Origin of the sequence: Novosphingobium sp. NPDC080210, assembly GCF_050281025.1 — a bacterium.
Classification (GTDB): Bacteria; Pseudomonadota; Alphaproteobacteria; order Sphingomonadales; family Sphingomonadaceae; genus Novosphingobium.
Genome location: NZ_JBNNWL010000004.1, coordinates 111,474 through 167,750 on the forward strand (window position 1 = coordinate 111,474; position 56,277 = coordinate 167,750).

The following is a 56,277-nucleotide window of genomic DNA, read 5'->3' on the forward strand; positions in this document are numbered from 1 at the left end:
CATCGCCGCATCCAGATTGCCTTCCAGGGCAGCCGGAGCGGAGAAATCGACCAGCACGTCGCTGCTGCGGGCCAGGGCCAGAACGTCATCGCCCTTGTCTACGCCGCCCGAATGCACTTCGCCCGCCGCCGCAATCGCATCGGCCAGGGCCTGCCCCATGCGCCCGGCGCTGCCGATGATCCCGATCCTTGCCATGTCCCACCTCTTGATCGTCACCCTGAACTTGTTTCAGGGTCCATGGTGCCGCAAATCCAGACCTGTCCTTGGGGCACAATGGATGCTGAAACAAGTTCAGCATGACACGGCTGGAGACAGGAATGCAGCAAATCCGCAACATCGTGATCCTGACCGGGGCCGGAATCTCTGCCGAAAGCGGGATCGACACCTTTCGCGGCGGCGGCGGGCTGTGGGAACAGCACCGGGTGGAGGACGTCGCCACGCCCGAAGCCTTCGCCCGCGATCCCGATCTGGTCCTGCGCTTCTACGACATGCGCCGCGCGGCCATTCAGGAGAAGCAGCCCAATGCCGCCCACACGGCCCTCGCGCGGCTGGAGGCGGAATGGCCGGGGAACCTGCTGCTGGTGACCCAGAACGTCGATGACCTGCATGAACGCGGCGGATCGCGCCGGGTGCTGCATATGCACGGCGAACACCTCAACGCTTGGTGCACCAGCTGCGATATCCGCAGCCGCTGGACCGGCCCGCTGATAGACCGCCCCGCCTGTCCGGCCTGCGCCGCCCCCACGCTACGCCCCGATGTCGTCTGGTTCGGCGAAATGCCCTACCGCATGGGCGAGATCTATGCAGCGCTGCGCGAGGCAGACCTGTTCGTTTCCATCGGCACTTCGGGTGCGGTCTATCCGGCGGCGGGCTTCGTCCAGAACGCGCGCGAACTGGGCGCGCGAACGCTGGAGCTGAACCTGGAGCGGAGCCAGGGATCGCACTGGTTCCACGAATCGCGGCTTGGTCCTGCCACCGAAGTGGTCCCCGCCTGGGTGGATGAAATGCTAGGCTTCGCCTGAGCAGCCCCGGCAGTCCGGATCTTTCGCAATCTTCATCGTGCGCAGGCTGGGCACCAGTCCTTCGAACAGGTGCAACCGGCCCCACTGGGGATCGCCGAGTTCGGTCTTGCCCGCCAGGATCACGCGGATCGCCTGCATCGCGGCAAAGGCGCCCATCATGCCGACCAGCGCGCCCAGCACGCCGTCGGCGGCGCAGGTGTCGCAATCCTCGGCATCGAAGGCATCGCCGACAAAGCAGCGATAGCAGGACTGCCCTTCCAGATGGCCGGCAAAGTTCGCCACCTGGCCCTGGAACCGGCCCACGGCGGCGCTGGTTAGTGGAATGCCCAGCCGCACGCAGGCATCGGACACCGCCAGCCGCGTGGCAAAGTTGTCGCAGCCGTCCAGCACCAGGTCCGCTCCGGCCAGCAACTCGGCGGCATTGTCGGCAGTAATCCGCCCCACCACGGCCTTGCACTCCAGCGCCGCGTCGAAACGCGCCACCCAGTCCGCCGCCGCTTGCGCCTTGGGCCTGCCCAGGTCCGCCTCGGCAAAGACGGTCTGGCGTTGCAGGTTCGACAGGTCGACCACGTCATCGTCGATCAGGGTCAACCGCCCCACTCCTGCCGCAGCGAGATACTGCAAGGCCGGACTGCCGATCCCGCCGCAGCCGATCAGCACGACGTGGGCCTCGGCCAGGGCGACCTGCCCCACGCCGCCCACTTCGGGCAGCACGATATGGCGGGCGAAACGGTCCAGTCGGTCAGGTGAAAGCGCCATGCTTCGCGCTTTAGGCGATTTGCGCCGCGCCGCAAACGAAGTGTCTTGCCCAGGCCCCGGCAATGCGGCACTTAATCGTTCAATTAACAAGAACGGGATGAGAGATGCATTACGCACAGTTGCGCCAGGTGCGCGAGGAATTGACCGGTCCAGGCGGACAGTTCGAAATCGTCGAGATCGAATCGCTTGGGCGCAAGGTGCGCGCGTTCAAGAATGCGCCGCCATCGGTGCGCGAATTCTGGCTCTCCACCGCTGCCTGGGGGGATCGCCCCTACCTCGCCTATGAAGGCGACGTGCTGACCTATGCCCAGGCCCATGCCCATGCGGCGTCGATTGCGAACTGGCTGTGGGATCGCGGCGTGCGCCCCGGCGACCGGGTGGCGATTGCCATGCGCAACTTCCCGGAATGGATGGTGATCTATTGGGCCTGCACCTCGATCGGGGTCGCCGTCGCCGGGCTGAACGCGTGGTGGACCGCTGAAGAGCTGGACTATGCGCTGAAGGACGCCGAGCCCAAGGTGCTGTTTGCCGACAAGGAGCGTCTCGCCCGCCTGCGCGAGTGCCAATATGCTGGCGACATGGCCGTGGTCGGCGTGCGGCTGGATGACTATCCGGCAGACGTGATCCCCTATGCCGAGGTGATCGCGCGCGGCGGCACCATGCCGCAAGTGACGGTCGATCCCGATTCGGACGCCTGCATCTTCTACACCAGCGGCACGACCGGCTTTCCCAAGGGCGCGCAGCTGACCCACCGGGGCTGCATCGCCAACCTGATGAACATGCTCTATTCGACCATGGCCCAGGCCCTGGCGGTGGAGCGCGCCACGGGTGAAGCACCGCCCGCCGATCCGCCCCCGCCGGTGACCCTGCTGACCACCCCGCTGTTCCACGTCACCGCCAACAATTGCGGTGCCTACCTGACCAGCGCGGCAGGCGGCATGATGGTCCTCATGTACAAGTGGGACGCGGGCGAGGCGCTGAAGCTGGTCGAAAAGCACAAGATCACCAGCATCAGCGGCGTTCCGGTGATGAGCCGCGAGCTGATCAACCACCCGGACTTTGCCAAGACCGATACCTCGACGCTAACCGGCCTGTCCGGCGGGGGCGCCCAGGTTCCGCCCGATCTGGTGCTGAAGATCGACGAAGCGGTGAAAACCGCGCGGCCGACCACTGGCTATGGCATGACCGAGACTTGCGGGATCATCACCTCGGTATCGGGCGACTTCTTCGTCGACCGCCCAGACAGCGCCGGCCCCGCCATGCCCAGCTTCGAAGTGAAGGTGGTGGACGATGACGGCAATGAACTGCCGCTGGGCGAAGCGGGCGAACTTTGGGTCAAGGGCACCCCGGTGATCAAGGGCTATATCAACCGCCCCGATGCGACAGCCCAGACCATCACCGATGGCTGGCTCCACACTGGGGACGTCGCCCGGATCGACGAGGATGGCTTCATCTACATCGTCGACCGCAAGAAGGACCTGGTGATTCGCGGCGGCGAGAACATCTCGTGCACCGAGGTGGAAGCCTGCATCTATCGCTATCCCGGCGTGGCCGAATGCTGCGTGTTCGGCGTGCCGGACCAGCGCCTGGGCGAAGAGGTCGGCGTGGCCGTGGTGATGAAGCCGGGCGAAACCGCCAGCCCGCAGGACGTGATCGCCCACTGCGCCGAGCACATGAGCAAGCACAAGGTGCCGCGCTATGTCTGGTTCATGGACCAGCCCCTGCCGCGCAATGCCAGCGGCAAGTTCCTCCGCCGCGAGCTGCGCGACGAGCTGAGCAAGCAAGTGGTGGAGGCCTGAGCCGTGGGCGATCTTGACGGACGCATCGCCCTCGTCACCGGCGCCGCCAAGGGGCTAGGCGCTGCCACGGCCCGCGCCCTGGCCGCTGCGGGAGCCAAGGTTGCCGTAACCGACCTGGCCGCGCCGGAAGACCTGGCTTCCGAGATCGGCGGCGTGGCCCGCGCGCTCGACGTAACGAGCGAAGCGGACTGGGCGGCGACGATGGACTGGGTCCGCAGCGAACTCGGCGGGCTCGACGTCCTGGTCAACAATGCCGGGCTATGGCTGTTCAAGCCGATCCTGGAGACCACGCTGGATGACTGGCGGCGGCTTCATGCCGTCAACTGCGAAGGGGTGTTCCTGGGCACCCGCGCGGCGATCCCGCTGCTGGCCGAGCGCGCCCACCTGTGGCGCGGCGGCACGGCCATCGTGAACCTGTCATCCGTGGCGGGGATCGAAGGGGCTGCGGGCGGCACCTGCTACAACAGCACCAAGGGCGCGGTCCGCCTGTTCACCAAGGGCTGCGCCAAGGAGCTGGCCGCCGCGCGCATCCGGGTCAATTCGGTGCATCCGGCGGTGATCGATACCGACATGGGCCGCAAACTGATCGACGATTTCGCCGTGGCCCAGGGCGCGGGCAACAACGAGACGCTGGCCAATGTCTCGGCCATGCACCCGCTGGGCCACCTGGGTGAGCCGCAGAACGTCGCTGACGCAGTGGTCTTCCTGGCCGGGGATCGCTCGGCTTTCTGCACCGGCAGCGAACTGGTGGTCGACGGCGGGCTTAGCGCCTAGCCCGCCTGTGGAAAGCACTGTGGAACAGCAGTGGACCCACGGAAGATAAGCTGAGGAAGAATTCCTCCCTGTTGGCGCAGCCAATGGGGAGGTGGCAGCCCGTAGGGCTGACGGAGGGGCAATTGCGAAACGCTGGCCCCTCCACCACGCCTGCGGCGCGGTCCCCCTCCCCATCGGCTGCGCCGACAGGGAGGATTATCCGGTTCAGCTTTCCAGCTGGCGCAGCAGGCTGCGCACGTCGCCGTCCATATCGGCATCGCGGGTGCGCAGGTCTTCGATCAGGCGCACCGCATGGATCACGGTGGAATGATCGCGCCCGCCGAACTTGCGGCCGATTTCCGGGTAGGAGCGCGGGGTGAGCACCTTGGCCAGATACATCGCCACCTGGCGCGGCCGGACCACGGCGCGGGCGCGGCGCTTGCTGGCCATTTCGGTCCGTTCGACCCGGTAGAACTGGCAGACGGTGCGCTGGATCTCGTCAATGGTGATCCGGCGGCGGTTGGCCGAAAGGATATCGGTCAGTTGTTCTTCGGCCAGTTGCAGCGACACGGCCTGGCCGGTCAGCTGGGCATAGGCGATCAGCTTGTTCAGGCCGCCGACCAGTTCGCGCACGTTGCGGTTGATCGTGCGGGCGAGGAATTCGACCACGTCCGAAGGCACGTGCGCCGGGCTGAAGCGCTGCAGGCGGTGCTCCAGGATCGCGCGGCGCAGTTCGATGTCGGCGGGCTGGATGTCAGCCACCAGGCCCATCGACAGGCGCGAGAGCAGGCGTTGTTCCACCCCGTCGAGCGCCTGGGGCGCACGGTCGGCGGCAAAGACCAGCCGCTTGCCTTCGGCGAGCAGGGCATCGATCGTGTAGAGCAGCTCTTCCTGGGCGCTCGCCTTGCCGATGATGAACTGGATGTCGTCCACCAGCAGCAGGTCAAAGCCGCGCAGGCGGGCCTTGAATTCGATGGTCTGGTTCTGGCGCAGGGCCTGGACGAATTCGACCATGAACCGCTCGGCCGAGCAGTAGAAGATGCGTGCGCGCGGATGGGCCGCCAGATAGGCATGGCCGATCGCGTGGAGCAGGTGCGTCTTGCCCTGCCCGGTCGCGCCTTTCAGGTAGAGCGGCGCGAACTGCGGGGTTTCCACCGCCGCCATGCGCTGCGCCGCATTGCTGGCCAGCACATTGGCAGCGCCGGAGACGAATGTGGCGAAGGTCAGCGAGGGGTCCAGCCCGATCGAGCCCTGGCCCAGGGTGCCCAGTTCTGCCGCGCCCATGCCCAGCGCATCGCCCGGCTGCGGCAGCGGAGCCTCGCGGCGCGAGCCCTCGCCATTGCCGAAGCGCAGGCCTTGCGGCGCGCGGCGATTCGGCGCGACGGAAATGCGGACATTGCGGATATCGGGACGAGCGATCTTCCACGCCAGCGAGAGACGGTCGGCAAAGCGGTCCGCCACCCAGTTCGCGCTGAACTCGGTCGGCAGGAACAGGTCCAGCGTCCCGGTGTCCTTGGCAATGGTGCCCAGCTGGATCGGCTTGATCCACTGGCTGTGCAATTGCTGGCCCAGATCCTTGCGCAGGCCCTGGCTGATGTCAGCCCAGTCCGCGGCGAGGTCCAGGGCTTCCTGTTCTTCGCGCAGCCGATCTGCGTCTGTGTTTGAAGCAGCGGAAGGCTTTCCTTGCGCTCCGCTCATACCTGTTCCGGTCACTATCGTATCGCCCCCGTGCGAAACACCACCCACCAGCGCACGGAAGCCGCACGCCACCCGACACCGGCCGCCCATGCCGATGCATGAAATCTATCTTTTTGCTGTGATGTCCCGGTGAGCCGAAGGCCGCCGGGCCATGTCCGTTTTTATGGACGGTTCAGCGGCGAGAGCAAGGCGCTCGTGGTAAAAAAACTGAAATAAACCGCCTTGACTCTAACGGAGCCAAGGGAATCCTCGGATAGAATAGTTAACCCTTAAAAACCATGGGTTTGCCGCTACGGCACCCTGCGAATCGCGAGATTCCATATGATTAATGCAGCGCAGCATTTCGGGTGCACTGCACAAGCAAAAGGGCCCTCGGGATTCCCCGGGGCCCTTGTATCCGTATCGTTCCTTATTCGTCCCGCGAATCGACCGCGGGAAGCGAATCAGAGCGATGCGACTCGCTTGGTCAGGCGCGACAGCTTGCGCGCAGCCGTGTTCTTGTGCAGCACGCCGCGAGCAACGCCGCGAGCCAGTTCCGGCTGAGCTTCCTGCAGAGCAGCGGCAGCAGCGGTCTTGTCACCACCGGCCAGGGCGCTTTCGACCTTCTTCACGAAGGTGCGGATGCGGCTCATGCGGTTGCCGTTGATTTCGGCCCGGCGTTCGTTGCGGCGGATGCGCTTCTTGGCTTGCGGCGTATTGGCCATGTTCGTCCTTAAGAATCTCGTGCAAATCGGGGCGCCGACATGGAATCGGCCCCACGGGAAGCGCGGCCCTTAACCCTGCCCCCCCGAATCGTCAAGCATTCCTCTCACTTTTGGCACTTGGCGCAGTACCAGGTGCTGCGCCCGCCCTGCACGATCCGCCGGATCGGCGCGGCGCAGCGCACGCAGGGCTGCCCTTCGCGGTCGTAAACGTCGAACTGCTTGGAAAAGTAGCCCAGTTCCCCGTCCGGCTGCGCATAGTCCCGCAGGGTCGATCCCCCGGCCTCGATCGCTTCGGCCAGGACCGCCTTGATTGCGGGCACGAGTCGCGCAAGGGCCGCAGCCGTAACCTTCCCCGATGCCTTGACCGGGGAAATGCCCGCCCGGAACAATGCTTCGCAGACATAGATGTTGCCCAGCCCGGCCACGATTCGCTGGTCGAGCAGCATCAGCTTGATCGCCGCGCCGCGTCCGGCCAGCGCCTCGTTCAGATAGGCCGCGGTCAGGCCCGGCCCCAGCGGCTCCGGCCCCATCGCGGCAAAGGGCGCCCAGTTGTCGAGGCCCTCGGTCGGCACCAGGTCAACCGAGCCGAACCGGCGCGGATCGCACAGGGCCAGCAGGTGGCGGCTGCCCGTTTCCAGCACCAGATGGTCATGCTTGCCCAGTTCGTCCGGGTCGATTCGCCACCGCCCGGACATGCCGAGGTGGAACACCATGGTCTGGCGGCGGTCGGTATGGATCAGGCCATATTTGGCCCGGCGCGACAGGCCGGTGACGGTTGCGCCGGTCAGGACCTGGACCAGCTCGGGCGGAAAGGGGCGGCGCAGATCGCCGCGCCGCGTTTCAACGCGCGCCAGCCGCTCACCATCGAGATAGCGGGCCAGACCGCGCACGGTCGTTTCAACTTCAGGCAACTCAGGCATGGCTTGCTGGTTAGGCACTCCATGAACGCCCGACAATCGGTTTATGCCCGTTTTGACCTGCCGCGCAGGCACGCTTTCGCTGGCACCGCGCCCGCCTTGCCGCTAAGGCGCGGGCCATGAGCGAAAAGGTATCCTTCGGTTACGACGAGGTCTCTCCCGAGGAGAAGACCGAGAAGGTTGGCGCCGTGTTCTCGTCCGTCGCGAAGAAGTACGACGTGATGAACGATGCGATGTCGGCAGGCATGCACCGGCTGTGGAAGGACAAGTTCGTCCGCCGCGTAAAGCCGCAGCCGGGCGAGCAGATCCTCGACATGGCGGGCGGAACGGGCGACATCGCCTTTCGCATGGCCGCGCGTGGCGCGACGATCACCGTGTCGGACATCAACCAGGACATGCTGGACGTCGGCATCGAACGCGCGCTGGAACGCGGGCTGGATAGCCTGGTCTGGTCGCGCCAGAATGCCGAAGTCCTGACTTTTCCGGACCGCTTCTTCGATGCCTATACCATCGCTTTCGGCATCCGGAACGTCACCCACATCGACAAGGCCCTGGCCGAAGCCTACCGCGTGCTGAAGCATGGCGGGCGGTTCTACTGCCTGGAATTCTCGACCACCGAATGGCCCGGCTTCAAGGAAGTCTATGACGCCTATTCGCACCACCTGGTCCCGCGCCTGGGTTCAGCCATTGCCGGGGACGCGGACAGCTATCGCTACCTGATCGAATCGATCCGCCGCTTTCCGCCCATGCCGGAATTCGAAGCCATGATCCGCCAGGCCGGTTTCGTGAACACGCGGGTCGAACCGATCCTGGGCGGCCTGGTCGCGATCCATTCGGGGTGGAAGATCTAAGGTGACGCGTCCGGCAACGCATGTCCTGCGCCTGCTGCGCTGGGGCCGCATCCTGGCCCGCCACGGCGCGCTGCGCGGGATCGAGCAGGACCCGAATACGCCGGCCCAGGTCCAGCGCCTGTGCCGCGTTGCCCGGCTCGGTACGTTCCAGCCGCGCACGCCCGACTATGCCGGGGCCTTCCAGGCCATCGGCCCGGCCGCGATCAAGCTGGGCCAGACGCTCGCCACCCGGCCCGACATCGTGGGCGAGGAAGCGGCGCACAATCTGCTGAGCCTGCAGGACAGCCTGCCGCCAGTGCCCTTCGCCGCCATCCGGCGCGAGATCGAGAACAGCTTTGCGAGGCCCCTGGAAAGCCTGTTCGCCTCGATCGAGGAAGAACCGGTCGGCGCGGCCTCCATCGCGCAGGTCCACCGCGCCGTGACCACCGACGGGCGGACCGTCGCGGTCAAGGTGCTGCGCCCCGGCATTCGTGAGAAGTTCGCCGAAGACATCCAGACCTATGAATGGGCCGCTGCCCATCTGGAGGCCCTGGGCGGAGAGGCAGCAAGGCTGCGCCCGCGCCTGGTCATTGCCAATTTCAAGCGCTGGACCCTGCGCGAGCTGGACCTGCGCCGCGAGGCCGCCTCAGCCTCGGAACTGGCCGAGCGCATGGCCTCGACCGAGGGCTACCGCGTGCCCGGTGTCGATTGGGATCGCACCAATGGCCGGGTGATGACCATCGAGTGGATCGACGGGATCAAGATCAGCGAGACCGATGCTCTGCGCGCGGCCGGTCACGACCTGCCAGCCCTGGGCGAGCATCTGGTCCTGACTTTCCTGCGCCAGGCGATCAGCCTGGGCTATTTCCATGCCGACATGCACCAGGGCAACCTGTTCGTGCAGCCCGATGGCACGATTGCCGCGATCGACTTTGGCATCATGGGCCGGATCGACCGCCGCGCGCGGCTGTGGCTGGCCGAAATCCTCTATGGCCTGACCACCGGCAATTACCGCCGCGTGGCCGAAATCCATTTCGAAGCGCAATACGTACCCAGCTATCACTCGGTCGACGAATTCGCGACTGCGCTGCGCGCCGTGGGCGAACCGACCCGGGGCCGCCCGGTCAGCGAACTGTCGGTCGGGCAGATGCTCGACAGCCTGTTCGCGATCACCCGCGAATTCGACATGCAGACACAGCCGCACCTCTTGCTGCTGCAAAAGACCATGGTCATGGTCGAAGGGCTGGCAACGCAGCTGAATCCGCAGATCAACATGTGGGACGTGGCCGCGCCCTATGTCCGCGAATGGATCCGCGACGAGCTTGGGCCGGAGGCGGCCCTGGCCGAGCGGCTGCGCAAGGATACCGAAACGCTGCTGCGCCTGCCCGACCTGGTCCGCCGGATCGAAGAGAAGTTCCCGCCCAAGGGCGGCGCGCCCGAAGCACCGCCGCTGCCGGTGATCGAACTGGTCTGGGAACGCCGCCGCGAAGGCAAGGGCTGGCTGGGCTATGCCGCAGCGGCGCTGGGCGGCGCGGCGCTGCTCTGGCTTGGCGCTGCAACGGGTGTGATTGCGTTCTGACATGGAACTGGAAGCCCTGCTGGTCCACTTCTTCGGCAGCGAAGACCCGTCCAGACTAACCGAAGCCGAATTCGACCGCGCGCTGGAAAAGCTGAAAATCGCTTTCGGGGTAGAGCGGGAACCGGGTCGCAAATTCGCGCTGTGGACCCTGCTCCACGCGTTCGATCTGGCCCCGCTGCCCGCCGATGCCTTTGCCGAGGAGCCGCAACTGAAGGCCGCTGCGGAGGATTACCTGAGCGCCGCCTTCCGGCTGGAACGGTTCGGAGAGGGCGATGACTGAACCGGCAGTGCTGTTCGTCTGCCTGGGCAATATCTGCCGTTCCCCGCTGGCCGAAGCGGCCTTCCGCGCCGAAGCGGCCAAGGCGGGACTGCGGGTAACGGTCGATTCGGCCGGAACGGCGGACTACCATGTCGGCGAGCCACCCGACCCGCGCGCGATCCGCACGGCGGCGCGGTTCGGCATCGACATTTCCGGCTATCGCGGGCGGCAGGCAAGCGCCGCGGACTTTGACCGGTTCACCCATATCCTGGCCGCCGATCATTCCAACCTGCGCAACCTTGAGCGGATCGCCCCGCCCGCGCACTCGGCCCGGCTATCGCTGCTGCTCGACTTGGTGCCTGGCCGCACGGGCGAGGCCGTCGCCGATCCGTGGTACGGCGACGAGGACGGCTTTCTGGTCACCTGGAAAGAAGTCAGCGCTGCGGCCCGCGCGCTGGTGGCGGAGCTTCAGGCATGAGCGGCGAAAGCGTGCTGGCCTGGCTGCAAAGCCATGCGCCCGACCTGAAGCTGATCGATCATTCCCGCTCCACCGCCACCGTGGCAGAGGCGGCTGAAGTTCTGGGGGTGGAGCCAGGCCGGATCGCCAAGACCTTGGCCTTTCGCGTGGGCGAAACGGTCTATCTCTTGCTGGCGCGGGGCGATGCGCGGCTCGACAACGCGGGGTGCAAGGCGGAACTGGGCGGGCGCCCCCGGATGCTTGATCCGGAGGAGACGCTGGCGGTTACCGGCCATGCGGTCGGCGGGGTATGCCCCTTTGGCCTGGCCACGGACCTGCCCATCGTGGCGGACCGTTCGCTGCTGGCCTATCCCACGGTCTTTCCCGCAGCGGGCACGCGGACCAGCTCGGTCGAAGTAGAACCGGAGCGGCTGGTGCAGCTAGTCGGCGCGCGGTGGGTTTCGGTCTGCAAGCTGCCGGAATGAAAAACGCCCCGAACCTTGTGGGGTCCGAGGCGCTTTCCCTCTCCAACTCGTCAAATCAGAAGTCGTAACCCACGCGCAGACCAATGGTGCGCGGCTGGATCGGCACCACATAGGGCCGCTGGCCGCACTGACCGCATTGCAGGAAGCGCGAAATCTGGCCGCGTTCATCGAACACGTTCGATGCGAACAGTTCGATGTTGAGCTTTTCCCAGTCCACGCCGAATGCCAGGTTCACCGTGCTGAAGGCCGGCAGTTCTCCAATCGTGGCCGCCGGTCCAGCACGGACCTCGCTCGGAGCCGAACCCTGGTGCGCGGCGTTGACCTGGCCATAGGCCTTGGTCGTTCCGCCCAGTTCCGCAGTATAGCGGGCCGTTCCCGAAATCTTGAACTTCGGCGTGATCGGCAGGCGGGTGCCAGCCGGCGATGAGATCGCATTGTCCGGACCGGTGCAGGTGTAGGTGGGATCGTCGCGCTCACACAGGTTCTTGGTCATTTTCGCATCGGTATAGGCCGCTGCGACCTGCAGGCTGAGCGGCCCGCGATTGTAAGCCAGGTCAACGTCGACACCGCGAATACGGGCATCCGGGCCGTTGTGGATTTCGGTGAAGCTGTTCGCGCCCAGGAAGCTGAACTGGAACTTCTTCCAGTTCTGCTGATAGACCGCACCGTTCAGGCGCAGACCCGGAGCCAGCGTGGCCTTCCACCCCAGTTCGTAATTGTAGAGGAAGTCCGGATCATAGGCCGGAACGTCGGCACGGCGGTTGATCCCGCCCGGACGGAAGCCCTTGGACGCGGTGGCATAGACCATCAGGTCGCTGTTGGGCTTGTAGGTCAGGTTGCCGCGCCAGGTGAAACCGTCACCCTCGGCCTGGACCGGATCGACACCGCTGCCGTTCCACACGCCCAGGTTGGTGCAGGGGCTGCCATCAACGGCTGCCGGGAACAGGGTAACGCCCGGAGTGCCCGCCAGCGGACGCAGACGCGAACCGGTGGTGGTGAAGCACCCGGCCACGCCGGTGCGCGAAGAACCCGCCGGATTGTAAGGCGTTGCCGAATAATTGTCTGCCGGATTGCGGCCAAAGCCGAAGAACCCGATCAGCGTATTGTCATACTTGAACGCGCGAACGCCTGCCGTGGCAGTCAGCTTGTCGGTCAGGTCATAGCTGAGTTCACCGAAGGCCGCATAGTCGCGGTCCACACGGTCCTGCTTGGTCAGCCACAGGGTCCCCGGCGATCCATTGACCGAAAGGGCCGGATCGAGATTGGCAACCTTGTAGTCCTGGTAGATCTCGTTCGACTGGCGCTGCCAGAACAGGCCCGCGACCAGACGCAGGCGGTTTTCCGACGGCGAGGCGATGCGCAGTTCCTGGCTGACCTTCTTGAAGTGGTCACTGCCGATCACATTCTGGCTGGGGTTGATCGTGTTGCCCAGCGAGTCCGAGAAATAGAAATAGCCGGCATTGCCGCCGTAATCGGCATAGAGCGCATCATAGGCTTCGGCATAGTCGGTATAGTCGCTGGAGCTGAAGGTCTTGCGGTCAAGATAAGCCCCGGCATAGGTCAGGTCCCAGCTGCCGATCTTGCCTTCGATCGTCAGCGCCGCCTGGACAAACTTGTCATCGCGGTATTCCGGGAAGAAGTGCTGCACTTCCAGATCGCCGACGGAAGGATCGAAGGCGTACATGCCCTTGGACTTGGTGTTCTGGTACATCACCGCCGGAGTGACGGTCCAGTTATCGTCCAGTTCGATACCCAGGGCAGCGCGGCCGCCATAGGTTTCCGTCGGGTTGTAGTCTTCCTTCACGAAGGCAGCATTGTTGATCACGATACCGCCGGGCTGCGGCAGGAAGGCGCGCGTACCCGGGACGTTGTCAATGAAGCCAGCATCGCGCTTGTAGAAGCCGACCACGCGCAGTGCAGCGTTCTCGCTGAGCGGGGCATTGGCGAAGAATTCGAACTTTCCGCCGACATCGCCGTGCGCAACCGTGTTCACTTCGGCATCGGCGCCGCCGTAGAAGCCCGAAGTGTCCGGCTTGTTGGTGATGATGCGGATCGTGCCGGCCTGCGACGATGCGCCGTAGAGCGTGCCTTGCGGGCCCGACAGGCTTTCGATGCGGGCAATGTCATAGACATGGACGTCAAGGTTGCCGCCGATCGTGGTGACCGGCTGTTCGTCCAGATAGACGCCGACCGAAGGCAGCGAGCCGGAGTGGTTGCCGTCCCCGCCCGAGGCAACACCGCGCATGTAGATCACGTTGACGCCCGGCGTGCCGGTGCCCTGGAACGTGACCGAAGGCAGCTGCTGCGCATAGCCGCTGAAGTTGGAGATGTTCAGCTGTTCCAGCTTCGCCGTTCCGATCGCCTGGATCGAAATCGGCACGTTCTGCAAGCTTTCCGCGCGCTTTTGCGCGGTCACAACGATTTCGTTGGGATCGACTTCGTCCGCAGCGCTCTGGGCGATTGCAGGGCTGGCGATCAGCGCCGTAGTGGTCAGAAGTGCCGCAAAAGACGCGCGGCGAGTGGCGATACGCATGGATTTCCCCCCTTATTGGACCCGGGTTTCGGCGCGAAAGTGATTCCATGGAGCCGCGCCGTCAAGCTTGTGTTTCACATCATTGCGCAATCTGTCATCGCCGTGACAGATTTACCACGCCGCCGGGGCCTGCGGATAACACTCCAGAACCTCGCCCAGAGCCGCGCGCAGCGGCCCGAGATATTCGGCATAGGGCTTCCACGCCTCGGTCCCGTCGCGGAAGATCGGCTGGCGCACCTGCTCCGAACTCGGCGTACGGATCGCGCGCTCGGTCTGGTGGAAAGCAAGGCAGGCCGCTTCGAATTCCACCCCGCAATAGTCCAGCAGCGCGCGCACTTCGGCTTCAGTATCGTCAACCATGCGTTCATAGACAACGCGGTGCACCGCCCCCGGCTGGACCCGGTCGAGATGGGCCATCAGCCGCACGTAATCGCGGTAATAGCGGCCCATGTCCTCCAGGCTGTAACTGAACGCCTGTCCCTTGGCGAAGTGCTGCTTGAAGTTGGAGAAGCAGCAACCCAGCGGATGGCGCCGCGCGTCGATGATCTTCGCGTTGGGCAGGATCAGCCGGATATAGGGGACGTACAGCCAGTTGTTCGGCAGCTTGTCGATGAAGAAGGGCCGGTCGGTCTTGCGCTGGATCCGGCTGCGGCGCAGGAACTCCTCACCCTGCCGCGCCATCTGCTCTGCCGTCAGGTCCGGCAAGTTGAGCGGAAAGCGCCCGTCCATCCGGGCGAGCGCCGGCATGTCCGGCAGTTCGGTGGTCCCCTCGATCAGCGAATGGCTGGCCAGGATCTGCTCGACCAGGGTCGATCCCGCGCGCGGCATTCCCAGGACGAAGATCGGATCGCGCGCATCGCAGCCCTGCCCGGCCCGCTCGGCAAAGAACTCCGGCGTGGCGAGGGCAATCAGCTGGTCGACCAGCCCTTCGATCTCACCCGGATCATAGTCCAGTTGCGCGCGCCGCAGGGCATTGCCCGCTGCGTAATGGGCAAAGGACTGCGCCACCTCGCCCCGGTCCTCCAGCGCCTTGCCCAGCGCGAAGTCGAGGTGGAAGCGGTCTTCCGTCGCCACTTCGCCGCCCGCCAGCGCATCGCGCATCGCCGCGATGTCGGCGTCGGTGAACTTCACCGTCTTCAGATTGGCCAGGCTCCACCAGACCTCGCCCAGCGTCGGCATCAGCTCGATCGCCTTGCGATAGGCGGCAATGCCGTCCTCCAGCCGCCCGACCGTCTTGAGCATATGGCCAAAGCTCATCCACACGCGCGGCTGGTTGGGGGCGGCGGCCAGGACCTGCTCGTACAGCGTGATCGCGCCTTCGAATTCGCCGATCCGGCCAAAGGCGGCGGCTTTCAGATTGGCGAAGCCGGGATTGTCCGGCTCTTCGGCCAGGACCCGATCCAGTTCGGCAATCGCCTCGTCCGCGCGGTTCTGGCGGTAGAGGACCAGGGCCAGGTTCGCCCGCGCGGCGGTAAAGGCGGGCGACAGCTCCAGCGCGCGGCGCAGCAGCTTTTCGGAATCGCGATAGCGCCCGATCCGCCCCGCGACTTCGGCCAGCATCCGGATCGCGGCGACTTCAAAGGGGTTTTCCTTCAGGTGGCTGCGCAGGAAATGCTCGGCGCGGGGAATGTCGCCCTGGTTCATCGCCATGGCCGCTTCGATCAGCCGGGGATGATATTGCCCCATGCGCGCAAGCCAGGACTGGTCGGTAACGGTTGCCATGCCCTGTCCTAAACCGATTTGCACAGACAGCGCCAGAGCAAGACTGTTGGCGCCGCCGCCGCTTTATGCTCAACTCCGTCCCAAGGGAGATTGGCGATGAGCGACGAGCGGCGACCGTTCGGAATCTGGACTGCCGCTGCGCTGGTCGTCGGGTCGATGATCGGGGCGGGGATCTTCGTCCTGCCCGGGCAGCTTGCGCCCTTCGGCTGGACTGGTCTCGCCGCCTGGATCGCGGCCGGACTTGGCGCCATGGCGATTGCGATGGTGATCGCCGACCTGACCCGCGCCATGCCGCAGGAACCCGGCCTCATCGCCATTTGCGGCGAAGTGCTGGGGCCGATGCCGGGGGTGCTGCTCGGCTGGTCCTATTGGGTCAGCCTGTGGTGCGCGACGGCCGTGGTGGCGACCACGGCGGCGAGTTACCTGTCCACCCTGTGGACGCCGCTGGGAACCACGCCGCTGCGGCTGGCCATGGGCGGCGTGGTGATCGTGTCGCTGCTGACCCTGCTCAACCTGCGCGGCGCGCGGGCGGCGGGGCGGTTCCAGATCGTGACCACCCTGCTCAAGCTGATCCCGCTGGCCGCAGTCGTGGCAATTCTGGCCAGCCTGCTATTCGAGGGCGGCGGCGAATTTACCGAGCACGCGCACCAGCCCTTTGCTGCCGCCAGCCTGACCCCGGCCCTGACCCTGGCCTTCTTCGCGATCCTCAGCTTCGAAACGGCCAGCATGGTGACAGAGCGCGTGCAGGACCCGGCGCGCAATGTGGTGCGAGCAACCCTGATCGGCCTGGCCACGACCACCCTGCTCTACATCGTGGTCTGCATGGGGATCGTGCTGGCCCTGCCTGCCGAGGAACTGGCCGCTTCGCCCGCCCCGCTCTCGCTGTTTGTCGAGCGGTTCTGGGGCAGCGGCGCGGGCGTGTTCATTGCGCTGCTCACCGCCGTGTCCGGCATCGGTTATGTCAACAGCGCCGTCCTGCTTCAGGGGGAGCTGCCGCTGACCGCCGTGCGCGGCGGGATGATGCCGGCCTGGGCCGCGCCGACCAACCGCCATGACGTGGCCGTACGGCCCATGGTGCTGGGCAGCGTGCTTTCGGCGGTGCTGATGGTCGGCGGCGCAACCGGGGTCGGCGCGCACCTGCTGGACTTCATGCTGCGCCTGACCACGGCGGCGGCGATCTGGATCTATATCGGCGTCGCGCTCTCCGCGCTGATGCTGCGCCGCAGCCGCGCGTGGGCGGCGATCAGCATCCTGTTCTCGCTGTGGGTACTCTACGGCGCGGGGATCGAAGCGGGCGGCCTGGGGATCGTGCTGATCCTGCTGGGCCTCCCGCTCTATTACGCCACCCGGCGGTTCAGCTCCGCAGCAGTTTCCGGATAAAGGGCCGGTCTGCCAGGATCGCCTGGGCGGCATTGTGGCCGGGCGCGCCGGTCACACCGCCGCCGGGGTGGGTGCCCGCGCCGCACATGTAGAGGCCCTTGATCGGCCCGCGATAGTCGCCATGCCCCAGCACCGGGCGCGCCGCCCACAGCTGGTCCAGCCCCATGGTGCCGTGCATGATATCCCCGCCGATCAGGCCGAACTTGCGTTCAAGGTCCAGCGGCGAGTGGATCTGCCGCGCGATCACGCTGCCCTTGAAATTGGGCGCATGGTCGTTGACCGTCTCGATGATCAGGTCGGCCACGCTTTCGCGGTGCTGGTCCCAATCGACCTTGGGATCGAACTGCTGGCAGAACAGCGAAGCGACATGGCATCCCGGCGGGGCCAGGCTGTCGTCCACCGTGCTGGGGATGGTGATTTCGACAATCGGCTTCTTCGACCAGCCATGCTGCTGCGCGTCGGTGAAGGCGCGGTCCATGTAGTCCATGCCCGGCGCGATGATGATCCCGGCGGTATGGTGTTCGGCCTGCTGCTTGCCCGGCAGAACGGTGAAGTCCGGCAGTTCGGACAGGGCCACGTTCATGCGGAAAGTGCCGGAACAGGTCTTGTAGCCCTTGATCCGGCGCTTGAAGTCATCGTCCAGGTCGCTCTGGTCGACCAGCTGGCGATAGAGCAGCGCTGGCCCGGCGTTGGACGCCACGATTGCAGCGGCCAGTTCCTCGCCGCTTTCAAGCTTTACCCCGCGCACCTTGCCGCCATCGACCAGCACCTGGGCAACCGGAGCCTCCAGGCTGATCTCCACGCCCGCATCCTCGCAGGCGCGGGCCATGGCCTGGGTGATTGCGCCCATGCCGCCGATGGCGTGGCCCCAGGCACCCAGCTTGCCGTTCACTTCGCCAAACACGTGATGCAGCAGGACATAGGCCGAACCCGGCGTGGACACGCCCGCGAAGTTGCCGACCACCGCGTCAAAGGCAAAGGCGGTCTTCACATAGTCATGCTCGAACCAGCCATCGAGGAAGTCGCGCGCCGACTTGGTGAAAATGTCCAGCAGGTCGCGCTGCACGTTCAGGTCCATCTGCGCCATCGGCCAGCCCTGCTTGGCGGCCGCGATCAGCGAGGACAGCCCGCCGCCGACATTGGGCGGAATCTGCAAGGCGAGATCGCGCAGCACCCCCGCCACCTTTTCCAGCGCGGCGTCATACTTCGGATAGGAGGCAGCATCGGCCTTGGAAAAGCGGGCAAACTCCGCCTCGGTCCGGCCCGGTCCGCCGCCCAGCTTCACGTAGTCGTCTGCGAAGGGAAAGAAGTTGGAGACCTGCCGTTCCACCACTCGGTAGCCATAGTCATGCAGGCGCATGTCGTTGATGACCTGCGGACGCAGCAGGCTGACGGTGTAGCTGGCGGTGGAATTGCGGAAACCGGGGTGGAATTCCTCGGTCACGGCGGCTCCGCCAACCACGTGGCGGCGTTCCAGCACGCGCACCCGCATTCCGGCCTTGGCCAGGTAGAACGCGCAGGTCAGGCCATTGTGCCCGCCGCCGATGATGATGGCGTCATAGGTCTTGGTCACTTCGCAAATTCTCCCTTCATCGTCACCCCGGACCTGATCCGGGGTCCAGCTTTTACTTCCGCTGCCGTGGGGAAGCGGGACCCCGGATCAAGTCCGGGGTGACGGATCAAATTTATCTTTGGCCCTGGCTCCAGCCCGGTGCGGGCGGGAACGGCTGGCGGGCTTCCGGAATGAGCGCGCGGATCTTCTTGGCGAAGCTGCGCAGGCAGACCTCGCTCTTGCCAATCGGGCCAGTGCCATAGGTGCGGCTTTGCATCCCCTGCTGGACGCGGCTGATCAGCCAAGTGTCCTCGGCATTGACCACGCGGTTGATGCGCCAGTTGGCATAGCGCACCAGCTTCATTTCGCGGCGGCTGTCGGGCAGGCAATAGGCCACTTCGCGCAGCAGGCATTCGGTCGGCGAAATCGGCAGCCACTGCATGAAGTCGATCTGGTCGGCATAGATGTCGAACGCCATGTTCGGCCACAGCTTGTAATAGAGCCAGCGGCCATGCGCCTCTTCCGGCAAGTGATCGACGCGCGGCATGTGGGTGCGATAGAACTTCTCCCAGAAGTTCTGCTTGTCGCCCTTCACCACGTCGCCATAGAGCCGGTCGGCCCAGCCATGCGCCTCGATCCGGTAGGTCTTGCCCACCAGCCGCGTCAGCCCGCCATGGGCGACCGGAATGTGCAGGTTATCGGAATAATTGTCGCCCACGTTCTTCCAGTTCACCCCGCGCGGCCGATAGCGCACTTCGCCCATCGGGCGCATGTCCTCGAACCGGTACTGCGCGACTTCATCCTCGAACGGAGCCATCATTTCGCCCACGCTGGGGAAACCGGCATCGGTCAGCCGCACGAAGATAAAGCCGTGCCACACTTCCAGCGCGACCGGAACCAGCCCGTTCACTTCCAGCTTCAGCGCGGGATATTCCGACTTCATCGGCACGCCGGACAGGCGCCCGTCGCTCTCGAACGTCCAGGCGTGATAGGGGCAGACGAGCTTTTTCGCGCAGCCCGCCGGGCCTTCGACCAGGCGCATCGCGCGGTGGCGGCAGACGTTGGTGAAGGCGCGCACTTCGCCATCGTCGCCCCGGATCACGATCACGCTTTCGCCCAGATAGTCGATCGTGCGGTAGTCGCCCGGCTCGGCCACTTCGCTGACATGGCAGACGATCTGCCAGCTGGGACGGATGACCCGCTCCATTTCCAGATCGAAGAATTCGCGGTCGTGATAGATCCAGCCCGGCAGGCTGAAATCGGCATCGGGATCGACGTCCGCGCTGGCGATTTCGGCAAAGGCATGGTCGAGCTTGGTCATGGCTGCGCGAATCCTTGATCGGCTTGTTGAACGATCGTATAACAATCGTTAGAGCCTTCGACAAGCTAAGGCGGAGCGGACCTTCACCCCGCTCAGGCTGAGCCTGTCGAACCCGTCCGGGGATGCCGCAAGTGAAGAACAAAGCCCCATTCCGCCGCGAAGACCCGGATGCCCGCCGCGCCAGCCTGGTCGAAGCCTGCGCCCGCGTCCTGGCGCGCGAAGGTGCTGCCGGGGCCAGCGTGCGGGCGATTGCGTCGGAAGCAGGCGTTTCGCCCGGTCTGATCGGGCACTATTTCGGCGGCGTGGATGCGCTGGTCGCGGCGACCTATGCCCAAGTTGAAACCCGAGTGGCGGCGGCTCTGGATCATGCTGTCGCCGCAGCGGGGCCGGAACCGCGCGCGCGGCTGGACGCCTATGTCAGCGCCAGCCTGCTGCCGCCGATTGCGGATAGCGACCTGCTTTCCACCTGGATCGCGTTCTGGAGCCTGGTCCGCGCCCGGCCCGAAATCGCGGGTCTGCACGATGAGCAGTATGGCCGGTTCCGCACCGGGCTGGAAATGCTGCTGGCGGAGAACGGCGTTCCCGCGCCCGCCCTGCGCACCACTGCCATTGCCGCGACTGCGCTGGTCGACGGGCTGTGGCTGGAACTGTGCCTGTCCCCCCGGACCTTTGCCGAGGGCGAGGCCGCCGCGATTGCGCGCAGCGGCCTGGCCGCGCTTATTTCGACAGTTCGCTGAACAGGATCATGTAATAGTTCAGCCCGGGGCGAATGTTGGACAGGCGCACCCGCTCGTTCAGGCCGTGGGCGAAGTCTTCCGAATCCTTGCTGAAGGTCGGGCTGGCGGCATAGCTGGGCACGCCCAGCGCGCGGTACCACATCGAATCGGTCGCGCCGGACGATTGGCTGGGGAACAATGGAACGCCGGGATAGACCCGCTTCATCGCCTTATCGACCGCGCCCACGAAGTCGCCGCGCATCGGCGATGCCGGGGACATGGTGGTATCGCCGCCCGAAACGTCGGTGATCGTCACTTCGTTGCCGGCCACCTTGGCCAGCTCGTCGCGGATGGCTTCGCGGCTGTGGCCGGGGAAGACGCGGCAGTTGATATTGGCCGTCACGCGCTGCGGCAGGGCGTTCTGGGCATGGCCACCATGGATCATGGTCGGCACGCAGGTCGTCCCGACCTTGCCGACATAGGCCGGATTGGCGCGCAGCGTGGCCAGTGCCGCCTCGTCCGCCGGATTGGCGGCAAAGGCGCGCATCGCGGCGGCCAGCTTGGGATCGGTTTCAAACTGCGCGGCGTTCACGAAATAGGACTTGGTGACTGCGTTCAGCTCTGCCTGGAAGCGATAGGCTCCGATCTTCTCCAGCGCCTGGGCCATCTGGACGATGGCATTGACCGGACGCGGGGCCGAGCTGTGCCCGCCCGGATTGGTCACTTCGACCTGATAGTCGACATAGCTCTTTTCCGCGCCCTGCCAGGTCCAGTAGAGCGGCTTGCCCGTCGCTTCGTCGAGCGTGCCGCCGCCGCCATCGACATTGATGACCAGTTCGGCGTTCTTCAGCCGCTCGGCAATGATCCGGCTGGTCTTCATCGTGGTTTCCTCGTCACCGGAGAACTGGAGCACGATGGTCCGCTTGGGCTTGTAGCCCTGGCGGCGCATTTCGATCAGGGTGGAGGTGGACAGGGCTGCATCGAACTTCATGTCGCTGGCGCCGCGCCCGTACAGGATCCCGTCCTCGACCACCGGGGTGAAGGGATCGCGGGTCCAGTCCTTGGGATCAGCCTCGACCACGTCCATGTGGCCGGAAATGACCAGCGGCTTCAGGCTGGGGTCGCTGCCCTGCCAGGTGGCGATCAGGTAGGCGGTATCGTCAACCGGCACGATCTCCACATCCGCAGCCTGCCAGCCGCCTGCGACCAGAGCATCCTTGATCACCGCCAGCGCCTTGCCGGTTTCGTTGTTCTCCCCCCGCACCGAGCGCAGGGCAATCAGGCGCTTGGCCAGATCGAGCACTTGCGCCTCCGCCGCCGGATGGCTGGGCAGCGCGGCCGGCTTGGCGTGGAGCGGCACGGCTCCGGTGGTGGCAATGGCAAGGGCAATCAAAGCAGTGGCGTGACGCATCGACGAATCTCCTGTTTGCCAAGCTCTAGCCCATGCCGGGTCGATAGCGCGAGAGCCGACCTAGCCATTTCTTAACTTCTCAATTCTACTAGATACTTACGGGTCAACGCCCCAAAGGGGACGGGAATGGTCAGCAAGCATGCGGTGCTGCGCACTGCCATACCCGCCGAACTGCGGGAATGGGTCGATAACCGGCTCATCAACGCCCACGTCCGCATTGTCCGAATCATGGTGGTGGGCTGCCTGCTCAACGCGGCGGCGATCTGCCTGGCCCTGGCCGGAGAAGTCGAGAACTGGTTGCTCGGCCTGTTTGCCTGCATGATCGTGATGGCCAGCCTGCACCGGCTGTGGCTGGCAGAGGGAATCGCGCGCGGGCGGCGCCAGCGGCGTTCGGCCAAGATCATGAACGCCTATGCGCTCAGCTCGCTGTGGCTGGGCCTGACCATGGGCATCGCCTGCGCCCTGTTCTTCGCGCAGGTCTCGCATGGCGACCAATTGCTGCTGGCGACCAGCGGCGTCGCCCAGATCGCCGCTGCGGCCTATACCATGCGGACCCTGGTCCGCTCCGCCGTGATCTTCATCGCCGCCCAGGCATCGGGCCTGATCATCGGCCTGGCGCAACTGGGCGAATTTGACGAGCTGGCCGCGATCGTGGTGGTGCTGGTCGCCAGCGGCCTGCTGATCCGCATGACCTTCATGGCGCGCGACCTGTTCGTTACCCGCATCCTGTCCGACCGCGAACTGGCCGCGACCACCCGAACGGTCAAGCTGCTGCTCAACGAGTATCAGGAAAGCGGGTCGGACTGGCTGTTCGAACTGGACAGCCAAAGGCGGATCGTCGGCGCCTGCAAGCGCTTTGCCTCGGCCGCAGGGCAACCGGCCGAGCAGCTGGAAGGGACGGAATTCCTCTCTCTGTTCGCAGCCGATGGAGCCCGCAGCGCCCTGTCCAGCGCGATTGTCGAACGGCGACCGATCCGCTCCGTGATCGTCGCGCTGGGCAATCCGGTGGAGGGAGAGGCACGCTGGTGGTCGATCAGCGGGCGGCCCTGCCACCTTGGCGAAGGGGTGGTCTATCGCGGGGTCATTTCCGACATTACCGAGCGCCGCCACGCCGAACACCGCGCCCAGCACATGGCGCATTTCGATACCCTGACCGGCCTGCCCAACCGCACCCTGTTCGACAGCGGGCTGGAAAGTCTGGTCTCCACCCGCAAGCGGGGGGAACATATCGCGCTGTTGCTGCTCGACGTGGACCATTTCAAGTCGATCAACGACATGCACGGCCACCCGGTGGGCGACGCATTCCTTTGCGCGCTGGGCCAGCGCCTGACCGACTGCGTTCAGACCTCTGGCCTGGGCGGCAGCCACCCCCTGATCGCGCGGCTGGGCGGGGATGAATTCGCCATCGTGGTCAGCGGAGACGATGCACCGGACCATGCCGTGCGCCTGGCCGGATGCCTGCTCGCCGCAATGGCAGACCCGTTCCAGATCGACCGGTACGAACTGCACAGCGGCGCCAGCATCGGCATTGCCCTTGCGCCGTTCCACGCCGGGAGCAAGGAACAGCTGGTTTCCTATGCCGACATGGCGCTGCATGCGGCCAAGCAGAGGGGGCGCGGCGACTGGGAGATGTTCGAACCGGACATGGATGCCCAGCTGCACGAACGCCACGCCCTGGCGCGCGACCTGCGCCATGCCGTGGCGCGGGGCGAACTGCGCCTGTTCCTCCAGCCGCTGGTCGATGCCAGCAGCGAAGCCAGGACCGGCTATGAAGCCCTGCTGCGCTGCCAGCACCCGGAACGCGGCCTGGTATCGCCCGACCGCTTCATCCCGATTGCCGAGGAAACCGGCCTGATCGTCCCGATTGGCGAATGGGTGATCCGCACCGCCCTGCACGAGGCCGCGCGGTGGCAGGACGGGGAAACCATCGCCATCAACCTCTCACCGGTCCAGATCCAGAGCGCGGGCCTGTTGCAACTGGTGGTCAGCGCCCTGGCCGAAAGCGGGGTGGCCCCGGGCCGGGTCGAGTTTGAAATCACCGAAAGCGTGCTGCTGGAAAATTCGCAGGCCAACCTGGACGTGTTGAAGCGCCTTCAGTCGCTCGGCGTGAAAATCGCGCTGGACGATTTCGGCACCGGCCATGCCTCGCTCAACTATCTGCTCACTTTCCCCTTCGACAAGATCAAGATCGACCGCAGCTTCGTTTCCGATCTTGCCACGCGTGAGGAATCGCGCGCGATTGTCGGCGCGGTGATCGCGCTGGCCAACCAGCTGGGCATGTGCACCCTGGCAGAAGGGGTAGAAGAGCGGGTCCAGCTGGAGCAGCTGCGCCATGATGGTTGCCGCATGGTTCAGGGCTGGCTGTTCGGCAAGGCCCTGCCCAGCGAGGACTACCACCCGCGCATGGCCACGCCTGCGAAACGGCGCAAACCGGCGCAAACGCAGACGTATTCAGCCCGAAAGCGGGCCTGAACCGGCCCCTGCCGCTCTGGCGCGGGGGCAAGCGCGCTGCTAACCCGGCCTCTCCCGCAAGTGCGAGAGGATGGGAACGACATGAGCTTTACCGCAGACCGTTTGCTGCTGTTCGGCGCAACCGGCGACCTGGCGCAGCGCATGTTGCTGCCCTCGCTTTGCGCGCTTCATGCGGACAAGCTGGTGGCCGAGGATCTTCGGATCGTGGGCACCGCGCGCCAGCCGCTCGACGATGCCAGCTTTCGCAACTTCGCGCGCGAAGCGCTGGAAAAGTTCATGCCCGCCGACCGCCGCGGCGGCATGGCGACTTTCCTGAACCGCTTGTCCTACCAGCCGCTCGACGCCAACGACATGGCCGGATACGAAGCCCTGGCGCACAAGGTGGGCACGCCTGGTCACGGCCTCGCCATCTTCCTGTCCACCGCACCCAGCCTGTTCGAGCCGACCATTGCCGGCCTGACCGCTGGCGGCCTGGCGGGTGAGAACGTGCGGATCGGGCTGGAAAAGCCGCTCGGCACTTGCCTGGAATCGAGCCGCGAGATCAACGACGCCGTGGCCCGCGCCTTTCCGGAAGACCGCACCTTCCGCATTGACCACTACCTGGGCAAGGAAACGGTCCAGAACCTGCTCGCCCTGCGCTTTGCCAACATCCTGTTCGAACCGCTGTGGAACGCGGCGCATATCGACCACGTTCAGATCACCGTGGCGGAAACGGTCGGCCTGGAAGGGCGCGTCAGCTTTTATGACGGTGCCGGCGCATTGCGCGACATGGTGCAGAACCATATGCTGCAATTGCTGGCCCTCGTTGCGATGGAGCCGCCCGCCAATTACGATGCGACCGCGATCCGCGACGAAAAGGTGAAAGTGCTGCGCGCCCTGCGCCTGGTCGCGCCGGACGAAACGGTCACCGGCCAGTACCGCGCCGGAGCCATCGGCGGCCAGCCCGTCCCCGGCTATGACGAGGAACTGGGCCAGGACAGCGACACCGAAACCTTCGTTGCGATCAAGGCGCATCTGGACAACTGGCGGTGGAAGGGCGTGCCGTTCTATCTGCGCACCGGCAAGCGCCTGCCCGAACGCAAGACCGAAATCGTCGTCCAGTTCCGCCACGTGCCGCACTCGATCTTTGCCGGAAAGGGGGCGCTGACCGTGCCCAACCGGCTGGTGATCGGGATCCAGCCGGAAGAAAACATCACCCTGTCGCTGATGGCCAAGGTGCCGGGCCTGGACCGCGAGGGCATCCGCCTGCGCGAAGTGCCGCTGGACATTGCCATGGCCGATGCCTTCGCCGGACCGAACAAGCGCATCGCCTATGAACGCCTGCTGTTGGACCTGATCGAGGGCGACCAGACCCTGTTCGTCCGCCGTGACGAGGTGGAGGCCCAGTGGGACTGGATCGACGCGATCCGCGCCAGCTGGACCAGCCACGGCGTGCGCCCGAAAACCTATACCGCCGGATCGTGGGGACCGAGTTCGGCCATTGCCCTGACCGAACGCGATGGAGTCCACTGGCATGAGTAACCTGCACCCCGCTGTCGAGCGTGTGACCGCGCGGATCATCGACCGGTCCAAAGACAGCCGCCGCCGCTATCTGGAGCTGATGGACCGCGAGGCGGAGCGCTTTCCGAATCGCAACGCCCTGTCCTGCTCAAACCTCGCCCACGGCTTTGCCGCCGCGCTGGATGACAAGGCCGCGATCAAAAGCGGGCGCGGGGCCAACCTGGCTATCGTCACCGCCTATAACGACATGCTTTCGGCCCATCAGCCCTATGGCCGCTACCCCGAAGCGATGAAGCTTTACGCCCGCGAAGTCGGCGCGACCGCGCAGGTGGCGGGCGGTGTTCCGGCCATGTGCGACGGCGTGACCCAGGGGCAGGACGGCATGGAACTGTCGCTGTTCAGCCGCGACGTCATTGCCCTGTCCACCGCCGTCGCGATGAGCCACGCTATGTTCGACGGCATGGCCCTGCTGGGCATCTGCGACAAGATCGTGCCGGGATTGGTGATCGGCGCGCTGCGGTTCGGGCACTTGCCCGCGATCTTCGTGCCAGGCGGGCCGATGCCATCGGGCCTCGCCAACAAGGACAAGCAGAAGGTCCGCCAGCTCTATGCCGAGGGCAAGGCCACCCGCGCCGACCTCCTGGAAAGCGAAAGCGCCAGCTATCACTCGCCGGGTACCTGCACCTTCTATGGCACGGCCAATTCCAACCAGATGATGATGGAGCTGATGGGGCTTCACATCCCCGGTGCCGCATTCGTGCCTCCCAACACGCCGCTGCGCTCCGCCCTGACCCGCAAGGCCGTGCACCGCCTTGCCGAGATTGGCCGCGAAAGCGCCGACTATCGCCCGATGGGCCGGGTGGTGGACGAAAAGGCCATCGTCAACGCCTGCGTCGGCCTGCTCGCCACCGGCGGCTCCACCAACCACGCCATCCACTTGCCCGCCATGGCCCGCGCGGCTGGCATCGTGCTCGACTGGCAGGACCTGGATGAACTGTCCGCCGCCGTGCCGCTGATCGCGCGGGTATATCCCAATGGCGCGGCTGACGTGAACCACTTCCACGCCGCCGGCGGGATCGGCTTCGTCACCCGCGAACTGCTGGATGCGGGCCTCGCCCATGCCGACGTGCTGACCGTGACCGAAGGCGGGATGCGCGCCTATGCCGAGGAGCCCGTGCTGGACGGGGAGGCGCTGACCTGGCGCCCCGCCCCAGCGCAAAGCGGCGATCCGGACATTCTTGCCCCAGCCACCGCGCCGTTCCAGCCCGATGGCGGGATGCGGCTTGTCACCGGCAACCTCGGGCGCGGGACATTCAAGACCAGCGCGGTCGACCGCGAGCGCTGGACCATTGAGGCCCCGGCCCGCGTCTTTGACAGCCAGGAAGGCGTGCAGGCCGCGTTCAAGGCGGGCGAACTGGACCGTGATGTGGTCGTCGTGGTCCGCTTCCAGGGACCGCGCGCCAACGGGATGCCCGAACTCCACAAGCTGACCCCGCCGCTGGGCGTCTTGCAGGACAAGGGCTTCAAGGTCGCGCTGGTCACCGATGGCCGGATGAGCGGGGCGAGCGGCAAGGTCCCCGCCGCGATCCACGTCACGCCCGAAGCGCTCGGCGGCGGTCCGCTCGCCCTGGTGCAGGATGGCGACGTGGTGCGGCTCTGCGGCCACACCGGCACGCTGGAAGTCCTGGCCGACCTTTCGGGCCGCCAGCCCGCCCCAGCCCCGCAATTCCAGATGGGCATGGGCCGCGAACTCTTCGCCATGCTGCGCCGCCATGCGGACGGCGCGGAGCAGGGCGGATCGGCGATGCTGGCGGAGGGCGGGCTGTGACCACCCGCATCGTCACGGTCGATATTGGCGGCACCCACGCCCGCTTCGCCTTGGCGGACATTGCCGATGACGGCGCCATCAGCCTGGGCGAGCCGGCCACCCTCCACACCCGCGACCATGCCAGCTTCCAGACCGCGTGGGAGCATTTCGCCGAGATGCAGGGCGGCACCCTGCCAGAAGCCGTATCCATCGCGATTGCCGGACCGGTCGGCGGGGAAATCATCCGCTTCACCAACAACCCCTGGGTGATCCGCCCCGCGCTGATCCCGGAAAAGCTGGGCGCAGAGCGCTATACCGTGATCAACGATTTCGGTGCGGTCGGTCATGCCGTGGCCTGCGCCGGTCCCGAACATTTCATCCACCTGGCGGGACCGGACGAGCCCCTGCCGGGATCAGGCACCCTGTCCGTCGTCGGCCCCGGCACCGGCCTTGGCGTGGCCCATGTCTGGCGCGACGGGGCGGGTTACTACCGCGTACAGGCGACCGAGGGCGGCCATGTGGAATTCGCCCCGCTCGACACGATCGAGGACGCGATCCTCGCCCGCCTGCGCCAGCGCTATCGCCGCGTTTCGGCGGAACGCGTGGTCTCCGGCCCCGGCCTGGTCGACATTTACGAGGCCCTTGCCGCACTGGAAGGCCGCGCGATCCAGCAACTGGACGACCGCACCCTGTGGGAGCGCGGCACGTCGGGCGAGGACAGCCTGGCCGCCGCCGCAGTGGACCGCTTCTGCCTCTCGCTCGGCTCCTTCGCGGGCGACATTGCCCTGGCGCAAGGTGCCAGCGGCGTGGTCATTGCGGGCGGACTGGGTCTACGGATCAAGGACACGCTGCTGCGCTCCGGCTTTGCCAACCGCTTCACCGCCAAGGGCCGCTTTGCCGAACTGATGGCGCGCCTGCCGGTCAAGCTTATCACCCATCCCCAGCCCGGCCTGTTTGGCGCAGCGGCTGCCTTTGCCAAGGAACACCTGTCATGAGCCCCGTCGAAAAGATCATGCGCACCGCGCCGGTCATCCCCGTGCTGACCATTGAGGATGTGGCCCACGCCGCGCCGATTGCCGAAGCCCTGGTCAAGGGCGGCCTGCCCGTGCTGGAAGTGACCCTGCGCACCTCGACCGCACTCGAAGTGATCCGTGAGATGAAGCAGGTCCCCGGCGCGATTGTCGGCGCGGGCACCGTGCTCAACGAACATGCGCTGGAAGACGCGCTGGAAGCGGGCAGCGAATTCATCGTTTCGCCCGGCTTCACCGAAAGCCTCGCCAAGGCGGCGATTGCATCGGGCACGGCCTTCCTGCCCGGCACGGCCACCTCGTCCGACATCATGCGTGGGCTGGACCTGGGGCTGGACCGCTTCAAGTTCTTCCCGGCCGAGGCCAATGGCGGCATTCCTGCGCTGAAGGCGATTGCCGCGCCGTTCGGCATGGTCAAGTTCTGCCCCACCGGCGGGATTACCGCCGCCAGTGCCCCCAACTGGCTGGCGCTCGACTATGTCCTGTGCTGCGGCGGTTCGTGGATCGTGCCGCAGGGTACGCCGGACCTGGCAGCTATCGAAGCAACCGCACGCGCTGCGGCTGGTTTGGGCCAGTAACAACAACCTCCGTTCGTCCTGAGGAGGGACTGAACGAAGTGAAGGCCCGTCCCGAAGGGCGGGTGCGCTGCAGTGGTTCGAGACGGGGCCTTCGACAGGCTCAGTCCCCTCCTCACCACGAACGGTACAAGGCTGGACAATGACCCTCCTTTCCCAACTCGACGCGCGCTTGCAGGACTTGCACCGGCACACGGCGGAAACGCCGCTGTTCAACCCGGTGTTCCAGCTCAGCCTGGAACTGTCGCGCCGGATCGAAAGCGGCGAGCTGACGCTGGACGCGATTGCGGCGCTGGTCTCGGAACTGGAATGTGAAGGGCTGCTCGCCCGCTCGCATCGGCTGAACCGGCTGGTCGCGCCGCTGGACCAGGCGGCCAACCTCGACCGGCTGGAGGATCTGGCCAAGGCGGAAGACTTTACGGCCTTTGCCCGCCGCTGGCAGCAACCGGTGGCCCACATCGTCTTTACCGCGCACCCCACGTTCCTGCTGACCGCGCGCCAGTCCGAAGCCGTGGCAGAGGCGGCCTCATCCGGCGAGATCGGCGCGGCTACGGCCTGCGTAGCCCCGCACCAGCGCGATGCGATCACGCTCGATTCCGAACACCGCGCGGCGATGGATGCCCTGTCGCGCGCCCAGTCCGCCCGCGATGCCATGGTCCGCACCCTGCTGGCCAGCGCTCGCCAGAGCTGGCCCGATCAATGGCGCAAGCTGGCCCCCGTGCCGCTGCGCTTTGCCACCTGGGTGGGCTATGACATGGACGGCCGCACCGACATTTCCTGGGCCACCTCGCTGCGTTACCGGCTGGAGGAAAAGGCCGAGCGCCTGACCAGCTATGCCGCCGCTCTGGCGGAGGCCTCGCCCGACCTGGCCGAACGGCTGCGCGCCGCCGCAACCTATTCGCAGGCCCAGGCCGAGCGGCTGGCCGGAACCGATCTGGACGATCACGCCGCCCTGTCCGAAACGGCCAATCACCTGACAGCGGACCACCCATTCAAGCTGACCAGCCTGGCGCCGATCATTGCGGAGCTGGAACAGCAGGCCGCCAACGTGGACGATGCTGCTGCCGAAACCCTGCTGACCGTGGCGGCCGCCATGCGCGCCGACGGGCTGGGCATGGGCTGGATCCACTTCCGCGTGAATTCCAGCCAGTTGCAGAACGCGATCCGCCGCCGCATCGACCCCGATGGCAAGCTGGACCTGGCCAGCCAGGCCGCCCTGGTGCGGATGCGCGAGCTGCTGGCGGAGGCAAAGCCGCTGCGCTCCAACTTTGCCGCCCTGGCGATCGAGAACAGCACGGCGATCCGCCAGTTCCTCGCCATGGCGCAAATCCTGCGTCACATCGACAACGATGCCCCGATCCGGATGCTGGTGGCGGAATGCGAGCAGCCGACCACGGTGCTGGCCGCGCTCTATTTCGCCAGGCTGTTCGGGATTGCGGACAAGGTCGACGTATCGCCCCTGTTCGAAACCGAAAGCGCGCTGGAACACGGCGGGCGCTTCCTCGATGCCCTGCTGGCCGAGGAAGCCTACCGCGCCTATGCCCGCCAGCGTGGCCGCGTCGCGATCCAGACCGGCTTCTCCGATGCGGGCCGCTTTGTCGGCCAGATCCCGGCCGCTCTGGCCATCGAACGCCTGCAAGGGCGGCTGAGCGAAGCCATGGTCGCCAATGGGCTGGGCGATGTTGCGGCGCTGATCTTCAACACCCACGGCGAAAGCATGGGACGCGGCGCGCATCCCGATTCCTTTGCCGACCGGCTGGCCTGGCCGCTTTCGCCCTGGGCGCGGCGGCGCTTTGTCCGCGCCGGGATCAGGCTTGAGCCGGAAGTCAGTTTCCAGGGCGGCGATGGCTACCTGTTCTTCGGCACGCCGGAACTGGCGCTGGCCACCCTCACCCGCTTTGCCGAAATGCCCCCCGGCGAAACCGATGCCGATGCGCCGGTCGATCCGTTCTATCGCCGCACCGACCTCAGCCTCGACTTCTACCGTGCGATCCGCCGGTTCCAGCACGAGCAGCTGGTCAGCAAGACCTATCCCCGCGCCGTCACCGCCTTGGGCCTGGGCCTGCTGAACGACACCGGCAGCCGCAAGAGCCGCCGCCAGAGCGACCTGGCCGCCGACCGCGAGATGAGCCTGCGCCAGATCCGCGCGATCCCGCACAATGCCGTGCTTCAGCAGCTCGGCTATCCGGTCAACGTGATTGCCGGGTTTGGCACGGCGGCGGAAGGCAATTACGAGGCCCTGGCCGAACTGCTTTCCGAAAGCGAACGCGGGCGGCAACTGGTTCGGCTGGTGCGCAGCGCCAATGCCCTGGCCAGCATCAAGACCGTCGCCGCCTTTGGCGAACTGTTCAACTCCGCCTATTGGGCCAGCCGCCCCTATCGCGGGGACGAGGGCCATATTGCCGATGCCTGCCTGGCCCTGGCCGAATACCTGACCACCGACGACCGCACCGGCGTGTTCCGCCGCATGGCCAGCCGGCTGCGGGTCGATGCGCTGAAGCTGCACCGCCTGCTCGCCCTGATCCCGGACGAGGCTCCGCTGCCCGGGCGCGAGCATACCCGTCGCACCCTGGGCGTGCTTCAGGCGCTGCGCCTCGCCCTGTTCCAGCACATGTTCCTGCGGGTCGTATCGGTCCCGGCCTTCAGCCGCGCGAACGACATCGCGCGCGAGGACGTGCTGGAGATGGTCTTCACTTTGCGGGTCGAGGAAGCCCTGGCCCAGCTGCGCCGTGCTTTCCCCGCCACCGAGCCGCACCTGGGCGATTTCACCATTGCCGAGCCGAGCGACTATCCGGACGAAGCAGCGGTCGGCTATGACGCCATCCACCGCGATTTCATCGACCCGATTGGCGCGGCGCAGGCGCTATCGCTGCGGATTACCACGGCGATTGCCAACCTGTTCGGCGCCCACGGCTAACGCCGCCGCCACTCCGCAATGCGCGGGCCGTGGTCAAGGAAGCTGACCAGCACGTCCGCCGCGCGCAGACCGGCGCGGGCCTTGAACGCGCGCCACGGGGAATGGTCTCCCGCTTCGGGCGCGCTCGCCCCTTCGCGCAGGGGTTCCAGGAGCCGCGCGGTGAAGGCCGCGATCAGGCCAGGGTCCCGGATCGTCGCGACATATTCGGCATTGGCGCGGTGGCTGACGAAATCGAAGTTGGACGATCCCACCACCAGCGCCGCACCATCGACCAGCATGGCCTTGGCATGGGTCATCATCGGGGTCAGGCGAATATCCAGCCCTGATTTCCGCGCCACGCCCATCAGGTAATCGCGGATCACCGGCTTGTTGTTGGGGCGCGGGGTATAGAGCCGCACCGGCACCCCGCGCGCGGCAACCTCTGCAAGGGCATCGACGAAGGGAAAGGTCGGATAGGCGCTGACCACTTCGATGGATTGCCGCGCGCTGGCAATCAGGTCGAGCACCGGGCCGAACCCGGCCTCGTTCGCGGTTCCATCCAGGCTGAGCAGGTCAAACCCGTTCACTTCCGCACTGGTCGTGGCGGTCTGCCCGGTCCAGTCACGGTTAAATTCGCCTGCCAACCAGTCTGCCACTTGCGGGCATTCGATCCGCACCATCATGTCGTGCCAGGCAAAGTTGTGGTCGGAAAAGTTGATCCCGCCGATCCAGGCGGCATCGTCGATCACCAGCAGCTTCTTGTGGTTGCGCGTGGCATAGCGCAGCGGATTACGCCCGACCGGATTGGTCACCCGCAGCCCCGCGCCGCTGGCGATCATCGCGTCGAACAGGTCCCAGGTCGCCGCTGCCTCGGCATGGAGCGGCTTGCTGCGCGACAGGGCCAGGAAGGTGTCGTTGACGACGTGGCGGGTGTAATCGTCCACCAGCACGCGGCGTTCCCGCGCGGGACTGGCGATCACTGCCCCGGCTACGGCCTGCCCGGCGGCATCGCCTTCAAAGGTCATGGCCTGGATCAGGACGCGGTCACGCGCGGCCGCGATATCGGCGCTGGCGCGGCGCCAGAATTCTTCCGACCCGACCGTCAGGTCAACTTTTGCAGTGCTTTGCGATGCCATGGCGGGCGCTTGCCAGCAGCCGCGCCGCCAGACAAGAGGAGCGGACGGACAAAAGGCCCGCCCGCTCCAGAAAGATCAGGCCAGCCCCTTGTCCAGGCTGCGCTGGGTAGCATCGCCGATCTGGCTGCCCCCGTCGATGTCCAGGATCGTGCCGGTGATGTACTTGGCCGCATCGCTGGACAGGAACACCGCGCCCTCGGCGATTTCCTCGATAAAGCCCCAGCGCTTCATCGCGATCCGCTCGAAGTGCTTGGCCTTGGTCGAGGCATCGGGAGCCAGCCGAGCCATGCCCTCGGTCCCCTCGATCGGGCCGGGCGAAATGCCGTTGACCCGCACGTTCGGTCCCCATTCCAGCGCCAGCACGCGGATCAGCTGGTTGATCCCGGCCTTGGCCGCGCAGGCATGGGCCTGAAGCTGGACCGCGTTGACCGCCTGCCCTGCCGTAATGGCAATCAGCGAGGCATGGGGCGCGAGGAATTCGTGGCACCCCCGGAACACGTTGAACGTGCCGTTGAGGTCGATGTCGACCACGGTCTTGAAGGCATTGGCGCTCATCCCCAGAACGGGCGCCAGGAAGTTCCCCGCCGCGCCGGAAATGACGATGTCGAACAGGCCCAGGCGGTTGTGCACTTCCTCCATGGCCGCACGGATCGCGCCGTAGTCGCGCACGTCGGCGGTCAAACCGATGGCGTCATGGCCGATTTCAGCCGCAGCCGCGGCGGCCTTTTCGGGATTGCGGCCCAGCACGGCCACCTTGGCGCCCAGCTCGGCATAGCGCTTGGCAATGCCCAGGTTGATGCCCGAAGTGCCGCCGGCGATGAAAGCGACCTTGCCTTCCAGCAGGCCGTCGCGAAAGGGTGAGATCATCTCTGTAGCTCCTTAGCGCGGGGCCATGCGGATCGCGCCGTCAAGGCGGATGCACTGGCCATTGAAATAGGTGTTGCGCGCCAGTTCCAGCGCCAGGCTGCCGAATTCCTCCGGCTTGCCCAGGCGCTTGGGGAACGGCACCGAAGCGGCCAGACTTTCCAGCACTTGCGGCTTGGCCCCCAGCATCAGCGGCGTGGCGAAGATCCCCGGCATGATCGAATTGACGCGGATGCCAACGTCCGACAAGTCGCGCGCCATGGGCAGGACCAGCCCGTTCACGCCCGCCTTGGCCGAACCATAGATGACCTGGCCGATCTGCCCGTCCTGCGCCGCGACCGAGGCGGTCAGGGTGATGCAACCGCGCTCGCCATCCTCCAGCGGCTCAAGCCCGGCCATGCCCTCTGCCGAAAGCGAGGCAAGGCGGTAGCTGGCGACCAGGATGCCCTGGACGCCGTAGATGTAATCTTCGGTGGAGAGGCGCTTCAGCTTGCCCGCTTCCTTGTCATAGGCCAGCGTCTTGCCCCGGCGGCTGGTCATCGCGCAGTGCACCAGGATGCGTTCCTGCCCGTGGGCGGCGCGGGCCTTTTCAAACCCGGCCACGACCGATTCCTCGCTGGTGATGTCCACCTTGCAGAACAGGCCGCCGATAGCCTTGGCCACGGCCTCGCCCTTTTCCTCGTTCACGTCGAAGATGGCGACCTTTGCGCCCGCCGCGGCCAGCGCCTCGGCAGTGGCCTGGCCCAGGCCGGAAGCGCCACCGGTAACCACGGCGGCAGTCGATGAATCAATCCGCATTTGACTCTCCTTTTAATCGCGCGATTAATGCCCTGCGAATGCCGGAGGGGCAAGGGAGGATTGGATGCCGCATAGTGTTGATGTGTTTTGGTCGTTTCGCAGCCCCTATTCGTACATCGTGGTGCCCAAGCTGATCGAGCTGGAGAGCCAGTGGGACGCACAGGTCAACGTCAGGCCGGTCCTGCCGATTGCCGTGCGCCAGCCGGATTTCTTCGCCAATGCCGATCCGCTGTGGACCACCTACCTGATGCGCGACTGCGTGCGCAGCGCCGAGTTCGCCGGAATGCCGCTGCGCTGGCCCCGGCCCGATCCGGTCAAGATGGACTTCGCCACGCGGACCTATCCCAAGGAACAGCCGCACATCCACCGCCTGACCCGGCTGGGCGTGCTCGCCGCCGAACGCGGCAAGGGCCTGCCCGTCCTGCGCGCGGTCAGCCACCTGATCTGGTCGGGCGAGACCGACAACTGGCACGAAGGCGACCACCTGGCCCGCGCTTTCGAACAGGCGGACTGCGACCTGGCCGAAATGGACGCAGTGCAGGAGGCGGAGGCCGAGCGGCTCGACGAGGTAATCAAGCAGAACGAGGCCGACCAGCGCCTGGGCGGACATTACGGCGTGCCGCTGATGGTCTATGAAGGCGAGCCGTTCTTTGGCCAGGACCGCTATGACCAGCTGGTCTGGCGGATGCAACAGCAGGGGATGCAGGCGCGCTAGGCAAACCGCCTTCGACAGGCTCAGGCTGAGCGGGGTGTTGGAACCGAAAGAACCACGCTCAGGCTGAACTGCTGTTGGACCGTTATAAAACCCCGCTCAGGCTGAGCTTGTCGAAGCCGGGTTGCTCACAGCCCCAGCCCTACCCCCGGCGCTTGGGCGCCTTGGTAAAGCTCCACCCGTTCGGCATCGCCCGCGCCACCAGATTGCCGATCGAGGCCGGTTGCCGCGCAACCAGGCTGTCGAACAGCCGCGCCACGGCGGAGCCGCGCGGCGCTTCGCCGTCGAGTTCGCTCACCAGCCGGGTAAGGACGCGCAGGGCAATCGCGCGCGGTGCGGCGGGGCGATAGGTCAGGCCCATCGGCCCTTTCGTCACCGCTTCGGACCATTCGCGCGCGGCGGCCCATTCCAGCGCCGCATCGGCATCGGCCAGATTGGCCGCGCTTTGGGCCAGGGCCGGAACGTCGATCCATTCGGCCCCGGCCAGCGCCTTGCGGATGCGGACGCGGTCAAAGCGGTCGTCCAGATTGGACGGGTCCTGCGCCGCGTCGATCCCCGCTGCGGAGACGATCCCGGCCAGTTCCGCGCGCCGCCAGCCCAGCAAGGGACGAACCAATGGCAAGCGCATGCCGGGGACCAGGCCCCGCGCCCGCACTCCGGCCAGTCCCGATGCGCCGCTGCCCCGGTTCAGCCGCAAGAGCAGCGTTTCCGCCTGATCGTCGGCATGGTGTGCGGTGGCCAGGGCTTCCAGTCCCTCGGCTTCCATCCACTCCGCCAGCGCCGCATAGCGCGCCGCCCGCGCCTGGGACTGGACGTTGCCCGCGGGAACTTCGACACGCAAGGTCCGGTGCGGGACGTCCAGCGAGGCGCAGACCCGCGCCACCATGTCGGCTTCCTGCGCCGCTTTCGGGCGGAGGCCATGATCGACGGTGGCCGCCGCGATCCGGTCCGGCAGGGCGGCGCGCGCCAGCAGCAGCAGGGCAAGGCTGTCCGGCCCGCCCGATACGGCCAGGCCCAACCGGCCAGTCCCGCTCCACAGCGCCGCAAGATCGGCAGTGAAGCGGGCGGTCAGTTGCAGATCAGGTGCGGTCACGGCTCCCGATCAAGAGCACTTCAAGCCGCGCTTGGTCGCATCGTACTGGCCCTTGAGCCGTCCGGCGGCGTCCTTGGCGAATTCACGCTCGAACTGGTCCAGCGCAACGCAGGCGCGGTTGGTGTCCTTCATCTGGCGCATGGATTCGGCCAGCAGCAGCACGCTGTCGCCAGCGCGTTCACCCTTGGGATTGGCCTTGTAGTTCTGGAGGAACCAGCTTGCCGCTTCGCGCGGGTTGCCATCGTCCAGATAGGCGCGGCCCAGCAGGTTGCGGGCAAAGCTGCCGCGCGAATGCTTGGGGTACTTGGTCAGGAACAGCTTCAGCTGCTGCTGCGCTTCGGGATAGAACTTCGCTTCCCACAGGCGGAAGCCATAGGAATATTCGTCATCGCCCGGATCCTGGGTCTGCGGCTTTTCAATCGCGCGCACTGCCGCAACCCGCTGCGCCGAGGGCGTGGCGGCGGGCTTCGCTACCGGAGCTGCTGCTGGCGCTGCGGGCTTGCCCGCTGCCACTTGCGCCGCTGCCGGGGCCGCAGCCGAAGCGCCGCCGCTCATCGCCGCAAGATTGCTGGACGAAGCCGTGCTGGCCGTCGCCACTTCGCCCACTGCCGGCTTGCCCGCTTCCATGGCGGCAAGGCGCGCTTCCAGCTTTTCCAGCCGGTTGCGATCTTCCTCTACCTGCGAGGTCAGGCGCGCGACCTGTCCTTCCAGCGAGTCCATGCGGGTCAGCATGTCGGCATTGGGATTGCTGGCGGGCGTGCCGCTGGGGGCAGTGCCGGTCTGGCTGGGCTGGATCTGCGGGAAAAACCGCCCGTCGCCGCCCGGAAAGACCACGCGTTGCAGGGCGGACACTTCGGATTCCACCTTGCGCACGCGGGTTTCCAGGCTGACCCCGCCCGTGTCCTGGGCAAAGGCCGGGGCCGCGATCAACAGGGCCAGGGTGGCTACCAGGGGCTTGTGCTGGATAAGTCGCTTCATGTGCCTCAGTCCATCGAAATTGGATGCGCGGCTTGAACCAGTCCGGCCGAACTGGCGATTAACCGTCAGGGCGATCTAGCCGCGCCGCAAGGCCCGTGTCGAGCAGCCGGAAAAAGCTATCCGCAGGCTAGGTTGCAGCAGGCGCGGGCGCGGGTGCCTCCACCGCAGCGGGCGCAGGGCTGGCCGGTGCGGGCGCAGGCTGGGCCGCGCGGGCCGGACGCTGCGGACGGCTTGCCGACGGAGCCGCAGCCTGGACCGCAGGTGCCGCACTGGGCGCGCCGCGCGCCAGCAAGGCCGCTGCGGTGACCGGAACGTTGTTGATCGACTGCTGCTTGTCCGAAAGCTTGGGCACCGGCTGGCCGTTCACCGTGATTTCCAGCGCGTCGGGCCGCACCGTGGCGAGGCGCACGTCGGGCTGGTCGGACGGAACGGTCCAGCTTTCGCCCTGGACCAGCTCCTTTTGCAGCAGCTGGTTGCCCACCGCATCGGTGAACTTCACCCAGACCTTGGGCGCGGTGGCCGTGAACACCACCGTGCCGGCGGTTGCTGGTGCAGGTGCAGACGCCGGGGCCGCCGCGACGGGAGCAGGAGCCTGGGTTTCGAGGATTGACGGCAATTCCACCGCTGGCGCAATCATCGGCCGGGCGAAGAAGAACACCGCCACCAGCACCACCACGATCCCCAGCGCGGCCAGCCAGACCAGACCGCCGCCCGGCACCCGCGCCGGATCGCCGGGTTCAAAGGTCTGCACGGTGCGGCGCGGCTCGGCCGGTTCCTGCGCGTCAAGTTCGCGGCGCACCGCGTTGACGATCTCCACCGGATCGAGCCCGACCACCTTGGCATAAGAGCGAGAGAAGCCCACGGCATAGGTCCGCGCGGGCAGTGCGGCATAGTCTCCGGTCTCGATAGCGACCAGGTGGCGTTCCGGAATGCGCAGGACGGCGCAGGCCTGGGCCCGGCTCATTCCCGCGGCTTCACGTGCGCGCAGTAACCGTGCCCCGGCATTATCCAGAGGCAGTTCGGCCTCCGCCACTTCTGTATCCGACATTTCAACCCCGACAATTGCGACCTGGCCGTCTGGTGTTCCAGCTGGCCCGGACAATCCCTTATCCGGGGTTGAAGTCAACGGAAAACACCTAGGCTAGACGAGTCGCATCGACGGGATGGCCCGTAAATGTGACGGGCCGGTGAAATTGGCACCGGCAGCCCGTCAGTCCGCCTCGATTCCGCGCTCGGCGGCCCACTGCGCCAGCGCGTCGCGCAGGCTGGCCGGGGGGTGGGAGAGCCACTGGTTCATCGCCTCGGTGATTTCGGGCAGGTCGACCTTGCGCACCAGCTCCTTGATCGGCCCCACCCCGGCAGGCGTGATCGACAGTCGGCGGATGCCAATGCCCAGCAGGGCGAGCGCCTCCAACCGGCGTCCCCCCATTTCGCCGCAGACCGTAATGTCGATAGGATGCCCGGCCAGGCTCAACTGCACCCGCTTGAGGAAGCGCATGATCGAGGGCGAAAGCCAGTCATAGCGCTCCGCCAGCTTGGGATTGGCGCGGTCCGCGGCAAACAGGAACTGGGTCAGGTCATTCGTGCCGATCGAAAGGAACGACAGGCGCGGCGCTAGCACGTCCAACTGTTCCGCCAGAGCCGGAACCTCCAGCATCGCGCCATAGCGGACCGCCTCGGGCAGCAGCTTCTTCTGGGCCTTGAGGTACTTCCGCTGGTTTTCGAACACTTCGCGCGCGGCGTCGAATTCCCAGGGTTCGGACACCATCGGGAACATCACGTTCAGCGTGCGGCCCGCTGCTGCCTCCAGCAGGGACCGGGCCTGGACCTTGAGCAGCCCTTCCCGCTCCAGCGCAACGCGCAGCGCGCGCCAGCCCATCGCGGGGTTCTCTTCATGCTCACCGTCGTTGTGGCGCAGGTAGGGCAGCACCTTGTCGCCGCCGATGTCCACCGTGCGGAACACCACCGACTTGTCTCCCGCCGCTTCCAGCACGTCGCGGTACAGCCGGGTCTGGCGTTCGCGCGCGGGCAGGGTGGCAGAGACGAGGAACTGGAATTCGGTGCGGAACAGGCCCACCCCGTCCGCCCCGGCCAGGGCCAGGTTGGGCATGTCATCGCGCAGGCCCGCATTCATCATCACGGTGATGCGGGTCCCGTCGCGGGTAAATGGTTCAACATCGCGCAGCGCGGCATAGGCGGCCGCGCGTTCCTTGCTTTTGACGAAGCGCGCGTCGAATGCCTCGATCATGGCGTCGATGGGGCGGACGGTCGCCTCGCCCTTGTCGGCATCGAGCAGCAGCAGGTCCCCGTCGCGGACCACTCCGCGCAGCGACCGCACCCGGCCGAGCACCGGAATGCCCATGGCCCGCGCCACGATCACGACGTGCGCCGTCAGCGAGCCTTCCTCCAGGATCACGCCTTTCAGCCGCCGCTTGTCATATTCCAGCAGTTCGGCCGGGCCAAGATTGCGGGCGATCAGGATCGTATCACCGCGCAGACCCTGGCTGGCCGCCGTACCCATCTGGCCCGAAACGATGCGGAGCAGCCGATTGGAGAGATCCTCCAGATCGTGCATCCGGTCGGCCAGCAGCGGATCGTCGATCTGCCGCATCCGCATCCGGGTGCGCTGCTGCACGCGCTCAATCGCCGCCTCTGCCGTCAGGCCGGAATCAATCGCCTCGATGATCCGGCGGCTCCACCCTTCGTCGTAAGCGAACATCTTGTAGGTCTGGAGCACTTCCTCATGCTCGCCCCCCACGCCGAATTCGGCCTGGCTGGCCATCCGGTCGATCTGTTCGCGCATCTTGTCAAAGGCGAGGTAGACGCGCTGCAATTCGGCATCGCGGTCCTCGGCCATGACGTGTTCGATGGTGATCCGCGGCTGGTGATAGACCGCCGTGCCCATGGCCAGGCCCTTGACCAGGGTCAGGCCGGGCAAGCGCACCGGCCCGGTCTGCTGCGGGCCCAGCGCCGCCTGCTCGTCATCGACCAGGCCCGCGTTCGAAATCAGTTCGGACAGGACCATGGCGACCGTTTGCAGCGCCTCGATCTCCACCTCTTCATAGCGGCGCGGCTCGTCATGCTGGACGCAGAGCACGCCCACCGCCCGTTCGCGCCGCACGATCGGCACGCCGGCGAAGGAGTGGTACTTTTCCTCCCCCGTTTCCGGGCGGTACGAAAAGTCCGGGTGAGCCGTAGCCTCCGCCAGGTTCAGCGTTTCGATGTTTTCGGCAATCGTCCCGACCAGCCCTTCGCCCACGCCCATGCGGGTGACGTGGACCGCCTCTTGCGCCAGCCCCTTGGTGGCGAAGAGTTCCAGCATCCCTTCGCGCAGCAGGTAGATCGAGCAGACCTCGCTATCCAGCCCTTCGCCGATCACCTCGACCACGGTGTTCAGCTTGGCCTGCGCATGGCTGCGCGAAGCCATCACGTCGTGCAGACGGGTCAGGATCGTGCGGGCGGCGGAAACGGCGCTGGTCACTGGCATGAGCGCGAGCGTAGACCAAACCTGGCCGTGTGCAAACGCAGCCTATCCAGTTTGGATACGAATTTATACTTTGCGCTGGTTTAAGCATGGCCGGGGAGGGGCCGCAGCCCCTCCCCGCACCGTTCAGATATGCGCCAGCTCTTCCTTAATTCGGAGCTTCCGCTTCTTCAGGAGCTGGACAGTCGCTGGATCAGGCATGGGTCGGCTCAATTCTTCCCGGATCTGCCGTTCAAGACCCGCGTGCTTGAGCTGTAATGCGCTGAAATGCGATTGTTCCATTGGGGATCCTCCTTGTTCTAGCCCCCAGGGCTGCAAGGACCGACCGGTACCCGACTCGGCATCCGGCGAGTCACTGCGATTGTCATGAAAACACATTAAGCCTATCTTGCGAAGCGGATATGCGAGGGCCCGCAACGGGTCTGCGATAGACCGGCAAGCGGAGACCAGGGCGTGAACGAGGAAGAGCTGAAAAAGCGGCTGGAAATGCTGCGGATCGAGCATCGCGACCTCGACGCCGCCATCGATGCCCTGACCGGCGCCGGTTCGGTCGACCAGCTCCAGATTGCCCGCCTGAAAAAGCGCAAGCTGAAGCTGAAAGACCAGATGGCCATGATCGAGGACTACCTGATCCCGGACATCATCGCCTGATCATGCGGGCCAAAAAGTGTCCCCATTAGGGACAGTTCCTAATTAGCGCGGCAAAGCAACCTTAACCAGGTTGGCAAGAGTGATTCGCAGGGCCTATCGCAGCGGCATGACATCACCGGCCAGCATCAGTTCCCGGATTATCGAAGGTCTGTATTGCGAGGCGCTGGTCCTGACGGATGAGGTCCGTTCGGCCTTTGCCCCGTCAGCCGCAGCCAATCGCAGCGACCAGGATGATGAAGCTACCGTCGCCCTGTCCTGCGAAGCGCTGCGGACCACGACGCGGATGATGCAGGCCGTTGCCTGGCTGCTCAACCACCGGGCTTTCCTGGCTGGGGAGCTGAGCGAATTCCAGTTGCGCCGTTACGGGCAGCTGCATCCCTGCGCATCTGCGGACCCGGCGCGGCTGCCCCTGCTCCCGCCCGAGATGCGTGAATTGATCGGAGAGACAGAGCGGTTTCATGCGCGGCTGATGCGGCTTGATGCGGGCTGGCGCTCGCAGGCGGCGGATCAGGCGGTCGATCTGCCGAACCCGCCGCAACGGCTGCACGGACGCGCGCGCGGTTAGCCTTTCCCAACACGCTTTCTCTCGACTTCGACCGCAGCGCTCCCCATATCGGCAGCGCGATGAACATACCGTCCAAACCCTGGCCGACCGGCCTGAGCGAACAGTGCGAACCGCTGGTGCGGCGCGTGCTTGCGCCCAATGCCTCGCATTACACCTACACCGGAACGCAGACCTATATCGTCGGCGCGGGGCAGGAAGTGGCGGTGATCGACCCCGGCCCGGCGGACAGCGGAGCCGATGGCGATCCCTCTCCCTTCAAGGGCGCGGACACCAATGGCCAGGGCCATGTCGAAGCGATCCTTGCCGCTGTAGGCGATGCGCGGATCGGCGCGATCCTGTGCACCCATACCCACCGCGACCACTCTCCCGCCGCCGCCGTCCTGAAGGCCCGGACCGGCGCGCCGATCATTGGCTGTGCGCCCTTGGTGCTGAGCGACGATGGCCCGCGCGCCGACAGTGCCTTTGACCAGAGCTATGCGCCGGACCGCATACTGGCTGATGGCGAGCGGATCAGCGGCCCGGACTGGATAATCGAAGCGGTCGCCACCCCCGGCCACACCAGCAACCACCTGTGCTATGCCCTGGTCGAAAGCGGCGCGCTGTTTACCGGCGATCACGTCATGGCCTGGTCGACCAGCGTCGTCTCCCCGCCGGACGGGGACATGAGCGCCTATATGGCCAGCCTGGCCAAGCTTTATGACCGCGAGGACAGGGTCTTTTATCCCGCCCACGGTCCGGCAGTGGAAAAGCCGAAGCAACTCGTGCGCGGGATGCTCGGCCACCGCCGCCAGCGCGAAAGCCAGATCCTGCGCCTGCTGGGTGAAGGGCCGCAGACTATCCCGGACATGGTCGCCGCCATGTACAAGGGGCTGGACCCACGCCTGACCGGAGCGGCCGGGCGCTCGGTCCTCGCCCACCTCTATGACCTGCGCGGCAAGGGCATGGTGGCAGAGGATGACGAGACATGGCGACTGACCTGACCCGCCCGCGCGGCAATCCGCTGCCGTGGGTGCTCGCCGCGGGGTCGCTGGCCATGGCGGGTTATTTCGGCTGGCTCGCCTATGGCCCGGAGGATCACGGCGACCCGATCACCACCAGCCTCGCCGCCTTTGAAAAGGCGAACCGGCTGACTGTGTTCTCGGCCCAGCTGGTGCCGGTGGTCACTTCGGATGACGAGCGGATGTTCGGCCTGCTGAAAAGCCGCCAGGTCGCGGTCATCCCAGCGCGGGTGGACTACACCCTGGACCTGTCGCGGCTCGATGCGAACCGGCTCGGCTGGGACAAGGAGGGCAAGCGGCTCGACGTGACGCTGCCCCCTCTGCAAGTGTCCAAGCCGAACATGGACGAGGCCAATGCCCAGTACCTGCGCGAAGGGGTGTGGATCACCGGCGATGCCCAGGCCAAGCTGACCCGCAGCAATACCATCGTGGCCGAGCGCGAGGCGGCCCGGCAGGCGGCCAACCCGGTGCTGCTCGATCTCGCCCGCGATGCCGCGCGGCAGGCCGTGACACAGAACCTCTCCGCGCCGCTGAAGGTGGCGGGCTATGGCGATGTGCGGATCACTGTGCACTTCGACGGAGAGCCGACGCCGCCCTGACGAACGACATTGCCCTCCCCGGACATAAGGTGTATTACTTACATATAACGGGTCGCGGTCCTATGGGGAGATACCGCGATGGCAACTGCATTCAAAACAGACGTTCCACTGCAAGGCACGGAGGAACGCTTTTTCTTCAAACTGGCCTCAGCGATTGCGCTGGTCCTGGTGGCTGGGTTCTCGGTCCAACTGGCGGCAGGGAGGTCCAGCTTTGCCGTGCCGCTGGTCTATCACATCCACGCCGGAGTGTTTTTTGGCTGGGTGGCCCTGTTCGTGGTCCAGTCGGGCCTGATCGCCAGCGACAACGTCGCCCTGCACCGCAAGCTGGGCTGGCTTTCGGCGATCTGGGTTCCGGCCATGGTCATCATGGGCATCACCATGACGGTCGTGTCGATGCGCCGCACCGGCGGGCCGTTCTTCTTCGGCGCGAGCGAGTTCCTGATCGGCAACCCGACCGGCATTCTCGCCTTTGCCGGAATGGTCGGCGCGGCAGTCGCGCTGCGGCGGCAGACCGACTGGCACCGCCGCCTGATGCTGTCGGCCATGGCGGCCATCACCGGACCGGGCTTTGGCCGCCTGCTGCCCATGCCGCTGATGATCCCCTATGCCTGGGAGATCAGCAACGCGATTGGCGCGCTGTTCATCCTGGCCGGGATGATCCGCGACAAGCGTCATCGCGGCGCGGTCCATCCCGCCTGGTTCGTGGGGCTTGCCGTCATGTTCGGCTGGGTCGCGCTGGGCGAGCTGATTGCCGGGACCGACTGGGCAATGGACCTGACACGGCAAGTCATGGCCGGCTATCCGGGCGCGGCGCGACCAATGGAGCCCTATCTGCCTTGATTAGTCCCGCCTGACGGGCCATCTGGGGGCCAAGCAACAAGGACCCCCAGATGACCGTCCAGACCGAGAACCTTTCCGGCATTGATATCCGCGCCGAGATCGAACGCCTGCGCAAAGAGCGCAATGCCGTGATCCTGGCCCATTACTACCAGAAGCCGGAAATCCAGGACCTGGCCGACTATATCGGCGACAGTCTGGAACTCTCGCGCAAGGCGGCGGAAACCGACGCCGAGGTCATCGCCTTTTGCGGCGTGAAGTTCATGGCTGAAACGGCCAAGATCCTGGCCCCGGAAAAGACCGTGATCCTGCCCGACCTCGACGCCGGGTGCAGCCTGGAAGATTCCTGCCCGCCGGAAAAGTTCGCCGCCTTCCGCGCCGCGCACCCGGATCACATCGCGCTGACCTACATCAACTGCTCGACCGAGGTGAAGGCGCTGTCCGACATCATCGTGACCTCCTCCAGCGCGGAAGTGATCCTGTCGCAGATCCCGCCTGAACAGAAGATCATCTTCGGCCCGGACCGCCACCTCGGCGGCTATCTCTCCCGCAAGTTTGGCCGCGACATGCTGCTCTGGCCCGGCGTGTGCATCGTGCACGAGGCGTTCAGCGAAACCGAACTGCTCAAGCTGAAAGCCCAGCACCCCGGGGCGCCGGTTGCTGCGCACCCGGAATGCCCGCCGCACATCATCGACCATGCCGACTATGTCGGGTCGACCAGCGGCATCCTGAACTATGCCAAGGCGTTCGAAGGCGACACGCTGCTCGTCGCGACCGAGCCGCACATCATCCACCAGATGGAACTGGCCCTGCCCGGCAAGACCTTCATCGGCGCGCCGGGCGCGGACGGCCAGTGCGCCTGCAACATCTGCCCCTACATGGCGCTCAACACGCTGGAAAAGCTCTATCTCGCCCTGCGCGACCTGAAGCCGCAGGTCCACATCGAGGAAGGCCTGCGCCTGCAAGCGAAGAAGAGCCTCGACCGGATGCTGGAAATGGCCGGCGGCACGGTCGGCAAGGGCGACCTGGGCGCGCGCTGAGGCGGTCCTTCGAGACGGCACTCAGCCTGCGGCTTCGCGCCTCCTCAGGACGAACGGCCTTGATTTAGACCGTTCGTGGTGAGGAGGTGCCGAAATCGCAGATTGAGGGACCGTCTCGAACCACAGCGTGGAAGACCAAGCTTCACCGCACCGGCAGTTTGAACATCAGCGCCCGCGCATACTTCACTGGCGGCGAGCCGAAGCTTAGCACCGTGTCGTGATAGCGGCGCAGGGTGAAGGCCTTGCCCCAGCGCTTCTCCGCCTCGGCGCGGAGCATGCGGTGTTCCTCATAGCCGGTGAAATAGCTCAGCAGTTGGACTGACGAGAGGTTGGCGCGGACCCATTTGCCCGCCGCCTCGCGCTCGGCCTGGAACGCGCCTTGCTGCATCAGTTCCATCGCCTGGTCGCGGGTCATGCCCTCGGTGTGGATGCCGATGTCGAGCAGGGTGTTGGTCACCGACCGCAGCCGCATCTTCAGCACGGTCAGCTTGAACAGCGGATCGTGGTTCAGATAGCCCTGATCCTTCATCAACCCTTCGGCATAGACCGCCCAGCCTTCCACGAACGGGCCGGACCACAGCATCGCCCGCAGCGGATTGTCCGTGCGGTTGGAATGATCCAGCTGGTGGTAATGCCCCGGCATCGCCTCGTGGATCGAGAGGTCGTGGATCATGTAATCGTTGTATTCGGTGAGGAAGCTGTTCGCCTGCTCGTCGGTCCAGTCGTCGGGAATCGGGCTGACGGCATAGAAGTTCTGCTGGCCCTTTTCGAACGGTCCCGGCGGGTCGTTGTAGGCCACGGCATTGCCCTGCTGGAACTTGGGCATGGTGATCACCCGCACCGGGCCGTCGGGCATCCGGATAAAGCCCTTGGCGCGGACGAATTCGGTCGCTTCGGCCAGGGTTTCGCGCGCCCGTTCCTCCAGCCGGCCCCGCGGCGGCTTCTTGGCATAGGACAGCTGCAACGCGGCCTCGATCGCGGCCTGCTGCTGCGCGGCCGTGGGCTTGGCCGGAAGCGCGGGTGCGCCTGGCTTTCCGGCCAGGACCTGCCGCGCCAGCGCGTACATTTCGGCGCGGATGTCGGCCTTGGCCTTCAGCGCGCGGGCTTTCAGCTCGGGCCGGGTAAGGTCGCTCATCAGCGCATATTTCATCTTCTGGTCATAGAGCCGCGCGCCCAGGCGGAACTCGCCCTTGGCCTGTGGCACCAGCACCTGGTCGATCCAGGTCTGATGCTCGCCCACGGCAGCTTTCAGTCCGGCCAAGGCGGCATCGAAGCGCGCCCGGTCTGCCCCGGACAGCGCATCGGCATGGGGCGCCAGCATCGTTTCCGCAATCTCGACAATGCCGGAATTCTGGCGCGAGACGGTCTGGGCATAGATCGGCGGCACCCGCGCCGGGACCAGCTGGTTGCGGCTTTCGCGCAGCATGGCCGGCAGGGCCTCCATCCGCGCAGTTGCCGCTTTCAGGCGCACGTCCCACGGCGCGAAATCGCGCGCCGCCAGGGTGTAGAGCGCTCCGCCCGCGATGTCGTTGTAGACCTGCGGGTTCCACGCCCATTCCTGCAACACGTCGTTTGCAAACAGGCGGTATTCCAGCTCGTTCGTGAGCAAGGCATAGTCAACCTGGTGATCCCGGGTCAGCGTGGCGGGATTGATCGCGATCAGCTCGGTCAGCAGCGCGCGCCACTCCGCCGTCCGTTCGGCCCGCGCCTCCGCCGTGATGCCGGGCAGCTGGCCATCGAAATCGTGAATGCCCAGAGCCGTTGCCTCGACCGGGGAAAGCCGGGTGGCGCTGGCAATGAAGCGCTTGGACAGGGTCTGGAACTGCTGGTCCGCCTTGGCGGCCTGGGCGGATGCGGGCGCTTCGGCACGCGCTTCGACCGGCGCGGCGGCAAGGGCAAGCGCGGCCAGCGGCAGCGCGGCAAGCAGGGCGTGGCGTTTCATCTGGAATATCTCCCCTGGGGTTTATTCCGGGGAAGCTAGCGCGGGTTCAGTCCTGCGTCGAGCGGGCGAGAACAAGTCCTGCACCGACCAGAACCATGCCGAGCAGGTCGACCGGGCTGAGCACTTCGCCGAACACCGCCCAGCCGACCGTTACCGCGATGGCGGGCTGGGTCATCAGCGCCAGTCCCACCACAAAGGCGCTGAAATGGCGCAGGGCATAGACCAGCAGGCCCTGTCCCACGACCTGGCTGGTAAAGGCCAGGGCGATGATTGGCAGCCAGTTGGTCGGCCAGACCGGCTCACCCATCACAAGCGCGGTGCCCAGCAGCACCGGCAGTCCAGCAATGGTCGCATAGACCAGCACGGTCCACCCGCCCAGATCGGCCCGCGCGCGCTGCGCCAGCAGGATGTAGAAGGTATAGAGGAACCCGGCGAGCAGGCAGAGCAGATCGCCGACCAGGGTCTTTTCACCGATTTCCAGGCTGCGCCCCAGCAGGATCGCGGAGCCGGCAATGGCGGCCAGGAACGCCGCCCACTCCATCGCGCGCGGGGCGCGGCGGAGCGCAATCAGGCCGACGGCAACCAGCAGGATCGAACCGGAATTGCCGAACAGCGTGGCATTGCCCAGCCGCGTCCGCTCGATCCCCAGGTGCCATGACGCCAGGTCGAGCGAGAAGAACAGCCCCGCCCCCAGGATCGCGACAATTGCCATGCGGCTGTGTCCCAGCAGGCGCTGGCCATTGCTGCGGGCTAGGAGAATGAACACCGGCACGGCCAGCAACAGCCGCCAGAACCCGGCGGAAACCGGGCCGGTATCGGCCAGCCGCACCCACAGCGGCCCCAGCGCCAGCGCGGCATTGCCGCCCAGCAATGCGGCAAAGTGCCAGCCGCTCCAGTCCCGCTCTCTGGTTGCCAAGGTCATGGGCTTGCCTTAGCGATGCCAATCGAATTGCAAAACGAAATCTATGGAGGGATCCCCGTGCACGACGCCTTGTTCCAGCCGATCAGCCTGGGTGCGATCGAAGCCAAGAACCGCATTCTGATGGCTCCGCTGACCCGTGGCCGCTCCGATCCAGGCTCGGTTCCCAATGCGATGATCGCCGAATATTACCGCCAGCGCAGCGATGCCGGACTGATCATTTCCGAAGCCACCGGGATCAGCGTGGAAGGTCTGGGCTGGCCCGCCGCTCCCGGCGTGTGGAACGATGCGCAGACCGAAGGCTGGAAGCTGACGACCGATGCCGTGCACAAGGCCGGCGGCAAGATCGTGATGCAGCTGTGGCACATGGGCCGCCTGGTCCACCCGGACTTCCTGGGCGGCGAGGCTCCCGTCTCGGCCAGCGCCACCACTGCGCCGGACCATGCCCACACTCCCACCGGACGCAAGCCGTTCGAACCGGCGCGCGAAGCGACCAAGGCCGATATCGCCCGCATCATCGGTGACTATGCCGCCGCCGCGCAGCGCGCCAAGGACGCCGGGTTTGACGGGGTGCAGCTGCACGGCGCCAACGGCTACCTGATCGACCAATTCCTGCGCGCCAAGACCAACCTGCGCACCGACGAATATGGCGGCAGCGTGGAAAATCGCACCCGCCTGCTGCGCGAAGTGCTGGAAGCGCTGATCGGCGTCTGGGGCGCAGGCCGCGTCTCGGTGCGTCTCTCGCCCAATGGTGAAACCCAGGGCTGCGACGATCCCGATCCGGCCAGCCTGTTCGGCGCGGCAGCCAAGGTCTGCCAGGAACTGAACCTGGGCTTCGTCGAGCTGCGCCAGCCGGGACCGGACGGCACCTTTGGCGCGACCGAAGTACCCAAGCAGGACGCGCTGATCCGCTCGATCTACACCGGGCCGCTGGTACTCAATTCGGACTATACCGCCGAGCAGGCCAATGCCGACGTTGCCGCTGGCCGGTGCGACGCGATCAGCTTTGGCCGTCCCTATATCTCCAACCCGGACCTGGCCACGCGCATCCACCGCGGCGCGGAATGGGCGCCGAACGTCAATGTCCCGCAAAGCTGGTATCTGCCCGGAGCAGCGGGTTACATCGACTACCCGGCGCTGGAATCGGCTGCGGCCTAAGGACAGGACGGCACGGCATGGCACTGCGTTCGTGGCTGTTCGTTCCGGGCGACAGCGAGAAGAAGCTTTCCAAGGCGGCGGACACCGGGGCCGATGCGATCATCCTCGACCTCGAAGATTCGGTCACTCCGGCCAACAAGGCTCAGGCGCGCGAGCGGACTTTGGACTGGCTCCAGGGGGGCCGCGCCACCACGCCGGGTGCCAGTGGGCAGGGTCGCTGGGTGCGGATCAACGCGCTTGATACGCCGTACTGGCGCGACGATCTTGCCGCCGTAATGCCGGGTGCGCCGGACGGGATCATGTTGCCCAAAAGCGCGGGGCCGGAATCGGTCGGGCAACTCGCTGCCGAGCTCGACGCGCTGGAGGCGCCAAACGGCCTTGCCAGCGGCAGCACCCGGATCCTGCCCTTGGTCAGCGAAACGGCAGCCGCGGCGATCACCATTCCGGCCTATGCCAGCGCGCCGTTGCCGCGCCTGGCCGGGCTGACCTGGGGCGCGGAAGACCTGTCCGCCGCGATTGGCGCGACCCGCAAGCGCGACGAACAGGGGCAATGGACCGATGCCTTCCGCTTTGCCCGGACCCAGACCCTGCTGACCGCCCATGCCTGCGAAGTCTTTGCGCTGGATACGTTGCACGCCGACTTCTCGGACGGGGAAGGCCTGAAACGCGCCGCCGAAGCGGCACGGGCGGATGGTTTTGCCGGAATGCTGGCGATCCATCCGGCGCAGGTAGCCGTAATCAACGCGGCCTTTACCCCCAGCGAGGCAGAACTGGCCGAGGCGCGGGCCATTGTTGCGGCCTTTACCGCCAATCCCGACGCCGGGGCACTACAGATCGAGGGACGGATGATCGACCGCCCCCACCTCAAGCTGGCCGAGCGGCTGCTGGGGATCGCGCTCTAGGCGTCAGGTGCTGGGCGAAGCGGACGGAGCGGCCTTGGCCGTCTCCTCCGCTGCGGGGGCCTCTGTTGCTGCCGGGTCCGCCTCGTCCGCCTTGTCCTCTTTCTTGCCGCTGCCGGTCTGCGGGGCAAGCGGAGCTTGCGAGCGGACCTGATCGACCGGGATCATCGCATCGCTGACCGAAGCGGGCAGGATCTGCCCTTCGGCCTTGCCGCCCTGCTCCTTGCCGCCTTTATTGCCGCATCCGGCCAGGGCGAGGGCCAGCAGTGCAGCGGGGATAGCCTTGTTCATTGTCCACTCTCCGGCGGGCAGGGTCGTTCCAGCGCGGCGAGGAATTGCCCCGCGCGCTTCAGCAATGCCGCATCCCATGCCTCATAATCAACTGCCAGCCCCAGCCGTTCCAGGCTGGTGACGCCGAATTCCTCGATCCCGCAAGGGACGATCCCGCCGAAGTGCGACAGGTCCGGCGCGATGTTGACGGAAAAGCCGTGCATCGTGACCCAGCGCCGCACCCGCACGCCGATGGCGCCGATCTTCGCCTCGCGCCCGTCGATGTCTCGGGTCCAGATGCCGATGCGCCCCGGTGCGCGCCAGCTTTCCACGCCAAAGTCGGCCAGGGTATCGATCACCCAGCCTTCGATGGCATGGACAAAGCCGCGCACGTCGCGCGCCCGCCGCTTCAGATCGAGCAGGACATAGCCGACACGCTGGCCCGGACCGTGATAGGTATAGCGCCCGCCGCGCCCGGCCTCGACCACTTCAAAGCGCGGATCGAGCAGTTCATCCGCCGCCGCGCTGGTCCCCGCCGTATAGACGGGAGGGTGTTCCAGCAGCCAGATCAGCTCTTGCCCGGTCCCTTCGGCAATCGCCGCATTGCGCGCGGTCATGACCTCCAGCGCGGTGCGATAGGGCACCGGCTCGCGATCTTGCCGCAATTCGATCGAGGGAGGCAAAATATCTGTCATCGCTGTTGGTTGCGTGGCGGCAAATGCTGTGGTTATCAAGGGGGCATGAACAGACCGCTTTCCGCTTCGCCCCGTTTTGACAGCAACCGCGCCTGGCAGGAGGCATCCGGAGCGGTCAACGCCAACCGCGATGCGCTGATCGCGCTGGCCGGGGTGTTCATTGCCCTGCCCGCCTTTGCCCTGACCGTGCTGTTGCCTCAACCAGAGCCGCAGCCCGGTGCCGACATGGACGCAGCGATGGAACTGGCGGCGGTCTATTTCCGCGAAAACTGGCTCGCGCTGGTGGCGCTGGGCCTGCTTTCCACCCTGGGGACCATGGCCATGCTCACCCTGTTCGGCCATGCCAGCCGCCCGACCGTGGGCGAGGCGATCCGCAAGGGCCTCTCCGCCACGCCGATTGCGATCCTGGCGCAGATGATCGTCGGCTTCGTGATGACCGGCCTGGTCCTGGCTCCCCTGTCGCTGTTTTCCTTCGCCGGGTCCAAGGCTCTCGCCATGGTCGGACTGACTGCAGGCCTGGTCATTGCCGCCTGGTTCTGGACCCGGACCAGCCTGACCACGCCGATCATCGCGGCGGAAACGCGGCGCAATCCGCTCGCCGCCGTGCAGCGCTCCTTTGCCCTGACGCGGGGCAATGCAGGACGCCTGGTGCTATTCCTGTTCCTGCTGGTCCTGGCTTTCCTGATCGCGGGGCAAGTGCTGCAATGGTCGGTTACCTTGCTGGTCCAGCTTGTCGCCGGACCGGACGCGGGCACGATCACCGGCGCGCTGATCTCCAGCATGGTCCAGGCCGCGATGGCAGTCTACCTGGCCGCAGCCATGACCTCCAGCTATCGCCAGCTGGACGGAGCCAGCCAGCCCGGCCCGTTCGGCTGAGGATCAGTCCTTCCAGCCCCAGAACAGCTTGCACGGCAGGACGTTCAGCGGTTCGAAACCCTGGTCGATGCGGTGAAAGTGGCGCGCCATGAAGTCGCGCGCCTTGGCGCTGAACTGATAGACCAGGAAGGCCCCGCCCGGGCGCAGCACGCGGTGCGTGGCAGCGGCGATGGCCGGGCCTACCCCGTCCGGCAGAGTCGAGAACGGCAGGCCCGACAGCACATAATCGGCATGGTCATGACCATGCGCGCGAACGATCTGCTCCACGTCCGCCGCCGAACCAAGCACCGGGATAAAGCGCGAATCGGCAATCGTCGCTTTCAGGTAGTCGATATAGAGCGGGTTCGTATCGATCACGATCAGCGTGCCGTCACGCGGCAGGCGTTCCAGCACCGGGCGGCAGAAAGTGCCTACGCCCGGACCATATTCCACGAACAGCTTGCATTCGGACCAGTTGACCGGCGCCAGCATCTTCTGGATCGTGAAGCGCGACGAGGGGATGATCGAGCCAACCATCACCGGATGCTCGATAAAGCCCTGCAGGAACACGCCCCAGGGACCCATCAGCTTCTTGAACCGTTGCTTCATCCGATGAGACAGCGGCACTTCAGCAAGCTCAGTGGGATTCATGTGGAGGGACATTCCATTATTTGGCGGCCTGTTGGCTGTGGCTGGGCTTTGCTTCGCATTCACAAATTTGCCCAGCCATTGCAAGGCAAGAGCGACCGGACTAGCTCATAAGCGATGAACCGTTCCGATCCACCGCCGATATTGCAGAGCGAAGCAGCTGCAAGTGGCACGACATCCAGCCTGCCGCGTGGGCGGGTCCTGCTGCTGTTCATGGTCATGCTGGTGACCGCGGCGGGCAATACGGCGATGCAATCGGTCATGCCTTCGATCGGCACGGCCCTGAAGGTTCAGGACTTCTGGATCAGCCTGGCCTATACCTGGTCGGCGCTGCTGTGGATGATCTGCGCGCCGATGTGGGCGCGGCGGTCGGACAAGCGCGGGCGCAAGGCGATGATGGGGATTGGCCTGCTGGGCTTCATCTCCAGCTTCAGCCTGTGCGGGCTGGCGCTGTACCTGGGCCTGCATGGGTGGATCAGCGGCCTGGCCACGCTGCTGGTCTTTGCCCTGTTCCGCTCGCTCTATGGCTGGTTCGGCTCGGCCGCGCCGCCAGCGGTCCAGGCCTATGTCGCCAGCCGCACCAGCCGCGAGCAGCGCACCCAGGCGCTGTCGCTCATTTCCTCCAGCTTCGGCCTGGGGACTGTCCTGGGTCCGGCGCTGGCGCCGCTGCTGATCTTCCCGGCGCTCGGCCTGGTCAGTCCGTTCATTGCCTTTGCCCTGATCGCGCTGGTCGTGCTGATCGCGCTGCGCACCCGGCTGCCGGACGACACGCCTGCCTTTGCGGGCAAGGGCGATGTCATGGCCGCGCCTTTCAGCGCCAATTCGGATTCGCGCGCGCGCCGCAACGATGCCCATGGCGACGAGGAACTGCCCGGCGAAGTGGCCAAGCTGTCCTGGCGCGACCCGCGCTTGCGCCCCTGGCTGATTGCGGGCCTGACCGGCGGCCATGCCCAGGCGGCGGTCATGGGCATTGTCGGCTTTCTGGTGCTCGACCGGCTGGGCCTGCGCGGCGATCCCACTGCCGGGGCGGGGCCAACCGGGCTGGTGCTAATGGCCGGAGCCCTCGCCACCCTGCTGGCACAGTGGGGGCTGATCCCGCTGCTGCAACTGGGGCCGCGCGCTTCGTGCCTGTGGGGCATGGTCCTCGCCTGCGTCGGGGTGGGGCTGCTTTCCGTGGCGGGAGACCTGCACACCATCACCATGGGCCTGGCGCTCGCCTCAATGGGCTTTGGCCTGTTCCGCCCGGGCTTTACCGCCGGCGCATCGCTGGCTGTCAGCCGCGCGGAGCAGGGCCAGTCCGCCGGGATCGTCGCTTCGGTCAATGGCGCGGCCTATATCGTCGCGCCTGCGGTGGGCGTCTGGCTCTATGGCCACAGCCCGTGGATCGGGTTCGGCGTGATCGAACTGCTGTGCATCACGGTGATCGTGCTGGGCTTCAAGGGCATGACCAGCGACGATTCGCTGATCGAGACGCGGCGGATCTGACGAAGAGCCGGCGGTTTGCGCTGAGGCAATCCGCCTTCGACAGGCTCAGGCTGAGCGGTGTGCTTGGATCAAGGGCCCAAATTCGGCTCCGGCTGAGCGGGGGTGCATGGTTCGAAGGACTCAATCCCGCTCAGGCTGAGCTTGTCGAAGCCGGACCCAGCAAAGCGACAGCGCTTCTCAAGACCGACCGCGCCGCGAAGCCCTAAAGAATCTCCAGCACCTTGTCCTGCGGGCGGCAGAGGCGCACGCCCTTGTCCGTTTCCACCAAGGGCCGCTCGATCAGCTTCGGCTCGGCCGCCATGGCAGCCAGGACATCGCCGTCGCTGGCATCCGGCAGGCCGCGCTCTTCGGCGTCGGTGCCGCGCAGACGCAGGCCCTGCTGCGGGGTAATCCCGGCATCGCGGTAAAGCTGGGCCAGCTTTTCCGCGCTGGGCGGCGTGGAGAGGTATTCGATCACGGTCACGTCCACCCCGGGCGTCTCCTGCAAAATCGCCAGCGTCTTGCGCGAGGTGCCGCATGCCGGGTTGTGCCAGATCGTTGCTTTCATTCCTGCCTCCATGTCCTGCACGGCGGTTAGCCGCTCCGTCCGTCCAAGAAAAGTGATCCTGTCCAATTTTGATCCTTGTCAATGCGAGTCATTCTCATTATCGGCACTCTCGTTCTTGCAAATCATTCTCAATAAGGATCATCCATGCCAGCTTCTCTCCGCTTCAGCCGAATCGCCCTCGCCGCCTCTGCCGCCCTGGGTCCGATCGGCTGGGCCGCGCCTGCCATGGCCGATGAAGCAGCAGCGGATGCCCCGTCGATCATCGTCTATGGCCGTCCGGACGGCTATGACCTCGACAAGACCCCGACCGCGACCAAGACCGACACCCCGCTGATCGACGTGCCGCAGACGATCAGCGTCATCAGCCGCGAACAGATGGACGATCAGGGCGTAACCTCGCTGGGCGAGGCGCTCCGCCACGTTGCCGGGGTCAGCCTGGGCCAGGGCGAAGGCCACCGCGACCAGATCACCCTGCGCGGACAGAACTCCACTGCCGACTTCTTCGTCGACGGCATCCGCGACGATGCGCAGTATTACCGCCCGCTCTACAATGTTGAGCGGATCGAGGTGCTGAAGGGTGCCAATGCGATGATCTTTGGCCGGGGCGGCGGCGGCGGCGTAATCAACCGCGTCTCCAAGGCACCGGAATTCGACCGCACCCGCGCCGGTCTGGCCAGCAGCGTCGACAGCTTTGGCGCATGGTCCGTCGCGGCAGACCTCGGCGCGCCGCTTTCCGACACCATCGGCACGCGCCTCAACGCGACTTATGAAGAGTTCAACAACCACCGCCAAGACTTTGGCGGACACTTTCTGGGCATCACGCCGACCATCGGCGCGCACCTGGGCGATGCGACCAGCCTGACCCTGACTTACGAATATGTCGAGGACCGCCGCATTACCGACCGGGGCGTTCCGTCCAAGGACGGCCT

At 66.1% G+C, this 56,277-nt stretch carries 52 protein-coding genes (2 of these 52 running past the window's edge); 28 read left to right on the forward strand and 24 right to left on the reverse strand.

Features of this window, described 5'->3' with window-relative positions; translation table 11 throughout:
- Positions 1–195 carry the 5' portion of a 4-hydroxy-tetrahydrodipicolinate reductase gene (dapB, locus tag ACQKOE_RS12285; protein WP_427513036.1) on the reverse strand. It extends 534 nt beyond the left edge of the window, so 195 of the gene's 729 nt are visible here — the first part of the coding sequence; its start codon is at positions 193–195; the stop codon falls past the left edge of the window.
- 122 nt (positions 196–317) lie between these two features.
- Here dapB and ACQKOE_RS12290 point away from each other — a divergent pair, with 122 nt between their 5' ends.
- Complete coding sequence (locus ACQKOE_RS12290; RefSeq protein ID WP_427513037.1) at positions 318–1,022, forward strand: NAD-dependent deacylase; 705 nt, start codon at positions 318–320, stop codon at positions 1,020–1,022.
- On the opposite strand, the gene ACQKOE_RS12295 is transcribed toward ACQKOE_RS12290, so the two are convergent.
- Positions 1,008–1,781: a HesA/MoeB/ThiF family protein gene (locus ACQKOE_RS12295; RefSeq protein ID WP_427513038.1), complete on the reverse strand. Its 774-nt coding sequence runs from the start codon at positions 1,779–1,781 to the stop codon at positions 1,008–1,010. The genes ACQKOE_RS12290 and ACQKOE_RS12295 overlap by 15 nt on opposite strands.
- Positions 1,782–1,885: 104 nt before the next feature.
- Here ACQKOE_RS12295 and ACQKOE_RS12300 point away from each other — a divergent pair, with 104 nt between their 5' ends.
- Together ACQKOE_RS12300 and ACQKOE_RS12305 are read left to right on the forward strand one after the other, a co-directional pair.
- The gene (locus ACQKOE_RS12300; RefSeq protein ID WP_427513039.1) at positions 1,886–3,580 is read left to right on the forward strand and encodes a class I adenylate-forming enzyme family protein; all 1,695 of its coding nucleotides are present in this window, start codon (positions 1,886–1,888) and stop codon (positions 3,578–3,580) included.
- A 3-nt stretch (positions 3,581–3,583) separates the two neighbouring features.
- A complete protein-coding gene (locus ACQKOE_RS12305) occupies positions 3,584–4,354 on the forward strand; it encodes a glucose 1-dehydrogenase (protein ID WP_427513040.1) in 771 nt (256 codons plus the stop codon).
- 204 nt (positions 4,355–4,558) lie between these two features.
- Here ACQKOE_RS12305 and dnaA read toward each other — a convergent pair whose 3' ends face one another.
- From dnaA to mutM, 3 genes are all read right to left on the reverse strand, one after another.
- Positions 4,559–6,031: a chromosomal replication initiator protein DnaA gene (gene dnaA, locus ACQKOE_RS12310; protein ID WP_427513041.1), complete on the reverse strand. Its 1,473-nt coding sequence runs from the start codon at positions 6,029–6,031 to the stop codon at positions 4,559–4,561.
- A 443-nt stretch (positions 6,032–6,474) separates the two neighbouring features.
- Positions 6,475–6,735, reverse strand: coding sequence for a 30S ribosomal protein S20 (rpsT, locus tag ACQKOE_RS12315; RefSeq protein ID WP_374591873.1), 261 nt, complete (start codon positions 6,733–6,735; stop codon positions 6,475–6,477).
- A gap of 104 nt (positions 6,736–6,839) precedes the next feature.
- Positions 6,840–7,655, reverse strand: a complete 816-nt coding sequence (mutM, locus tag ACQKOE_RS12320; RefSeq protein ID WP_427513042.1) for a bifunctional DNA-formamidopyrimidine glycosylase/DNA-(apurinic or apyrimidinic site) lyase — start codon at positions 7,653–7,655, stop codon at positions 6,840–6,842.
- Positions 7,656–7,771: 116 nt separating this feature from the next.
- Between mutM and ACQKOE_RS12325 the strand changes: the two genes are divergently transcribed.
- From ACQKOE_RS12325 to ACQKOE_RS12345, 5 genes are read left to right on the forward strand one after another with little or no spacing between them, the layout of a single operon-like run.
- Entirely contained in the window at positions 7,772–8,503 is a 732-nt protein-coding gene (locus tag ACQKOE_RS12325) for a class I SAM-dependent methyltransferase (RefSeq protein ID WP_427513043.1), read from the forward strand.
- 1 nt (position 8,504) lies between these two features.
- The gene (ubiB, locus tag ACQKOE_RS12330; RefSeq protein ID WP_427513044.1) at positions 8,505–10,061 is read left to right on the forward strand and encodes a 2-polyprenylphenol 6-hydroxylase; all 1,557 of its coding nucleotides are present in this window, start codon (positions 8,505–8,507) and stop codon (positions 10,059–10,061) included.
- 1 nt (position 10,062) lies between these two features.
- The gene (locus ACQKOE_RS12335) at positions 10,063–10,341 is read left to right on the forward strand and encodes a hypothetical protein (protein WP_427513045.1); all 279 of its coding nucleotides are present in this window, start codon (positions 10,063–10,065) and stop codon (positions 10,339–10,341) included.
- Entirely contained in the window at positions 10,334–10,798 is a 465-nt protein-coding gene (locus ACQKOE_RS12340; protein WP_427513046.1) for a low molecular weight protein-tyrosine-phosphatase, read from the forward strand. Before ACQKOE_RS12335 ends, ACQKOE_RS12340 begins: the two co-directional genes overlap by 8 nt.
- On the forward strand, positions 10,795–11,262 hold the full coding sequence (locus tag ACQKOE_RS12345) for a YbaK/EbsC family protein (protein WP_427513047.1): 468 nt from the start codon (positions 10,795–10,797) through the stop codon (positions 11,260–11,262). Before ACQKOE_RS12340 ends, ACQKOE_RS12345 begins: the two co-directional genes overlap by 4 nt.
- Positions 11,263–11,317: 55 nt before the next feature.
- Here ACQKOE_RS12345 and ACQKOE_RS12350 read toward each other — a convergent pair whose 3' ends face one another.
- Together ACQKOE_RS12350 and ACQKOE_RS12355 are read right to left on the reverse strand one after the other, a co-directional pair.
- Positions 11,318–13,795 carry a TonB-dependent receptor gene (locus ACQKOE_RS12350; protein WP_427513048.1) on the reverse strand — a complete coding sequence of 826 codons (2,478 nt, stop codon included), beginning with the start codon at positions 13,793–13,795 and terminating at the stop codon, positions 11,318–11,320.
- A 111-nt stretch (positions 13,796–13,906) separates the two neighbouring features.
- A complete protein-coding gene (locus ACQKOE_RS12355; RefSeq protein WP_427513049.1) occupies positions 13,907–15,517 on the reverse strand; it encodes a tetratricopeptide repeat-containing sulfotransferase family protein in 1,611 nt (536 codons plus the stop codon).
- Positions 15,518–15,613: 96 nt separating this feature from the next.
- Between ACQKOE_RS12355 and ACQKOE_RS12360 the strand changes: the two genes are divergently transcribed.
- Positions 15,614–16,897 (forward strand): APC family permease, encoded by a 1,284-nt coding sequence (locus ACQKOE_RS12360; protein ID WP_427513050.1) that lies wholly within the window; start codon positions 15,614–15,616, stop codon positions 16,895–16,897.
- Here ACQKOE_RS12360 and ACQKOE_RS12365 read toward each other — a convergent pair.
- On the reverse strand, positions 16,872–18,470 hold the full coding sequence (locus tag ACQKOE_RS12365; protein ID WP_427513051.1) for a phytoene desaturase family protein: 1,599 nt from the start codon (positions 18,468–18,470) through the stop codon (positions 16,872–16,874). The genes ACQKOE_RS12360 and ACQKOE_RS12365 overlap by 26 nt on opposite strands.
- A gap of 112 nt (positions 18,471–18,582) precedes the next feature.
- Complete coding sequence (locus ACQKOE_RS12370) at positions 18,583–19,770, reverse strand: aromatic ring-hydroxylating oxygenase subunit alpha (RefSeq protein WP_427513052.1); 1,188 nt, start codon at positions 19,768–19,770, stop codon at positions 18,583–18,585.
- Positions 19,771–19,901: 131 nt separating this feature from the next.
- Between ACQKOE_RS12370 and ACQKOE_RS12375 the strand changes: the two genes are divergently transcribed.
- A complete protein-coding gene (locus ACQKOE_RS12375; protein WP_427513053.1) occupies positions 19,902–20,507 on the forward strand; it encodes a TetR/AcrR family transcriptional regulator in 606 nt (201 codons plus the stop codon).
- Here ACQKOE_RS12375 and ACQKOE_RS12380 read toward each other — a convergent pair.
- Entirely contained in the window at positions 20,488–21,897 is a 1,410-nt protein-coding gene (locus tag ACQKOE_RS12380; RefSeq protein WP_427513054.1) for a M20/M25/M40 family metallo-hydrolase, read from the reverse strand. The genes ACQKOE_RS12375 and ACQKOE_RS12380 overlap by 20 nt on opposite strands.
- Positions 21,898–22,023: 126 nt before the next feature.
- Here ACQKOE_RS12380 and ACQKOE_RS12385 point away from each other — a divergent pair, with 126 nt between their 5' ends.
- The 6 genes from ACQKOE_RS12385 to ACQKOE_RS12410 all read left to right on the forward strand — a co-directional run bounded on the left by ACQKOE_RS12385 (position 22,024) and on the right by ACQKOE_RS12410 (position 32,196).
- A complete protein-coding gene (locus ACQKOE_RS12385; protein ID WP_427513055.1) occupies positions 22,024–24,369 on the forward strand; it encodes a putative bifunctional diguanylate cyclase/phosphodiesterase in 2,346 nt (781 codons plus the stop codon).
- Positions 24,370–24,450: 81 nt separating this feature from the next.
- Positions 24,451–25,890: a glucose-6-phosphate dehydrogenase gene (gene zwf, locus ACQKOE_RS12390; RefSeq protein ID WP_427513056.1), complete on the forward strand. Its 1,440-nt coding sequence runs from the start codon at positions 24,451–24,453 to the stop codon at positions 25,888–25,890.
- Positions 25,883–27,697, forward strand: a complete 1,815-nt coding sequence (gene edd / locus ACQKOE_RS12395; protein WP_427513057.1) for a phosphogluconate dehydratase — start codon at positions 25,883–25,885, stop codon at positions 27,695–27,697. The genes zwf and edd overlap by 8 nt, the downstream gene beginning before the upstream one ends.
- On the forward strand, positions 27,694–28,671 hold the full coding sequence (glk, locus tag ACQKOE_RS12400) for a glucokinase (RefSeq protein WP_427513058.1): 978 nt from the start codon (positions 27,694–27,696) through the stop codon (positions 28,669–28,671). Before edd ends, glk begins: the two co-directional genes overlap by 4 nt.
- Positions 28,668–29,282, forward strand: coding sequence for a bifunctional 4-hydroxy-2-oxoglutarate aldolase/2-dehydro-3-deoxy-phosphogluconate aldolase (gene eda / locus ACQKOE_RS12405; RefSeq protein WP_374588699.1), 615 nt, complete (start codon positions 28,668–28,670; stop codon positions 29,280–29,282). The genes glk and eda overlap by 4 nt, the downstream gene beginning before the upstream one ends.
- A 139-nt stretch (positions 29,283–29,421) precedes the next feature.
- Positions 29,422–32,196 (forward strand): phosphoenolpyruvate carboxylase, encoded by a 2,775-nt coding sequence (locus tag ACQKOE_RS12410; RefSeq protein WP_427513059.1) that lies wholly within the window; start codon positions 29,422–29,424, stop codon positions 32,194–32,196.
- On the opposite strand, the gene ACQKOE_RS12415 is transcribed toward ACQKOE_RS12410, so the two are convergent.
- The 3 genes from ACQKOE_RS12415 to ACQKOE_RS12425 all read right to left on the reverse strand — a co-directional run bounded on the left by ACQKOE_RS12415 (position 32,193) and on the right by ACQKOE_RS12425 (position 34,973).
- Positions 32,193–33,311, reverse strand: coding sequence for a phospholipase D-like domain-containing protein (locus ACQKOE_RS12415; RefSeq protein WP_427513060.1), 1,119 nt, complete (start codon positions 33,309–33,311; stop codon positions 32,193–32,195). The genes ACQKOE_RS12410 and ACQKOE_RS12415 overlap by 4 nt on opposite strands.
- 75 nt (positions 33,312–33,386) lie before the next feature.
- A complete protein-coding gene (locus ACQKOE_RS12420; protein ID WP_374588837.1) occupies positions 33,387–34,175 on the reverse strand; it encodes an SDR family oxidoreductase in 789 nt (262 codons plus the stop codon).
- A gap of 15 nt (positions 34,176–34,190) precedes the next feature.
- On the reverse strand, positions 34,191–34,973 hold the full coding sequence (locus ACQKOE_RS12425; RefSeq protein WP_427513061.1) for an SDR family oxidoreductase: 783 nt from the start codon (positions 34,971–34,973) through the stop codon (positions 34,191–34,193).
- 64 nt (positions 34,974–35,037) lie between these two features.
- Between ACQKOE_RS12425 and ACQKOE_RS12430 the strand changes: the two genes are divergently transcribed.
- Positions 35,038–35,688: a 2-hydroxychromene-2-carboxylate isomerase gene (locus tag ACQKOE_RS12430; RefSeq protein WP_427513062.1), complete on the forward strand. Its 651-nt coding sequence runs from the start codon at positions 35,038–35,040 to the stop codon at positions 35,686–35,688.
- 139 nt (positions 35,689–35,827) lie between these two features.
- Here the strand turns inward: ACQKOE_RS12430 and tilS are convergent, their stop codons facing one another.
- From tilS to ACQKOE_RS12455, 5 genes are all read right to left on the reverse strand, one after another.
- A complete protein-coding gene (tilS, locus tag ACQKOE_RS12435; RefSeq protein WP_427513063.1) occupies positions 35,828–36,778 on the reverse strand; it encodes a tRNA lysidine(34) synthetase TilS in 951 nt (316 codons plus the stop codon).
- Between the two features lie 9 nt (positions 36,779–36,787).
- On the reverse strand, positions 36,788–37,756 hold the full coding sequence (locus ACQKOE_RS12440) for a tetratricopeptide repeat protein (protein WP_427513064.1): 969 nt from the start codon (positions 37,754–37,756) through the stop codon (positions 36,788–36,790).
- A 127-nt stretch (positions 37,757–37,883) separates the two neighbouring features.
- Entirely contained in the window at positions 37,884–38,804 is a 921-nt protein-coding gene (locus tag ACQKOE_RS12445; protein WP_427513065.1) for a helix-turn-helix domain-containing protein, read from the reverse strand.
- 162 nt (positions 38,805–38,966) lie between these two features.
- The gene (gene ptsP, locus ACQKOE_RS12450) at positions 38,967–41,243 is read right to left on the reverse strand and encodes a phosphoenolpyruvate--protein phosphotransferase (protein ID WP_427513066.1); all 2,277 of its coding nucleotides are present in this window, start codon (positions 41,241–41,243) and stop codon (positions 38,967–38,969) included.
- A 123-nt stretch (positions 41,244–41,366) separates the two neighbouring features.
- Entirely contained in the window at positions 41,367–41,522 is a 156-nt protein-coding gene (locus tag ACQKOE_RS12455; protein ID WP_374588716.1) for a YdcH family protein, read from the reverse strand.
- A 171-nt stretch (positions 41,523–41,693) separates the two neighbouring features.
- Between ACQKOE_RS12455 and ACQKOE_RS12460 the strand changes: the two genes are divergently transcribed.
- The 6 genes from ACQKOE_RS12460 to nadA all read left to right on the forward strand — a co-directional run bounded on the left by ACQKOE_RS12460 (position 41,694) and on the right by nadA (position 45,930).
- A complete protein-coding gene (locus tag ACQKOE_RS12460; RefSeq protein ID WP_374588718.1) occupies positions 41,694–41,891 on the forward strand; it encodes a YdcH family protein in 198 nt (65 codons plus the stop codon).
- Positions 41,892–41,997: 106 nt separating this feature from the next.
- Positions 41,998–42,456: a DUF1465 family protein gene (locus ACQKOE_RS12465; protein WP_427513067.1), complete on the forward strand. Its 459-nt coding sequence runs from the start codon at positions 41,998–42,000 to the stop codon at positions 42,454–42,456.
- Between the two features lie 59 nt (positions 42,457–42,515).
- Positions 42,516–43,436 carry an MBL fold metallo-hydrolase gene (locus ACQKOE_RS12470; protein WP_427513068.1) on the forward strand — a complete coding sequence of 307 codons (921 nt, stop codon included), beginning with the start codon at positions 42,516–42,518 and terminating at the stop codon, positions 43,434–43,436.
- Positions 43,421–44,053, forward strand: a complete 633-nt coding sequence (locus tag ACQKOE_RS12475; RefSeq protein ID WP_427513069.1) for a DUF4230 domain-containing protein — start codon at positions 43,421–43,423, stop codon at positions 44,051–44,053. Before ACQKOE_RS12470 ends, ACQKOE_RS12475 begins: the two co-directional genes overlap by 16 nt.
- 78 nt (positions 44,054–44,131) lie before the next feature.
- A complete protein-coding gene (locus ACQKOE_RS12480) occupies positions 44,132–44,893 on the forward strand; it encodes a hypothetical protein (RefSeq protein ID WP_427513070.1) in 762 nt (253 codons plus the stop codon).
- A gap of 50 nt (positions 44,894–44,943) precedes the next feature.
- Positions 44,944–45,930 carry a quinolinate synthase NadA gene (gene nadA, locus ACQKOE_RS12485; protein ID WP_427513071.1) on the forward strand — a complete coding sequence of 329 codons (987 nt, stop codon included), beginning with the start codon at positions 44,944–44,946 and terminating at the stop codon, positions 45,928–45,930.
- A 142-nt stretch (positions 45,931–46,072) separates the two neighbouring features.
- Here the strand turns inward: nadA and ACQKOE_RS12490 are convergent, their stop codons facing one another.
- Together ACQKOE_RS12490 and ACQKOE_RS12495 are read right to left on the reverse strand one after the other, a co-directional pair.
- Positions 46,073–47,872, reverse strand: a complete 1,800-nt coding sequence (locus ACQKOE_RS12490) for a DUF885 domain-containing protein (protein WP_427513072.1) — start codon at positions 47,870–47,872, stop codon at positions 46,073–46,075.
- 46 nt (positions 47,873–47,918) lie between these two features.
- Positions 47,919–48,794, reverse strand: a complete 876-nt coding sequence (locus ACQKOE_RS12495) for a DMT family transporter (RefSeq protein ID WP_427513073.1) — start codon at positions 48,792–48,794, stop codon at positions 47,919–47,921.
- A 57-nt stretch (positions 48,795–48,851) separates the two neighbouring features.
- Here ACQKOE_RS12495 and ACQKOE_RS12500 point away from each other — a divergent pair, with 57 nt between their 5' ends.
- Together ACQKOE_RS12500 and ACQKOE_RS12505 are read left to right on the forward strand one after the other, a co-directional pair.
- Complete coding sequence (locus ACQKOE_RS12500; RefSeq protein WP_427513074.1) at positions 48,852–49,949, forward strand: alkene reductase; 1,098 nt, start codon at positions 48,852–48,854, stop codon at positions 49,947–49,949.
- 17 nt (positions 49,950–49,966) lie between these two features.
- Positions 49,967–50,851, forward strand: a complete 885-nt coding sequence (locus ACQKOE_RS12505) for an HpcH/HpaI aldolase/citrate lyase family protein (RefSeq protein WP_427513075.1) — start codon at positions 49,967–49,969, stop codon at positions 50,849–50,851.
- Between the two features lie 3 nt (positions 50,852–50,854).
- Here ACQKOE_RS12505 and ACQKOE_RS12510 read toward each other — a convergent pair whose 3' ends face one another.
- Together ACQKOE_RS12510 and lipB are read right to left on the reverse strand one after the other, a co-directional pair.
- On the reverse strand, positions 50,855–51,139 hold the full coding sequence (locus ACQKOE_RS12510; protein ID WP_427513076.1) for a hypothetical protein: 285 nt from the start codon (positions 51,137–51,139) through the stop codon (positions 50,855–50,857).
- Positions 51,136–51,813 (reverse strand): lipoyl(octanoyl) transferase LipB, encoded by a 678-nt coding sequence (gene lipB / locus ACQKOE_RS12515; protein ID WP_427513077.1) that lies wholly within the window; start codon positions 51,811–51,813, stop codon positions 51,136–51,138. The genes ACQKOE_RS12510 and lipB overlap by 4 nt, the downstream gene beginning before the upstream one ends.
- A 45-nt stretch (positions 51,814–51,858) precedes the next feature.
- Here lipB and ACQKOE_RS12520 point away from each other — a divergent pair, with 45 nt between their 5' ends.
- The gene (locus ACQKOE_RS12520; RefSeq protein WP_427513078.1) at positions 51,859–52,689 is read left to right on the forward strand and encodes a hypothetical protein; all 831 of its coding nucleotides are present in this window, start codon (positions 51,859–51,861) and stop codon (positions 52,687–52,689) included.
- 3 nt (positions 52,690–52,692) lie between these two features.
- Here the strand turns inward: ACQKOE_RS12520 and ACQKOE_RS12525 are convergent, their stop codons facing one another.
- Complete coding sequence (locus ACQKOE_RS12525; protein WP_427513079.1) at positions 52,693–53,319, reverse strand: class I SAM-dependent methyltransferase; 627 nt, start codon at positions 53,317–53,319, stop codon at positions 52,693–52,695.
- A 114-nt stretch (positions 53,320–53,433) separates the two neighbouring features.
- Here ACQKOE_RS12525 and ACQKOE_RS12530 point away from each other — a divergent pair, with 114 nt between their 5' ends.
- The gene (locus ACQKOE_RS12530; protein ID WP_427513080.1) at positions 53,434–54,801 is read left to right on the forward strand and encodes an MFS transporter; all 1,368 of its coding nucleotides are present in this window, start codon (positions 53,434–53,436) and stop codon (positions 54,799–54,801) included.
- A gap of 202 nt (positions 54,802–55,003) precedes the next feature.
- On the opposite strand, the gene ACQKOE_RS12535 is transcribed toward ACQKOE_RS12530, so the two are convergent.
- Positions 55,004–55,348: an arsenate reductase family protein gene (locus ACQKOE_RS12535; RefSeq protein ID WP_427513081.1), complete on the reverse strand. Its 345-nt coding sequence runs from the start codon at positions 55,346–55,348 to the stop codon at positions 55,004–55,006.
- Between the two features lie 144 nt (positions 55,349–55,492).
- On the opposite strand from ACQKOE_RS12535, the gene ACQKOE_RS12540 reads away from it, so the two are divergent.
- Positions 55,493–56,277 carry the 5' portion of a TonB-dependent receptor gene (locus ACQKOE_RS12540; protein WP_427513082.1) on the forward strand. Its footprint extends 1,306 nt past the window's final position, so the window shows 785 of its 2,091 coding nt (coding positions 1–785); the start codon lies at positions 55,493–55,495; the stop codon falls past the right edge of the window.

Bases quoted from the DNA above. Each gene is read 5' to 3' on its own strand.
- ACQKOE_RS12490 (WP_427513072.1), bottom strand. From the start codon at position 47,872: ATGAAACGCCACGCCCTGCTTGCCGCGCTGCCGCTGGCCGCGCTTGCC.
- ACQKOE_RS12370 (WP_427513052.1), bottom strand. From the start codon at position 19,770: ATGACCAAGCTCGACCATGCCTTTGCCGAAATCGCCAGCGCGGACGTC.
- dnaA (WP_427513041.1), bottom strand. From the start codon at position 6,031: ATGAGCGGAGCGCAAGGAAAGCCTTCCGCTGCTTCAAACACAGACGCA.
- ACQKOE_RS12415 (WP_427513060.1), bottom strand. From the start codon at position 33,311: ATGGCATCGCAAAGCACTGCAAAAGTTGACCTGACGGTCGGGTCGGAA.
- ACQKOE_RS12430 (WP_427513062.1), top strand. From the start codon at position 35,038: ATGCCGCATAGTGTTGATGTGTTTTGGTCGTTTCGCAGCCCCTATTCG.
- ACQKOE_RS12300 (WP_427513039.1), top strand. From the start codon at position 1,886: ATGCATTACGCACAGTTGCGCCAGGTGCGCGAGGAATTGACCGGTCCA.
- ACQKOE_RS12465 (WP_427513067.1), top strand. From the start codon at position 41,998: ATGACATCACCGGCCAGCATCAGTTCCCGGATTATCGAAGGTCTGTAT.
- lipB (WP_427513077.1), bottom strand. From the start codon at position 51,813: ATGACAGATATTTTGCCTCCCTCGATCGAATTGCGGCAAGATCGCGAG.
- rpsT (WP_374591873.1), bottom strand. From the start codon at position 6,735: ATGGCCAATACGCCGCAAGCCAAGAAGCGCATCCGCCGCAACGAACGC.
- ACQKOE_RS12380 (WP_427513054.1), bottom strand. From the start codon at position 21,897: ATGCGTCACGCCACTGCTTTGATTGCCCTTGCCATTGCCACCACCGGA.
- mutM (WP_427513042.1), bottom strand. From the start codon at position 7,655: ATGCCTGAGTTGCCTGAAGTTGAAACGACCGTGCGCGGTCTGGCCCGC.
- ACQKOE_RS12355 (WP_427513049.1), bottom strand. From the start codon at position 15,517: ATGGCAACCGTTACCGACCAGTCCTGGCTTGCGCGCATGGGGCAATAT.
- ptsP (WP_427513066.1), bottom strand. From the start codon at position 41,243: ATGCCAGTGACCAGCGCCGTTTCCGCCGCCCGCACGATCCTGACCCGT.
- eda (WP_374588699.1), top strand. From the start codon at position 28,668: ATGAGCCCCGTCGAAAAGATCATGCGCACCGCGCCGGTCATCCCCGTG.
- ACQKOE_RS12340 (WP_427513046.1), top strand. From the start codon at position 10,334: ATGACTGAACCGGCAGTGCTGTTCGTCTGCCTGGGCAATATCTGCCGT.
- ACQKOE_RS12335 (WP_427513045.1), top strand. From the start codon at position 10,063: ATGGAACTGGAAGCCCTGCTGGTCCACTTCTTCGGCAGCGAAGACCCG.
- zwf (WP_427513056.1), top strand. From the start codon at position 24,451: ATGAGCTTTACCGCAGACCGTTTGCTGCTGTTCGGCGCAACCGGCGAC.
- ACQKOE_RS12535 (WP_427513081.1), bottom strand. From the start codon at position 55,348: ATGAAAGCAACGATCTGGCACAACCCGGCATGCGGCACCTCGCGCAAG.
- ACQKOE_RS12510 (WP_427513076.1), bottom strand. From the start codon at position 51,139: ATGAACAAGGCTATCCCCGCTGCACTGCTGGCCCTCGCCCTGGCCGGA.
- ACQKOE_RS12470 (WP_427513068.1), top strand. From the start codon at position 42,516: ATGAACATACCGTCCAAACCCTGGCCGACCGGCCTGAGCGAACAGTGC.
- ACQKOE_RS12530 (WP_427513080.1), top strand. From the start codon at position 53,434: ATGAACCGTTCCGATCCACCGCCGATATTGCAGAGCGAAGCAGCTGCA.
- ACQKOE_RS12455 (WP_374588716.1), bottom strand. From the start codon at position 41,522: ATGGAACAATCGCATTTCAGCGCATTACAGCTCAAGCACGCGGGTCTT.
- ACQKOE_RS12505 (WP_427513075.1), top strand. From the start codon at position 49,967: ATGGCACTGCGTTCGTGGCTGTTCGTTCCGGGCGACAGCGAGAAGAAG.
- ACQKOE_RS12475 (WP_427513069.1), top strand. From the start codon at position 43,421: ATGGCGACTGACCTGACCCGCCCGCGCGGCAATCCGCTGCCGTGGGTG.
- ACQKOE_RS12525 (WP_427513079.1), bottom strand. From the start codon at position 53,319: ATGAATCCCACTGAGCTTGCTGAAGTGCCGCTGTCTCATCGGATGAAG.
- ACQKOE_RS12345 (WP_427513047.1), top strand. From the start codon at position 10,795: ATGAGCGGCGAAAGCGTGCTGGCCTGGCTGCAAAGCCATGCGCCCGAC.
- ACQKOE_RS12440 (WP_427513064.1), bottom strand. From the start codon at position 37,756: ATGAAGCGACTTATCCAGCACAAGCCCCTGGTAGCCACCCTGGCCCTG.
- ACQKOE_RS12325 (WP_427513043.1), top strand. From the start codon at position 7,772: ATGAGCGAAAAGGTATCCTTCGGTTACGACGAGGTCTCTCCCGAGGAG.
- ACQKOE_RS12445 (WP_427513065.1), bottom strand. From the start codon at position 38,804: ATGTCGGATACAGAAGTGGCGGAGGCCGAACTGCCTCTGGATAATGCC.
- ACQKOE_RS12350 (WP_427513048.1), bottom strand. From the start codon at position 13,795: ATGCGTATCGCCACTCGCCGCGCGTCTTTTGCGGCACTTCTGACCACT.
- edd (WP_427513057.1), top strand. From the start codon at position 25,883: ATGAGTAACCTGCACCCCGCTGTCGAGCGTGTGACCGCGCGGATCATC.
- ACQKOE_RS12290 (WP_427513037.1), top strand. From the start codon at position 318: ATGCAGCAAATCCGCAACATCGTGATCCTGACCGGGGCCGGAATCTCT.
- ACQKOE_RS12385 (WP_427513055.1), top strand. From the start codon at position 22,024: ATGGTCAGCAAGCATGCGGTGCTGCGCACTGCCATACCCGCCGAACTG.
- ACQKOE_RS12295 (WP_427513038.1), bottom strand. From the start codon at position 1,781: ATGGCGCTTTCACCTGACCGACTGGACCGTTTCGCCCGCCATATCGTG.
- ACQKOE_RS12410 (WP_427513059.1), top strand. From the start codon at position 29,422: ATGACCCTCCTTTCCCAACTCGACGCGCGCTTGCAGGACTTGCACCGG.
- ACQKOE_RS12425 (WP_427513061.1), bottom strand. From the start codon at position 34,973: ATGCGGATTGATTCATCGACTGCCGCCGTGGTTACCGGTGGCGCTTCC.
- nadA (WP_427513071.1), top strand. From the start codon at position 44,944: ATGACCGTCCAGACCGAGAACCTTTCCGGCATTGATATCCGCGCCGAG.
- ACQKOE_RS12495 (WP_427513073.1), bottom strand. From the start codon at position 48,794: ATGACCTTGGCAACCAGAGAGCGGGACTGGAGCGGCTGGCACTTTGCC.
- ACQKOE_RS12480 (WP_427513070.1), top strand. From the start codon at position 44,132: ATGGCAACTGCATTCAAAACAGACGTTCCACTGCAAGGCACGGAGGAA.
- ACQKOE_RS12520 (WP_427513078.1), top strand. From the start codon at position 51,859: ATGAACAGACCGCTTTCCGCTTCGCCCCGTTTTGACAGCAACCGCGCC.
- ACQKOE_RS12360 (WP_427513050.1), top strand. From the start codon at position 15,614: ATGAGCGACGAGCGGCGACCGTTCGGAATCTGGACTGCCGCTGCGCTG.